The organism is Nocardia arizonensis (genome assembly GCF_001310275.1).
In the GTDB taxonomy this organism is placed as follows: Bacteria; Actinomycetota; Actinomycetes; order Mycobacteriales; family Mycobacteriaceae; genus Nocardia; species Nocardia arizonensis.
Window position 1 is genome coordinate 114581 of record NZ_LGYZ01000087.1, and the last position, 57196, is coordinate 171776.

At 66.8% G+C, this 57196-nt stretch carries 56 protein-coding genes, 1 other RNA gene and 1 pseudogene (2 of these 58 cut by a window edge); 25 read left to right on the top strand and 33 right to left on the bottom strand.

Features of this window, described 5'->3' with window-relative positions:
• The 4 genes from pgm to APZ21_RS20275 form a co-directional block, all read right to left on the bottom strand.
• A protein-coding gene (gene pgm, locus APZ21_RS20260; RefSeq protein WP_054814861.1) for a phosphoglucomutase (alpha-D-glucose-1,6-bisphosphate-dependent) crosses the window boundary here: on the bottom strand, nt 1-179 show its beginning. Its footprint begins 1462 nt before the window's first position; only the first 179 of its 1641 coding nucleotides appear in the window; it begins with the start codon at nt 177-179; its stop codon lies beyond the left edge, outside the window.
• Nucleotides 180-226: 47 nt separating this feature from the next.
• On the bottom strand, nt 227-589 hold the full coding sequence (gene crcB, locus APZ21_RS20265) for a fluoride efflux transporter CrcB (RefSeq protein WP_082393307.1): 363 nt from the start codon (nt 587-589) through the stop codon (nt 227-229).
• Nucleotides 590-691: 102 nt separating this feature from the next.
• Complete coding sequence (gene crcB, locus APZ21_RS20270) at nt 692-1120, bottom strand: fluoride efflux transporter CrcB (RefSeq protein WP_054814862.1); 429 nt, start codon at nt 1118-1120, stop codon at nt 692-694.
• 216 nt (nt 1121-1336) lie between these two features.
• Nucleotides 1337-2836 (bottom strand): MFS transporter, encoded by a 1500-nt coding sequence (locus APZ21_RS20275; protein WP_054814863.1) that lies wholly within the window; start codon nt 2834-2836, stop codon nt 1337-1339.
• A 117-nt stretch (nt 2837-2953) separates the two neighbouring features.
• Here APZ21_RS20275 and APZ21_RS20280 point away from each other — a divergent pair, with 117 nt between their 5' ends.
• The 5 genes from APZ21_RS20280 to APZ21_RS20300 all read left to right on the top strand — a co-directional run bounded on the left by APZ21_RS20280 (nt 2954) and on the right by APZ21_RS20300 (nt 7211).
• A complete protein-coding gene (locus tag APZ21_RS20280; protein ID WP_054814864.1) occupies nt 2954-3628 on the top strand; it encodes a TetR/AcrR family transcriptional regulator in 675 nt (224 codons plus the stop codon).
• 70 nt (nt 3629-3698) lie between these two features.
• Nucleotides 3699-4997, top strand: a complete 1299-nt coding sequence (locus APZ21_RS20285; RefSeq protein WP_054814865.1) for a D-arabinono-1,4-lactone oxidase — start codon at nt 3699-3701, stop codon at nt 4995-4997.
• 156 nt (nt 4998-5153) lie between these two features.
• A complete protein-coding gene (locus tag APZ21_RS20290; RefSeq protein WP_054814866.1) occupies nt 5154-6065 on the top strand; it encodes an oxygenase MpaB family protein in 912 nt (303 codons plus the stop codon).
• 276 nt (nt 6066-6341) lie between these two features.
• A complete protein-coding gene (locus tag APZ21_RS20295; protein ID WP_054814867.1) occupies nt 6342-6755 on the top strand; it encodes an arsenate reductase ArsC in 414 nt (137 codons plus the stop codon).
• 63 nt (nt 6756-6818) lie between these two features.
• Entirely contained in the window at nt 6819-7211 is a 393-nt protein-coding gene (locus APZ21_RS20300) for a VOC family protein (RefSeq protein ID WP_054814868.1), read from the top strand.
• Here APZ21_RS20300 and APZ21_RS20305 read toward each other — a convergent pair.
• Both APZ21_RS20305 and APZ21_RS20310 read right to left on the bottom strand, forming a co-directional pair.
• Nucleotides 7208-7933 carry a helix-turn-helix domain-containing protein gene (locus APZ21_RS20305; RefSeq protein WP_054814869.1) on the bottom strand — a complete coding sequence of 242 codons (726 nt, stop codon included), beginning with the start codon at nt 7931-7933 and terminating at the stop codon, nt 7208-7210. The two genes, APZ21_RS20300 and APZ21_RS20305, sit on opposite strands and share 4 nt — an antisense overlap.
• A 37-nt stretch (nt 7934-7970) precedes the next feature.
• Nucleotides 7971-8447 (bottom strand): hypothetical protein, encoded by a 477-nt coding sequence (locus APZ21_RS20310; protein ID WP_156371221.1) that lies wholly within the window; start codon nt 8445-8447, stop codon nt 7971-7973.
• A gap of 264 nt (nt 8448-8711) precedes the next feature.
• On the opposite strand from APZ21_RS20310, the gene APZ21_RS20315 reads away from it, so the two are divergent.
• Together APZ21_RS20315 and APZ21_RS20320 are read left to right on the top strand one after the other, a co-directional pair.
• Nucleotides 8712-9485, top strand: a complete 774-nt coding sequence (locus APZ21_RS20315) for a dienelactone hydrolase family protein (protein ID WP_054814871.1) — start codon at nt 8712-8714, stop codon at nt 9483-9485.
• A 32-nt stretch (nt 9486-9517) separates the two neighbouring features.
• Nucleotides 9518-10483 (top strand): serine/threonine dehydratase, encoded by a 966-nt coding sequence (locus APZ21_RS20320; protein WP_174553602.1) that lies wholly within the window; start codon nt 9518-9520, stop codon nt 10481-10483.
• On the opposite strand, the gene APZ21_RS20325 is transcribed toward APZ21_RS20320, so the two are convergent.
• The gene (locus APZ21_RS20325; protein ID WP_174553603.1) at nt 10480-10770 is read right to left on the bottom strand and encodes a hypothetical protein; all 291 of its coding nucleotides are present in this window, start codon (nt 10768-10770) and stop codon (nt 10480-10482) included. The genes APZ21_RS20320 and APZ21_RS20325 overlap by 4 nt on opposite strands.
• Nucleotides 10771-10979: 209 nt before the next feature.
• Nucleotides 10980-12149, bottom strand: a complete 1170-nt coding sequence (locus APZ21_RS20330; RefSeq protein ID WP_063125139.1) for a hypothetical protein — start codon at nt 12147-12149, stop codon at nt 10980-10982.
• Between the two features lie 144 nt (nt 12150-12293).
• On the opposite strand from APZ21_RS20330, the gene APZ21_RS20335 reads away from it, so the two are divergent.
• A complete protein-coding gene (locus APZ21_RS20335) occupies nt 12294-13721 on the top strand; it encodes a pyridoxal phosphate-dependent decarboxylase family protein (RefSeq protein ID WP_054814875.1) in 1428 nt (475 codons plus the stop codon).
• A gap of 178 nt (nt 13722-13899) precedes the next feature.
• On the opposite strand, the gene APZ21_RS20340 is transcribed toward APZ21_RS20335, so the two are convergent.
• Nucleotides 13900-15204, bottom strand: coding sequence for a glycosyltransferase 87 family protein (locus APZ21_RS20340; protein WP_082393309.1), 1305 nt, complete (start codon nt 15202-15204; stop codon nt 13900-13902).
• A gap of 164 nt (nt 15205-15368) precedes the next feature.
• Between APZ21_RS20340 and APZ21_RS20345 the strand changes: the two genes are divergently transcribed.
• The gene (locus APZ21_RS20345) at nt 15369-16190 is read left to right on the top strand and encodes a cyclase family protein (RefSeq protein WP_054814877.1); all 822 of its coding nucleotides are present in this window, start codon (nt 15369-15371) and stop codon (nt 16188-16190) included.
• 25 nt (nt 16191-16215) lie between these two features.
• Here APZ21_RS20345 and APZ21_RS20350 read toward each other — a convergent pair whose 3' ends face one another.
• Nucleotides 16216-17775, bottom strand: a complete 1560-nt coding sequence (locus tag APZ21_RS20350) for an FAD-binding oxidoreductase (protein ID WP_054814878.1) — start codon at nt 17773-17775, stop codon at nt 16216-16218.
• Between the two features lie 191 nt (nt 17776-17966).
• Here APZ21_RS20350 and APZ21_RS20355 point away from each other — a divergent pair, with 191 nt between their 5' ends.
• Nucleotides 17967-19526, top strand: coding sequence for an ammonium transporter (locus APZ21_RS20355; RefSeq protein ID WP_275426217.1), 1560 nt, complete (start codon nt 17967-17969; stop codon nt 19524-19526).
• A gap of 50 nt (nt 19527-19576) precedes the next feature.
• Here the strand turns inward: APZ21_RS20355 and APZ21_RS20360 are convergent, their stop codons facing one another.
• On the bottom strand, nt 19577-20503 hold the full coding sequence (locus APZ21_RS20360) for a DMT family transporter (protein ID WP_054814879.1): 927 nt from the start codon (nt 20501-20503) through the stop codon (nt 19577-19579).
• 182 nt (nt 20504-20685) lie between these two features.
• Here APZ21_RS20360 and APZ21_RS20365 point away from each other — a divergent pair, with 182 nt between their 5' ends.
• Both APZ21_RS20365 and APZ21_RS20370 read left to right on the top strand, forming a co-directional pair.
• Entirely contained in the window at nt 20686-21819 is a 1134-nt protein-coding gene (locus APZ21_RS20365) for a metallophosphoesterase (RefSeq protein WP_239476730.1), read from the top strand.
• A 243-nt stretch (nt 21820-22062) separates the two neighbouring features.
• Nucleotides 22063-22752: a DUF899 domain-containing protein gene (locus tag APZ21_RS20370; protein ID WP_054814958.1), complete on the top strand. Its 690-nt coding sequence runs from the start codon at nt 22063-22065 to the stop codon at nt 22750-22752.
• A gap of 586 nt (nt 22753-23338) precedes the next feature.
• Here APZ21_RS20370 and APZ21_RS20375 read toward each other — a convergent pair.
• The 3 genes from APZ21_RS20375 to APZ21_RS35745 are packed head-to-tail and all read right to left on the bottom strand — an operon-like array spanning nt 23339 to nt 24033.
• The gene (locus APZ21_RS20375; RefSeq protein WP_054814880.1) at nt 23339-23668 is read right to left on the bottom strand and encodes a helix-turn-helix domain-containing protein; all 330 of its coding nucleotides are present in this window, start codon (nt 23666-23668) and stop codon (nt 23339-23341) included.
• Entirely contained in the window at nt 23665-23883 is a 219-nt protein-coding gene (locus APZ21_RS35740) for a type II toxin-antitoxin system RelE/ParE family toxin (protein WP_338048722.1), read from the bottom strand. Before APZ21_RS35740 ends, APZ21_RS20375 begins: the two co-directional genes overlap by 4 nt.
• Nucleotides 23884-24033 carry a hypothetical protein gene (locus APZ21_RS35745; protein ID WP_239476732.1) on the bottom strand — a complete coding sequence of 50 codons (150 nt, stop codon included), beginning with the start codon at nt 24031-24033 and terminating at the stop codon, nt 23884-23886.
• A gap of 38 nt (nt 24034-24071) precedes the next feature.
• On the opposite strand from APZ21_RS35745, the gene APZ21_RS36445 reads away from it, so the two are divergent.
• The 3 genes from APZ21_RS36445 to APZ21_RS20395 all read left to right on the top strand — a co-directional run bounded on the left by APZ21_RS36445 (nt 24072) and on the right by APZ21_RS20395 (nt 25338).
• Complete coding sequence (locus APZ21_RS36445) at nt 24072-24509, top strand: helix-turn-helix domain-containing protein (protein WP_371852325.1); 438 nt, start codon at nt 24072-24074, stop codon at nt 24507-24509.
• 107 nt (nt 24510-24616) lie between these two features.
• Nucleotides 24617-25000 (top strand): type II toxin-antitoxin system RelE/ParE family toxin, encoded by a 384-nt coding sequence (locus tag APZ21_RS20390; RefSeq protein ID WP_054814882.1) that lies wholly within the window; start codon nt 24617-24619, stop codon nt 24998-25000.
• Nucleotides 24997-25338, top strand: a complete 342-nt coding sequence (locus APZ21_RS20395; RefSeq protein WP_054814883.1) for a helix-turn-helix domain-containing protein — start codon at nt 24997-24999, stop codon at nt 25336-25338. Before APZ21_RS20390 ends, APZ21_RS20395 begins: the two co-directional genes overlap by 4 nt.
• 189 nt (nt 25339-25527) lie before the next feature.
• Here the strand turns inward: APZ21_RS20395 and APZ21_RS34250 are convergent, their stop codons facing one another.
• Together APZ21_RS34250 and APZ21_RS20405 are read right to left on the bottom strand one after the other, a co-directional pair.
• Nucleotides 25528-26220: a hypothetical protein gene (locus tag APZ21_RS34250; protein WP_156371223.1), complete on the bottom strand. Its 693-nt coding sequence runs from the start codon at nt 26218-26220 to the stop codon at nt 25528-25530.
• Nucleotides 26221-26793: 573 nt separating this feature from the next.
• Complete coding sequence (locus APZ21_RS20405) at nt 26794-27132, bottom strand: hypothetical protein (protein WP_054814885.1); 339 nt, start codon at nt 27130-27132, stop codon at nt 26794-26796.
• Between the two features lie 301 nt (nt 27133-27433).
• Between APZ21_RS20405 and APZ21_RS20410 the strand changes: the two genes are divergently transcribed.
• Nucleotides 27434-28102, top strand: a complete 669-nt coding sequence (locus tag APZ21_RS20410) for an XRE family transcriptional regulator (protein WP_239476733.1) — start codon at nt 27434-27436, stop codon at nt 28100-28102.
• A 61-nt stretch (nt 28103-28163) separates the two neighbouring features.
• On the opposite strand, the gene APZ21_RS20415 is transcribed toward APZ21_RS20410, so the two are convergent.
• From APZ21_RS20415 to APZ21_RS20460, 10 genes are all read right to left on the bottom strand, one after another.
• Nucleotides 28164-32975: an aggregation-promoting factor C-terminal-like domain-containing protein gene (locus APZ21_RS20415; protein ID WP_054814887.1), complete on the bottom strand. Its 4812-nt coding sequence runs from the start codon at nt 32973-32975 to the stop codon at nt 28164-28166.
• Entirely contained in the window at nt 32975-33277 is a 303-nt protein-coding gene (locus APZ21_RS20420; protein ID WP_054814888.1) for a hypothetical protein, read from the bottom strand. The genes APZ21_RS20415 and APZ21_RS20420 overlap by 1 nt, the downstream gene beginning before the upstream one ends.
• The gene (locus APZ21_RS20425; protein WP_156371224.1) at nt 33270-33467 is read right to left on the bottom strand and encodes a hypothetical protein; all 198 of its coding nucleotides are present in this window, start codon (nt 33465-33467) and stop codon (nt 33270-33272) included. Before APZ21_RS20425 ends, APZ21_RS20420 begins: the two co-directional genes overlap by 8 nt.
• A gap of 334 nt (nt 33468-33801) precedes the next feature.
• Nucleotides 33802-34761 carry a hypothetical protein gene (locus tag APZ21_RS20430; protein WP_156371225.1) on the bottom strand — a complete coding sequence of 320 codons (960 nt, stop codon included), beginning with the start codon at nt 34759-34761 and terminating at the stop codon, nt 33802-33804.
• Nucleotides 34762-34809: 48 nt separating this feature from the next.
• A complete protein-coding gene (locus APZ21_RS20435; RefSeq protein ID WP_054814891.1) occupies nt 34810-35142 on the bottom strand; it encodes a MerR family transcriptional regulator in 333 nt (110 codons plus the stop codon).
• Nucleotides 35143-35651: 509 nt separating this feature from the next.
• Nucleotides 35652-36605 (bottom strand): AAA family ATPase, encoded by a 954-nt coding sequence (locus tag APZ21_RS20440; protein ID WP_054814892.1) that lies wholly within the window; start codon nt 36603-36605, stop codon nt 35652-35654.
• A gap of 557 nt (nt 36606-37162) precedes the next feature.
• Nucleotides 37163-37489 carry a hypothetical protein gene (locus APZ21_RS20445; protein ID WP_156371226.1) on the bottom strand — a complete coding sequence of 109 codons (327 nt, stop codon included), beginning with the start codon at nt 37487-37489 and terminating at the stop codon, nt 37163-37165.
• 20 nt (nt 37490-37509) lie between these two features.
• A complete protein-coding gene (locus APZ21_RS20450) occupies nt 37510-37809 on the bottom strand; it encodes a hypothetical protein (protein ID WP_054814894.1) in 300 nt (99 codons plus the stop codon).
• On the bottom strand, nt 37809-38366 hold the full coding sequence (locus APZ21_RS20455) for a hypothetical protein (RefSeq protein WP_054814895.1): 558 nt from the start codon (nt 38364-38366) through the stop codon (nt 37809-37811). Before APZ21_RS20455 ends, APZ21_RS20450 begins: the two co-directional genes overlap by 1 nt.
• A gap of 91 nt (nt 38367-38457) precedes the next feature.
• On the bottom strand, nt 38458-38646 hold the full coding sequence (locus tag APZ21_RS20460; RefSeq protein WP_054814896.1) for a helix-turn-helix domain-containing protein: 189 nt from the start codon (nt 38644-38646) through the stop codon (nt 38458-38460).
• Between the two features lie 150 nt (nt 38647-38796).
• On the opposite strand from APZ21_RS20460, the gene APZ21_RS20465 reads away from it, so the two are divergent.
• Together APZ21_RS20465 and APZ21_RS20470 are read left to right on the top strand one after the other, a co-directional pair.
• Nucleotides 38797-39351 carry a helix-turn-helix domain-containing protein gene (locus APZ21_RS20465; RefSeq protein ID WP_054814897.1) on the top strand — a complete coding sequence of 185 codons (555 nt, stop codon included), beginning with the start codon at nt 38797-38799 and terminating at the stop codon, nt 39349-39351.
• A gap of 160 nt (nt 39352-39511) precedes the next feature.
• Nucleotides 39512-40507, top strand: a complete 996-nt coding sequence (locus tag APZ21_RS20470) for a tyrosine-type recombinase/integrase (protein WP_239476734.1) — start codon at nt 39512-39514, stop codon at nt 40505-40507.
• 36 nt (nt 40508-40543) lie between these two features.
• Here the strand turns inward: APZ21_RS20470 and ssrA are convergent.
• Nucleotides 40544-40914, bottom strand: a transfer-messenger RNA (tmRNA) gene (ssrA, locus tag APZ21_RS33200).
• 334 nt (nt 40915-41248) lie between these two features.
• On the opposite strand from ssrA, the gene APZ21_RS20475 reads away from it, so the two are divergent.
• The gene (locus tag APZ21_RS20475) at nt 41249-42550 is read left to right on the top strand and encodes an ABC transporter substrate-binding protein (RefSeq protein WP_054814959.1); all 1302 of its coding nucleotides are present in this window, start codon (nt 41249-41251) and stop codon (nt 42548-42550) included.
• A gap of 71 nt (nt 42551-42621) precedes the next feature.
• On the opposite strand, the gene smpB is transcribed toward APZ21_RS20475, so the two are convergent.
• The gene (gene smpB / locus APZ21_RS20480; RefSeq protein ID WP_054814899.1) at nt 42622-43095 is read right to left on the bottom strand and encodes an SsrA-binding protein SmpB; all 474 of its coding nucleotides are present in this window, start codon (nt 43093-43095) and stop codon (nt 42622-42624) included.
• A gap of 337 nt (nt 43096-43432) precedes the next feature.
• Complete coding sequence (locus APZ21_RS20485; RefSeq protein WP_156371227.1) at nt 43433-43750, bottom strand: hypothetical protein; 318 nt, start codon at nt 43748-43750, stop codon at nt 43433-43435.
• Nucleotides 43751-44073: 323 nt separating this feature from the next.
• On the opposite strand from APZ21_RS20485, the pseudogene APZ21_RS34255 reads away from it, so the two are divergent.
• Nucleotides 44074-44236 (top strand): annotated as a pseudogene (locus tag APZ21_RS34255) (transposase); the annotation flags it as partial.
• A gap of 125 nt (nt 44237-44361) precedes the next feature.
• Here APZ21_RS34255 and APZ21_RS34815 read toward each other — a convergent pair.
• The 4 genes from APZ21_RS34815 to APZ21_RS20505 form a co-directional block, all read right to left on the bottom strand.
• Nucleotides 44362-44589 carry a hypothetical protein gene (locus tag APZ21_RS34815; RefSeq protein WP_054814901.1) on the bottom strand — a complete coding sequence of 76 codons (228 nt, stop codon included), beginning with the start codon at nt 44587-44589 and terminating at the stop codon, nt 44362-44364.
• A gap of 68 nt (nt 44590-44657) precedes the next feature.
• Nucleotides 44658-45848 (bottom strand): thiolase domain-containing protein, encoded by a 1191-nt coding sequence (locus APZ21_RS20495; RefSeq protein ID WP_054814902.1) that lies wholly within the window; start codon nt 45846-45848, stop codon nt 44658-44660.
• Complete coding sequence (locus APZ21_RS20500) at nt 45845-47419, bottom strand: class I adenylate-forming enzyme family protein (protein WP_054814903.1); 1575 nt, start codon at nt 47417-47419, stop codon at nt 45845-45847. Before APZ21_RS20500 ends, APZ21_RS20495 begins: the two co-directional genes overlap by 4 nt.
• Nucleotides 47420-47538: 119 nt before the next feature.
• On the bottom strand, nt 47539-49365 hold the full coding sequence (locus APZ21_RS20505; protein WP_239476742.1) for a sigma-54-dependent Fis family transcriptional regulator: 1827 nt from the start codon (nt 49363-49365) through the stop codon (nt 47539-47541).
• Between the two features lie 268 nt (nt 49366-49633).
• Between APZ21_RS20505 and APZ21_RS20510 the strand changes: the two genes are divergently transcribed.
• From APZ21_RS20510 to APZ21_RS20530, 5 genes are all read left to right on the top strand, one after another.
• Nucleotides 49634-51547: a hydantoinase/oxoprolinase family protein gene (locus tag APZ21_RS20510; protein WP_054814905.1), complete on the top strand. Its 1914-nt coding sequence runs from the start codon at nt 49634-49636 to the stop codon at nt 51545-51547.
• Nucleotides 51548-51574: 27 nt separating this feature from the next.
• Nucleotides 51575-52003 (top strand): acetone carboxylase subunit gamma, encoded by a 429-nt coding sequence (locus APZ21_RS20515; RefSeq protein WP_054814906.1) that lies wholly within the window; start codon nt 51575-51577, stop codon nt 52001-52003.
• 34 nt (nt 52004-52037) lie between these two features.
• Nucleotides 52038-54167: a hydantoinase/oxoprolinase family protein gene (locus tag APZ21_RS20520; RefSeq protein ID WP_054814907.1), complete on the top strand. Its 2130-nt coding sequence runs from the start codon at nt 52038-52040 to the stop codon at nt 54165-54167.
• 32 nt (nt 54168-54199) lie between these two features.
• Nucleotides 54200-56503: a hydantoinase B/oxoprolinase family protein gene (locus tag APZ21_RS20525; protein WP_054814908.1), complete on the top strand. Its 2304-nt coding sequence runs from the start codon at nt 54200-54202 to the stop codon at nt 56501-56503.
• A gap of 85 nt (nt 56504-56588) precedes the next feature.
• Nucleotides 56589-57196 carry the 5' portion of a hypothetical protein gene (locus APZ21_RS20530; RefSeq protein WP_054814909.1) on the top strand. It continues 199 nt past the right edge of the window, so only the first 608 of its 807 coding nucleotides appear in the window; its start codon is at nt 56589-56591; the stop codon falls past the right edge of the window.

Here is a 57196-nt window from a genome sequence, read left to right on the forward strand (position 1 = left end):
ATGTGCGCCTCGTTGAAGGCGGTGTCGAGGCTGGACCCGCGATGCCCCGATGTTCCGAAAGACACCAGCTGCGCCGGATTCGCGGGATCGGGGATGCGGCTGTAATAGGCCGTCACCAGATGCGCGATGTCTTCCAGGTCGGTGGGCCGTGCGGGACGCCCGGCTCGATCGTGGGCCATGCTCGGGTTTCCCTTCCGTGTCGGCTGCGCCCGGCTCGTCATCAGGATCATGTCCACAACCACTCGGTCACGGACGCGGCGGCGTAGACCGCGGCCAGGCCGGCCGCCACGCTGATCACGATATTGCCCGCCGCGGCACGGTAGGCGCCTTCATCGATCAGCCGGATCGTCTCGTAACCGAATGTGCTGAACGTCGTCAGCGCACCGCAGAAACCGGTTTCGGCGACGGCGGGCACGGGACCCGCTGCCCCGGCGCCGATGAGCGCGCCGAGCATCGCCGAACCGACAATGTTAACGGTCAAAGTCCCCAACGGCAGCCGGGATCGGAAGTGGGCGGTGACCGCCTGGTCGACGAGATAGCGCGTCGGCGCCCCGAGCATCCCGCCGACCAGCACGAGTACGGCGGTCACCGGTCGCGCCCGTCCGGATGCGCGGATCGCGGGTCAACGCACCCGGCGACATCGTCGGTGCTCGCGACCCGCATGCCAGATCCCTTCCGTAGACGTTCCAGGTTATCCACCGCGCCGTCCCCGCCGTGACGCCGATCGCGCCATACCCATGCCGATCGCCACCGCGGCCAGCGCCGCGATAACCGATCCCCCGAGATAACCGAACGCCTCGGCAGTGGCACCGGATTCGAGCAGTCTACGAATCTCGAGGCAATAGGTCGAAAAAGTGGTGTATCCGCCGAGCACTCCGACGCCGAGAAACGGACGTAGCAGTCTGTGGGCTACCCATACTTCGGTGATGAGAACCATCAGGATTCCGATGGCGAGACATCCACTCACATTGATCGCGAAGGTCGACCAGGGCACCTGCCCCGGCCGCACCGGCCACCGCTGCCCGATCGCGTAGCGCGCCGACGCGCCGATCCCGCCGCCGAGGGCGATCACCAGCAGTACCGTCGGCTCGGCGACCGTGGCGGAAGTGCGTCTGCCCACCGTACGACCTCCTCGCCACCCCGACTGCCACCGCTGCGACTCTATCGGTTGGCCTCGGCGCCGCCCCGGCCCGGGACTCGACGCTCCGGCGTGCCGCGGAGGCCGGTCGACCAGTGGCACCGCGCGGCCGATCGGGTGCGCCCGCGTTCGGTGCGGCATCGACAGCGAACGGCACAGCGCCCGCGAGCGCTGTGCCGTTCTCCAGCCCGAAGGCTCTCAGTGGGCGAGTACCGGCTCCCCCTCGGCCGGGGCGGGCGCCTGGTTCGGCATGAGCACCGCCGTGAGCGCGGCTCCCGCCACGAAAATGGCGGTGGCCCACCAGAAGCTGGTGGTGTAGCTCTCGATCTGGGCCTGCGCCACGGCCAGCGGATTCGGCTGCCGGGTGGACAGGTAGTCCGAGGCGGCCGCTGCCGCGATGGTGCTGAGCAGCGCGGTGCCGATGGAACCGCCGACCTGCTGACTGGTGTTGATCATGGCCGAGGCCACACCCGCGTCCTCGTGCCGGACACCCGATGTCGCGCCCTGGAAAGCGGTGGACATCGCGCCGCCGAGACCGAGTCCCATGAGGATGAGCGCGGGCAGCACGTGCGAGGCGTAGCCGGTGTCCAGGCCGATTCGGGTCAGCCAGGCCATACCCGCCGCGGCGACGAGGAACCCGGCGGTCACGACGACCTTCGGGCCCACCTTCGGCAGCAGCACCGACGGCACGGTGGTGGAGGAGACGATCATCGCCGCGACCATCGGCAGGAAGGCCAGGCCGGTGGTGATCGGCGTGTAGCCCATGCTCAGCTGCATGTAGTAGGTGAGGAACAGGAAGATCGCGAACATTCCGACGCCCATCACGAAGACGGTCAGGTAGGAACCGCCGCGGGTGCGGTCGAGCACGATGCGCAGTGGCAGCAGCGGATGCGCGACACGCATCTCGATCGCTACGAACACGCCGATCAGCGCCGCGCCGCCGAGCAGGAACGCCAGGGTGAGCGGATCGGTCCAGCTGGTGGATTCGGCGTGCGAGAAGCCGTAGACGATGCCGAACAGCGCGGCGGTCACCACGACGGTGCCGGGGATGTCGAGCTTGGGCCGTTCGGTGACGGTGTGGCGGGCCAGCAGCAGCACCGCGCCGACCAGTGCGATGGCGGCGAAGATCAGGTTGACGAACATCACCCAGCGCCACGACGCCCATTCGGTGAGCATGCCGCCGAGCAGCAGTCCCAGCGCGCCGCCGGTACCCGCGACCGCGCCGAAGATGCCGAAGGCGCGGGCGCGTTCGGCGGGTTGGGTGAAGGTGACGGTGAGCAGCGACAGCGCGGCGGGCGCGAGCAGCGCCCCGAAGACCCCCTGGCCGACGCGGGCCGCGACCAGCATTTCGAAGCTGGTGGCCGCGCCGCCGATCGCGGAGGCGACCGCGAAGCCCACGAGGCCGACGACGAAGGTGTTGCGCCTGCCGAACAGGTCGCTGAGGCGACCGCCGAGCAGCAGTAGACTGCCGAAGGCCAGCGCGTAGCCGGTCACCACCCACTGCCGGTCGCCGTCGCCGAAGCCGAGATCCAGCTGCGCGGCGGGCAGTGCGATATTCACGACGGTCGCGTCGAGCACGACCATCAGCTGTGCGACGCCGAGTACGGCGAGCACCCACCAGCGCAGCGCGGGTGAGCCCCGTCTGCCGGTGGACGGATTCGCGGGGGCCGACGCCCCATGGTCGATGGCGGTAGTCATGTGTCCCCTCATGGCATTGGATTTATTCGGAGGTACAACCTCCGCTTAAAGTCAGAAGCTACCACAAGAACGGAGAACTCACCTCCGCTTAATCCCGGCGGTTGGTAACATGTTGGTGTGAATCACGCCACGGCCACCGCTCCACCTCGCCGCCTGCGTGCCGACGCCGCACGCAACCAGCAGCGCATCGTCGCCGCCGCGCGCGAATTGTTCGCCGACCACGGGCTCGAGATCACCCTCGACGACGTCGCCGAACGGGCGGGCGTCGGCGTTGGCACGGTCTACCGCCGCTTCGCGAACAAGAAGGAATTGATCGCGGAAGTCTTCGAACAGAACGTCGCGGAATTCGCGACGGCCGCCGAGGAGGCGGCCGCGCATCCCGACGCCTGGCTCGGCCTGGTCCAGTTCTTCGAATACGCCTGCACCCACCTGGCCACCAACCGCGGGTTCAGCGAGGTCATGCTCGAACTCGAGGACGACATGGACCGCTTCGCCTCGGTCCGCGACCGGATGAAGCCGACCATCGCCGCCGTCATCGACCGCGCCGCCGCCGAGGGCGCGCTCGCGCCGGGTATCGAGGCCAGTGATTTCTTCGCGCTCATCCACATGGTCGACGCGGTCGCCGAATTCTCCAAGCCGGTGAATCCGGCGACGTGGCAACGGTATATGGCGATCGCCCTCAACGGGGTCCGCTCCGACGCGGTGCCACGCCGCGAACTGCACGTGCCGCCGCTCACCGACGACGAGGTCGAGCAGGCGAAGTCGCACGTGTGCGCGGGCCGTCGCCGCTGACGCCGGATCGCCGCCTTCGAATCTCGCTACCGCTGGCGCGGGTCACAGCCGATACCCTACAGTTGGACGAATGACCAACTCGTGGGTGAACTGGGCGGGCGATCAGCGGTGCGCGCCCGCGACCATCGCCGCGCCGCGCAACCTCGACGAGGTCGCCGAAATCCTCACCACCGCCGCGGCACTCGGCCGCACGGTCCGCGTGGCGGGCGCCGGACACTCCTTCACCGACACCGTGCTCACCGACGGCGTACTGATGAACCTGTCGCACATGAACCGGATCCTCGACATAGACGGCGCGAAGGGACTGGTACGGGTGCAGGGCGGCATCACGCTCAACGCCGCGAGCACCGCGCTGCACGCCGCCGGTCTCGCCTTCCCCAATCTCGGTGACATCGACGTGCAGACCATCGCGGGCGCGACCGCGACCGGCACCCACGGCACGGGCGGACGCCTGCCGAATCTGTCGGCCGCCGTCGAATCGGTGCAACTGGCACTCGCCGACGGCACCCACGTGGAACTGAACGCCGAGAGCGACGCGGACGGCTGGCGCGCGGCTCGGGTCAGCGTGGGCGCGCTGGGTGTGGTCACGGCCATGACGTTGCGTATGAGGCCCTCCTTCGTCCTCGAGGGCGTCGAACGGCCGATTCCGGTCGAGGAGGTGCTCGGCGACCTCGACTCCTATATCGACGGCAACGACCACTTCGAGTTCTACATGTTCGCCCACAGCCATCTGGCGATGACCAAGCGCAACAACGTGGTCGAGTCGCCCGAACGGCCGCGCGGCAAGGCCGCGGACTGGTTCGCCGATATCCTCATGTCCAACTACACCTTCGACGCGCTGTGCAAGCTGGGCCGGTGGCAACCGGGTCTGATCCCGTGGATCCACCGCGGCGCGGCCCACGCGGGCAGCTACCGCCGTCAGGTGGACCGTTCCTACCGGGTGTTCGCCTCTCCCAGACTCATCCGCTTCACCGAGATGGAATACGCCCTCCCGCGCGCGCATTCGGTGGCCGCCATTCGCGAGATCAAGGAACTGGCCACGAGATTCGACACGGCCATGCCGATCGAGGTGCGCTGGGTCGCCCCCGACGACGCCTACCTCTCTCCCGCGGGCGGCCGCGAGACCTGTTACATCGCGGTGCACCAGTACCGTGGCGCGGACTGGGAGCCGTACTTCCGCGCCTGCGAGAAGGTGTTCGACACCTACGGGGGCAGACCGCACTGGGGCAAACGGCATTTCCAGACCGCGGCCACACTGCGCGACCGCTATCCGTACTGGGATCGCTTCGCCGCGGTGCGCCGCCGCCTCGACCCGAACGGCCTGTTCGCCAACGCCTATATCGACCGCGTACTGGGAACTCTCGGCTAGCCCTTGGCATCCTCGGTGGCCAGCCGGTCGTAGGGCGTCGGCTCGGCATTGACGATCGGTCGCCCGCGACACTCGCCAGAGAAGATGAGACGTTGCTATGCTAAATCTCTCATCCTCCAATTCGGGTTGAGCCGTGTTTGATCGAAGGAGATCGTCATGACCGCGTCCACCGCAGTCGAACCCACCGACTCGCGTGAACTGCCGCCGCGCCGCCCTTTCGCCCCCGGAAGCCGGATGTGGGACGAGACCGGGCTCGTCACCTTCTCCCTTACCGCCGGTTCGGCCTTCCTGCTCCAGACCATGGAACCGACCATCTCCGCCGTGGTCGACGCGCACTCCACCTTCCGCACCGACCCGACCGGGCGCGCGCTGCGCAGCCTCGCCTCGGTGATGATGTGGGTGTACGGCGGCGAGGAGGGCATCGCCGAGGCCGACCGCCTACGCACGATGCACGCCACCCTCAACACCACCACCCCCGACGGCGTGCGCCACACGGCGCTGTCCAGCGGCCCCTGGGCCTGGGTACTGCATACCGGCACCTTCGCCTTCACCGAGAACGGCAAATACTTCGCGCGCCGTCCACTCAGCTACGAGGAGAAGCAGACCTACTACCGCGAGGCCGTCCAACTGCTCCGTAATTTCTCCGTGCCTCCCAAGGAGATTCCGGAAGACTTCGCCGCCTTCGAAGAGTATTTCGCGGATATGGTGGACAACCACCTGGTCGCCACCGACACCGCCCGCGATTACCTGCGGGTCATCCGCGCGGTGGGCGCGCCGAAACAGCTTCCGCGCGCGCTGGTTCCGGCCTGGAAGGCCGCGGTCTCGCCGATCGGCAGGTTGCAGTACTTCGTCACCGTCGGCACCACGCCCGAAAACGCCCGCCGCAAACTGGGACTGGAGTGGAGCGAGGCCGACGAGCGGAAACTGCGCCTGATCGGCCGCGTCATCGCCTACGGACTGCCGCTGCTGCCGGAACGGCTGCGCTACTTCCCCATCGCCTACGAGGCGCGGCGACTGGAACGCGACCGCGCCCGGCTGCGCAAGGTCATCTCCCAGCGCCCCCTCTGAGCGCGAATCCGCTGCGCCGCCGCGCCCGTCGATCTCGCGGGCGCGGCGTTCGGTGTGCGCGCACCGCCTCTCACCAGCATCGCAATTCTCAGGCAACCACGCACCGGCGCGGGAAGGTAACGTCATGGGTGCCCGAGGTGATCGACCGTATGGCCGTATCCCTTACGCTACGACAGCGTTTCGGCCGAATGGTCGACCGGACGATTCGCTCCGTGCGGCCGACCGGGCCGTCATGGCACAGCAGGTTCGTTCGATCTTCACACCGAAAGGCGCTCGATGGCCCACACACCAAGTGTGCTGTTCGTCTGCGTACGCAATGCCGGATCCTCACCCATGGCCGCCGGCTTCCTGTCCGCACTCGCGGGTGACCGCATCGAGGTGCGTTCGGCGGGCAGCGAGCCCGCGGCGAACCTCGATCCGGTCGCCGTCGCCGCCATGGCCGAGGTCGGCATCGATATCGCGGGCGCTACGCCGAAGGCGTTGACCGACGAGGCCGTCGGCCTCTCCGATGTCGTGGTCACGATGGGCTGCGGCGAAGCGTGCCCGTACTTCCCCGGTATCAGCTACCGCGACTGGGTCGTGCCCGATCCGTCGGGGCAGGGCATCGAGGTGGTACGCACCGTGCGCGACCGCATTCGCATTCTCGTGGAGAATCTCATCGCCGAACTGGTCCCCGCGCCGACACACTGACCACGTCGGCGCCTGTCCGATTCGTTCAAGACCGCACCGCCGCGGCCGACCTACGCTGCCCCCATGACTCCACAACTGGATTTCATCGGCATCGTGGTCTCGGATATGACCGCCGCACTGGCCTTCTACCGTCGTCTCGGCCTGGAGTTCCCGCCCGGGTCCGAACAGGCGCCGCACACCGAGGCGACACTCGCGAACGGCATGCGGGTGGCGCTGGACACCGAGGCCACCGTGCGCTCCTTCCACCCGGGTTGGACCGCGCCGAACGGCGGCGGTCGCGTCGGCCTCGCGTTCCGCTGCGCCGATCCGGCCGAGGTCGACTCGGTCTACAAGGAGATGGTCGAGGCCGGGTACCACGGCGAACTGCCCCCGTTCGACGCGCCGTGGGGCCAGCGCTACGCGGTGGTCAACGATACGGACGGCAACGGCGCCGACCTCTACGCTCCGCTGGACTAGCCGGACCGCGAGTCCAGCGGATCACCGGCGAGCAACCGGCGCAACGGCATTCCCGACAGTTCGCGCACCTCCCTGGACAGATGTGCCTGATCTGCGAAGCCGGTGACCGCCGCCGCCTCGGCGGGCGCGGCGCCGGCGCGGGTCAGCGCGAGCGCCCGCTGGAAGCGCAGGACGCGCGTGAGCGTCTTTGGTCCGTATCCGAAGGCCGCCGTGGCGCGCCGGTGCAGCATTCGGGGGTGCATCCCGGTCCACTCGGCGATGTCGGCCACCGACCGACCCCGCGCGGCGGCCCGGACGATGCCGCGCAGCACCGGGTCGGGCGGGTCCGCGCGCGCGGCACGGTCGATCGCGATCTGCTCCAACGCCGCCTGCCGGTCCGCGGCGTCGTCGACCCGCGCGGTGAGCCCTCGCACGATGGCCGCGGGCCACAGGTCGGCCAGGTCGACGCGCCGGTCGCGCAGCGCGTCGGCCGCGACGCCGAGCAGCGCGGGCGCCGAGCCGGGATAGAACCGGATACCGGCGAAGGCGGCGCCGACCGGCGCGGCCGGGCGGAAGGCCGCGGTGTCGGGTCCGGCGACCACGAGACGGCCCTCGCTCCAGAGCAGGTCGATACAACCGTCGGGCAGTACGGGCCGGCCGGTGTCGGCCTCGGCGACCGTGCGCGACCACAGCACCGCGCCCGGAAGCCGGGACGGACGTTCGCGATAGGCCGATGTCACCATGCCGAGGCTACCCAACTGCCGCGTCCGGCCGGCGGACTCAGTTCGGGACCGGCGGGACGCCGCGCGGCGCGACGAGGATGGAGCGCTGGCCTTCGACACGAATACGGTCGCCCGGATCCTTGCAGCCGACGGTCACCTCGGAGCCGGGCTGCGACGAAAACGTCCACAGCGTCACCCATTCCGCGCCCGCGATATCCTCATGCTTCTTCACATCCGAGGATCGCAGATCTTCATTGCGGCCGGTACCGTCGGTTACCGCACAGCGCAAACCGGACAAAGCATCGCCCCACGCGACGGGGGCCTTGATATCCATAACGGCGTCGGCGGGGATCACCACCGGTTTGGTCTCTCCCACCGCGATGCGCACGCCGGTTCCGTACTCCTCGACCGGCTGCGCGACCGTGGTATCGGCCGGGGTGGGCGGCGGCGGAACTGATGAGGTCACGGACGATTCGGTCGTCTCATCGCCGGAACATCCGGCCACCGTGGCGGCCAGCATCACCGGCACCGCCATCCAGATCAGTCTCACAGGTCAACCTCTCGTCGCGCCCGCACGGTATGCGCGCGGCAGGATCAGCGATCGAACACAGCGAAAAACTTCTTGCGCGTAGAACAATACAGGGTCCGAATTTCGCAATTTTTCGGCAAATAAGGTTCTCGGCGGCGCGCCAATTCCCGACCGATGCGTGGACACACTCGAGGACTAGGATCGCTGCGGTGATGCGACAGCGCCGTCGCTGCCCGCATTCCGGTCGCCATTCGTCTTGGAGCAGCCTCGATGACGTATTCCGTCGCATTCCACACACTCGACGTGTCCACACCGGATGGCGCCGCCGACGCCTACCTGGCCCATCCCGACGACGGGCGGGCCCACCCCGGCGTCCTGTTCCTCATGGACGCCTTCGGTCTGCGGCCGTGGCTGCGCGAGATGATGGAAGTCGTCGCCGCGCACGGCTGCACGGTGCTCGCGCCGAACGTCTTCTTCCGCAGTGGTCGGGCCCCGGTGGTGCCGATGCCCGACTTCACCGAGCCCGGGGCGCGTGAGCGGTTCTTCGCCGATATCGATCCGGTCCGCAAGACGCTCACCCCCGACCTGGCCCTGCGCGACTCGGGCGTCTATCTCAACTGGCTGCTCGACTCCGAACTCGTCACCCCCGGCGGACTCGGTGTCGTGGGCTACTGCATGGGCGCCAGGCTGGCCCTGCGCATCGCGGGCGAGTTCGGGCCCGCCATCGCGGCGGCGGCCTGCTTCCACGGCGGCGGTCTCGCCGACGACGCACCCGACAGCCCGCACCACGCCGCCGACCGGATGAGCGCGGAACTGTATATCGCCCACGCCGACAACGATCGCTCGATGCCGCGGGCGCAGATCGCGACGCTGGACAAGACATTGGACGAGGCCGGTGCGCGCTACACCTCGGTCGTCTACGCCGGCGCCGCGCACGGCTTCACCATGCGCGATATTCCGGTCTTCGACGCCGAAGCCTACGAGCGGCATCTGCGCGAACTGTTCGCCCTGTTCGACCGCAACCTGCCCTTCGACCCCGCCTGAACGCGTATTCCCCACGGCCAGTCAGGAGTTCGATGAACACGAGCGTGCGCCACGATCTGACCTACGCGGACATCGAGGCCGCGGCCCGGCGGGTGGGTGACCGGATCAGGCCGGTCGTCCTGGCCCCGGCCGACGGCGGCGAGCGAGATCCGTCGTGGTTCGCGCTGGAATTCCTCCAGCACACCGGGTCGTTCAAGGCGCGTGGCGCGCTGAATTTCCTGCGGTGGCACCGTGATCGCGCGCTGCTGCCCGAAGCGGGGGTCACCATCGCCTCGGGCGGCAACGCCGGACTGGCCTGCGCGTGGGCCGCGCGTGACCAGAATGTGCACGCCACGGTCTTCCTTCCCGCCACCGCGCCCGCGGTGAAGGTGGCCCGGCTGCGCGAATACGGCGCGCGGGTCCGGCTGGTAGGCGATCAGTACGCCGACGCGCTTGCCGCCTGCCGCGAATACGCGGCCGCGAGTGGTGCGCTCATGTCACACGCCTATGACCATCCGCTCATCGCGGCGGGAGCGGGCACGCTCATGTCCGAGATCCACCGCGGCCGACCCGATCTCGACACCGTGCTGGTGGCGGCGGGCGGGGGCGGACTGTTCGCCGGCATCGCGACCGCCGCACGGCATTACGGGGTACGCGCGGTCGCGGTGGAGCCGCGGCGGTGTCGTGCGCTGAATGCCGCACTGGCCGCGGGACATCCGGTGGATGTCGAGGTGGATTCGATCGCCGCGGACTCCCTCGGCGCGCGCCGGGCCACCGCGCTGGCGGTGGCCGCGGCCGAGTCGACCCGTTCGGTACTCGTCGAGGACGCCGATATCGTCGCGGCCAGGCGCACACTGTGGGCACGGCACCGCATCGCCGTCGAATACGGCGCCGCCACCGCCTTCGCCGCGCTCACCGCGGGCGCCTACCGGCCGGAGTCCGGCGAGCGGGTCTGCGTCGTACTGTGCGGCGCCAATACCGATCCCGCCGATCTGGCGGACGCGGACGAGAGCGGCTAGGTGCCGATGACCGCGTTCATGATGGTGCCCGCGCTGGTCGCCACGACACCGCCGATCATGGCTCCCGCCACCATCTTCGGCGATTGCAGCCCCCCGCCGGACCACTTCTCCCAGGCGAATCGGCCGCCCGCGTAGATGATGGCGCCGATGCCGGACAGCAGCACGAACCAGGTCAGATAGCGGACCATCTGGAGGATCTTGTCGGCCAACGGCGGGGCTTCCGGACTCGGATTGCCGATCTGCGCCACAACCGCGCCGTACGTGTCGTGTGCCGCAGCGAGAACCATGCTCACAGTCCAACCCCTCTTCCGATGCCGACGAACGATTCGAGAACCGCCGTAGGCGATCGTACTAGCGTCCTCGGTAACCATTGTGGGGCAGTGATATTCGCGACTACAAATGCCGACCGGTCTCGTTTCGGATGCCAGTCGCGCGGAGACGGGCGATCGCCGCCCGGATCACGAGATCCGGGGCGACGTTCACTCGACATTGCGACTCAGGCCGGCCCCGCGCACCCCGCCGCCGCGAACTCCGCCGACGGGACGAGCGTGGTCCGCGGATAGTAGGCGCCCATCGTCGCGGCCGGATCGTCCTGCGGCGCATATTGAATCGCCGCGGAGAAGTCGGGCTCGGGCAGCATATTGCGCATGAGCAGCGTGGTCGCGCCCCGGGTGGTCGGCAACCAGGCGACACCGCATTCGATACGCGCGTCGGCGGGCCGGTCGGCGGGATCGGAGACCACCACGGTGAATTCACCGTCGGCGTTCACCGGCATCTGATCGTCGACCACACAGGCCGAGACCCGCGTGCTCACGAATTCGTTGCTGCACAGCGACCAATACCGCAATGGCGCGCCGGTCATCACCTGCTGCCCGTCGAAAGTCCGTGGGGTTCGCGGCAATCGGGCCACGACCACCGCGATCTGCCCACTCGGTGGCGCGACCCGCGAGGCCAGATAGGTATTGTCGGGGTTGGCGATAAAGCCGTTGCCGCTGGTCTTTGTCCAGTCGCGGTAGTTCGCGCCGAGAGCGGGCAGCGCCGGACCATCCGAGGGTTGGATCCGATTCGGATCGATCACCTGCGACGACGAGGCGCATTCGGGGAGCACGCGCGGGCCGCCCGCGGCGTGCACGGTGATTTCCGGCAGACCGACACCCCCGAGCGGATCGAATCCGGTGTCGGGGCGGTAGACCCGGTACACGACGATCGCGAGTCCCGGATCGGCGTAGAGGGTGTTGGGCTCCGGCTGATCCGGGCGCGGACCGGGTTTGACGCGCACCGTGTACGACCGTTGGGTCGCGGTGCGGTCGGCGCCCGCCAGGAACGGATTGACGCTGCCCGCATCGGGTTCGATGCGCACGTCGCCGAGTCCGTCGAGGGTTTGCGAACCCCGGTAGCTGGTGAAGGAGATGTAGCGCCCGTGCGGGAAGGCGCCGCGCAAGGTGAGCCCCTCGGCGGGCAGATCGCGCACGGCGGTCATCCAGTAGTTGGCGAAGGTGTCGGGCAGGGCGACGTTCACCGTATCCGCGCCGATGCGTCTGCTCCAGCCGCAGTCGGAGAACGGCTCGGCTCGGGCGACACCGCCGTCGGCGATCGGCACGGCGACCGCGCCCGCCGTCGCGATGAGAACGATCAAACCCCGCAGGAGCACCTTGATCATGGTCACGCGGACAAGTATGGCGGGTCCTCGCCCCGACGCCCGCGAACGGTCCACTACCGTCCCACTGGTCGCCGACAACCCGTTGCCGCAGCTCTAGGCTGAATCCAGCCGTACCCGTCAACCGTCGTCACCCGATCCGAGGAATGCGCCGTGGACCCGACACTCGAGAGCGATCTGCTCGACCTACCCGAACTGCTGGAGGCCGTGCGGCGCTCGGCGGTCCGCGTCCTCGCCGGACTCGACGAGCGTCCGGTGCGCGCAGACCCGCACGCTCCCGTCGAACCGCCGCGTCCCGGGCGGGGATCGCGCCACGCGCTCGCGGAATTCGAACGCCGTTGGGCGCCGGGATTCTCCGCGGGCGCGGGACCGCGCTACCTCGGTTTCGTGACCGGCGGCGCGACTCCCGCGGCGATCGCGGGCGATTGGCTCACCACGGCCTTCGACCAGAATGTCGTCAATGCCGCCGACTCCCGGGCGAGTGCCCTCGAGGCGGAGACCGTTGGGATGCTCGGCGCGCTGTTCGGACTCGACGGGCACCACGGCGCGTTCGTCACCGGCGCGACCGCGTCGAATCTCGTCGGTCTGGCCATCGCCCGGGAATGGGTGGGCGAACAGCGCGGCGTCGACGTGGCCGAACAGGGAGTCGCCGCACTCGGTTCGGTGCCGGTGCTGTCGGGCGCGCCGCATTCCAGTATCGGCAAGGCGCTGTCGATCCTCGGACTCGGCCGCGACGCGATCCGCCGCGTCCCCACCCTGCCCGCCCGCGAGGCCGTCGACGTCGCCGCGCTCGCCGACGCGCTCGATGACCTCGACGGTCGCCCGGCGGTCGTGGTCGCGAACGCCGGTACCGTGAACACCGTCGATTTCGACGATCTGCGCGCCATCGCCGCACTGCGCGAACGGTATCCGTTCTGGTTGCACGTCGACGGCGCCTTCGGCGCGTTCGCCGCGCTCTCCCCCGAACACGCCCACCTGGTCGACGGAGTGGGCGAAGCGGATTCGTTCTGCGTGGACCTGCACAAATGGCTCAATGTGCCCTACGACTCCGCGGTGCAGTTCACCCGGCGGCGCGACTTGCAGGTCCGAGTCTTCCGCAACGACGCCGCCTACCTCACCGCCGCGGACGCCGACACCTCCGACTACGGCCACCTGGTGCCCGAGAGCTCGCGCCGACTGCGCGCGCTGGCCGCCTGGTTCACCCTCACCGCCTACGGCGACACCGGCCACGGCGAGATCGTGCGGCGCTGCGTCGCCTGCGCGCGGGATCTCGGCGACCGTGTGGCGGCGACGGAGGGTCTGCGGCTGCTCGCCCCGGTCCGGCTCAATGTCGTCTGTTTCACCCTCGACGGACTGCCCACCCTCGAACGCGTCCGCGCCTTCGCCGACGCCATCGCCGCCACGGGCGAGACCTTCCTGACCCCCACCGTTTACGACGGAATCCCGGCGCTGCGGGCCGCCTTCAGCAATTGGCGGACGACCGGAGCCGATGTGGCCCGCGTCCACGCGGCGATCGTCAGCGCATACCGTGGGCTCGACCGGTCGCCGTCCGCCGACACCGGCCAAGATCATCCACTCTGAGCTGCGGTGATACCGGAGACCGGCGCGGCGGCACGTTCATCCACGCGCCCACCGGGTCTTCTCAGCGAACTCTCATGGAACACCCGGGCATCGTCTCAGCATCCGCCCGTCTAATGGTCACAGCTGCCCCGCCCCGGATCACCTCTCCGGGGCGGAGGCAGCGCCAAAACGGGGCATCTCACTGAGCGACGGGCCGCGCCTCCGGCAGCGGTCGCGCATCGTCCACGAGCACCGGAGCCCGCATCGCGCCCGCGTCGGCCCGGCGCCGGGTGGCCGCGATCGACAGCACCACGAGCGCCACGCTCAACCAGACGTAGGTATTGCCGATGACGTGCTGCCACGGCGTCCACTGGGTTTCGCGCTGTTCGCCATTCGGTAGCCAGTTCTGCGGTCCGTAGATGAACATCGCCGCGGTCGCCGCGCTGACGGCATACCAGAACAGCCCGCGGCGCCAAGGCAGCCGCGTGGCGTACCCGACCATCGCGAACAGCGCCGCAGCGATCCAGATCCAGTGATGCGACCACGAGATCGGCGAGACCAAGAGCGTGAACACCGCATTGATGGACAGCGCCAGCGCGGGCATATCCGCCGCGCGGCGCATCGCCACCACCACGAGCAGCAACAGCGCCGCGCCGAGCAGCAGCCACAGAATCGTGAACGTCGGCTCGGGGACGCGCAATCGAGCCAGTACGCCTTGAATGCTCTGATTGGTATGGAAGGCCGAACCGCTCAATCCGTCCACATTGCCGAGTCCGCCGAACCAGTAACGGACCGAAGCGCCGGGCAGGATGGCGAAACTCAGCGCGGTCGCGGCGGCGCCGGTGACGGCGGCGGTCACCGCGGCCTTGTAGTCCTTGCGCACCAGGAAGTACAGGACGAAGGCGGCCGGGGTCAATTTGATCGCCGCCGCGATGCCCACCAGCATGCCGCGCCGCCAGCGCGGCTTCTCGGTCAGGCAGTCCGCGGCGACCAGGACCATCAGCAGCAGGTTGACCTGCCCGAAGTCCAGTGTCGATCGGGTGGGTTCGAGCAGCATGGCCAGCGGTGCGGCGCAGGCAGTGGCGAACAGCGCCAGGCCGCGGGCGTCCTGCCCCGGCCACACCTTGCGTGCCACCAGGTACAGCGTCAACGCGAGCGCGGCGGTCGAGGTCACGAAGAAGGTGAAAGCGGCCGCGTCCCACGGCAACAGCGCGAAGGGCCCGAGCACCAATGCGGCGAAGGGCGGATAGATGAACGGCAGACCGATGCCGAGGGTGGTCTGCGGCAGCTGGCCGTACATGTCGCCGCCGTGGCGCAGCGTTTCCACCCCGAGACGGTAGACCTGGAGATCGATGAATCCTCTGCTGATCTCCTCGCACGGCCAGATCGGCGTCGTCAGACACCACACCGCGAAGATTACGAGTAGCACCGGGAGAAGCCACATCACGCGCCCCGGACGGCGGTTGAATGACTTCGAGATTTCGGCGGCGGAGGAACTACTCATCCGCGGCGACTATACCGGGGCGCTCGCGCGCATCCGAAGCCTGTCGACCGCCGTCCGTTTCCGCAAGATAGCCGACGATTCGCCCCTGCCCGTGGGAGTTCGTCGCACGGCGCGAAACCCCCGGTCGTGCCGCCGATGCGGGGCCGGCGGGTATCTTTCCTCCGGTGTGCGCACCCGCGATCGTGCAGTCGGCCCATGACAATGCCATGCGGCCGAGCCGGCGCGGCCTGCTCGGCGTCCTCGGCGCCGCGGCCGTGACGGCCGCCGCGATCCCTACCGCGCCACCCGCACGCGCCGCACTGCCCGTGCGGGTCGTCGACCTCACCCACACGCTGAGTCCGGCCATGCCGGTCTGGCCGGGCAGTCCCGCACCCGCGGCGGTGCCGGTCGCCTTCCACGCGTCGGGCGGCTTCGCCCAGTACGCGCTGGCGATGTGGGAGCACACCGGAACACATCTCGACGCACCGCTGCACAGGGTGCCCGGCGGTGCGAGCACCGAGGCGCTCGAGGTCACCGATCTCGTCGCACCGCTGGTCGTCATCGATATCAGCGCCAAGGCCGTCGACCCCGACGCCCGGCTGACCCGAGCGGACATCGATGAGTGGCAGAACCGGTACGGCGCCCTGCCGCCACGGGCGTTCATCGCCATGTACTCCGGGTGGGAGCGCCGCATCGGCGATCCCGCGGCATTCCTGAACCTCGATGACGACGGGACACCGCACGCCCCCGGATTCGACGCGGACGCGGCAGGCCATCTGGTCACCGACTGCGATGCCGTCGGCGTCGGCGTCGACACCCTCAGCCTGGACACCGCCGACAATATCGACTACGGCTCGCACACCGCGGTCCTCGGCGCGGGCTGCTACGGCGTGGAGATGCTGGCCAATCTCGCGTCCGCGCCGCCCGTCGGCGCGACCGTCGTGGTCGGGGCGCCCAAGCACGCGGGCGGGAGCGGCGGGCCCTGCCGGGTCATCGCGCTCACGTGAGCGGTCGGGTGCCCGCCCCACGTGCTCACGCGCGGATCGAGAGCCGGTGGCGGAAGCGGTCGCCGGGGTCCCAGGTGGCCTTGACCTGCCGCAAGCGCGCGTAATTCGCGCCGTAGTAGAGCTCGTGCCATGGCACACCGGAGGTATTCCAGCGCGGGTCGGCCAGATCGGGGTCCGGGTAGTTGATGTAGCACCCGGCATTGGCCTCGTTCGGCACCGGAACACCGCCGGTCGCCGCGTACACCTCGCGATACAGGTCGCGGGTCCACGCGATGTGACGGTCGTCGTCACCGGAGGACCGCCAGGCGCAGTGGATGAGCATCTTCATGAACGCGGTGCGCGCGGGCATGGCGGTGGCATCGGGCGCGGTCGCGTTGACGGCGCCGCCGAAGGGCAGGAATTCCAGTTCCGTCTCGCCGAATACGCTCGGATCGATCAGATGGCGGTAGAAGACGCGCAATTGGTCGGTCGAATAAGCGCGGCGTAGATACGCCGATTTCACCTTCACCCTCGGGTAGGAGCCGCCCTTCGGGTAGTACACCCGCGCGACCGTGTCCGCGTAGGAGGCGCGGGTCGGCCGCAGTGCCATCGGCCCCGGCGTGACTCCCGCCGAGACCGCGGCGACGAATTCGTCGAACAGGGCCTCCGCGCCCGGACCGCTCGCGTCGAGCAGGATCACCATCTGCGCGAAACCCTCGCCGACCGTGCGGAACGACATCGGCGCGTACAGTCCGGCGAACCGGTTGCCGGGCCTCGAATGCTCTTCGTAGAAGGCCAGATAATTGCCGAGGAACCGGACGAACATGTCCTCGGAAAGGAACGGGACCACGAGTCGGGACTGCAACATCGCGCTCGGGACCGCGGGCAGCGCGCGCCGCGGATCGTTCTCGTCGCCGCCGGGCGAGCGGAACAGGAAGCGGGTCACCACGCCGAAATTGCCACCGCCGCCGCCGGTGTGCGCCCACCACAGGTCCGCGTTCGGACCGTCCTTGGTGGCCACCACCGTCTCGGCCGCACCGTTCGCGTCGACCGTCACCACCTCGACGCCGTACAGGTGGTCCACGACGAGTCCGAGCCCGCGCGACAGCGGTCCGTAGCCGCCGCCGGGCACGTGTCCGCCCATCCCGACCCCCAGGCAGATGCCCGCCGGAATCGTGACGCCCCACCCCTGCGTCAGTGCCGTGTAGACATCGTTCAGTTCGGCGCCCGCCTCGATCGAGAAGGCCCGGTGCTGCTCGTCCCAGCGCACCGCGCGCATCCGCCCGAGATCGATGATCGAACCGGTTCGGTCGTTGTCGACGAAATCCTCGAAGCAGTGTCCGCCCGAACGCACTGCCGATCCGAGGTTCTCGGCGACGGAATCCGCCACCGCGTCGCACACCTCGTCGGCGGTGCTCGGCACGAAGATCTTCTTCGGGTTCGCGGCGAATCTGCTGTTGTATCCGCGCGCCCGCAATGCCGCGAACTCGGGATTCCCCGGCTCCAGCACCGGCGACCGCGCGGCGCTCGCCCGCGGCGCACCGAGCGCAACCGTCGCTCCACCGGCCGCGACCGCGGCGACGAACCGTCGACGTGACAGACCCACCCATCCCCCTCACCTCGAATTTCCCGAATGCCGATCAGCGCACACACCGTAGCGATTCCATTGCCGCCACGACAATCCGGCACGCGCGGCGGCGCTCGGGCAAACTTCACGGAGCCGAAACACGCCGGGCGTGTCGCAGAAACAGGACCTTCCGATGCTTCAGGCGAACCCGTTGGACAAGGGGTACGGAAGTGAATTCGGGAGATACCGCGTGGGTCCTGGCCGCCACCGCACTGGTCATGGTGATGACACCCGGCCTTGCGTTCTTCTACGGCGGCATGGTCGGCGCCAAGAGCGTGCTCAACATGCTGATGATGAATTTCTGCATGCTGGGTGTGGTGAGCACCCTCTGGTTGCTCTACGGCTACAGCGAGGCATTCGGCGACGACGCCTACGGCGGTCTGGTCGGCGACATGTCCCACGCCCTGCTGCGTGCGACCCAGGGCACGCTGTCGGGACCGGCGGGCCATCAGATCCCGACCCTGTCGTTCGTCATGTTCCAGCTCATGTTCGCGGTCGTCACCACCGCGCTCGTCTCCGGGTCGCTCGCCGAACGCGCCCGATTCTGGTCGTGGATGGTGTTCGCCGTCGGATGGTGTTCGGTGGTCTATTTCCCGGTCGCCCATTGGGTTTTCAGCTTCGACGGATTCACCGACACCGATGCGGCGGGCACGTCCGACGATCGCGGCGGCTGGATAGCCAACGATCTGGGCGCACTCGATTTCGCGGGCGGCACCGCGGTGCACATCAACGCGGGCGCCGCGGGTCTGGCGGTAGCCCTGGTGGTCGGCCGCAGGCGCGGCTGGCCGCAGAGCACGCCGCGTCCGCACAATGTGCCGTTCACACTGCTCGGCGCGGCACTGCTGTGGTTCGGCTGGTACGGATTCAACGCGGGCTCGGCCCTGGGCGCCAACGATCTCGCCGCGCTGGCCTTCACCAACACCACCATCGCCACCGGGGCCGCCTCGCTGGCGTGGATCATCGTGGAACAGATCCGCGACGGCAGACCCACCACGCTCGGCGCGGCGTCGGGGGCCGTCGCCGGGCTGGTGGCCGTCACCCCCGCCTGCGGATTCGTCGATCCCGCAGGGGCTTTGGCGATCGGTGGGGTCGCGGGGGTGGTGTGCGCGCTCGCGGTGGCGCTGAAATTCACCTTCCGCTACGACGATTCGCTCGACGTGGTCGGCGTGCACCTGTTCGGGGGCCTGGTCGGCACCCTGCTGGTTGGTGTGTTCGCCGACGAGTCGGTGAATCCGGCGGGCAACGACGGCCTGCTGCACGGCGGCGGCTGGACGCAGTTGTCCCGTCAGGCCATCGCGGCGGGCGCGGTATTCGCCTACTCCTTCGTCTGCGCCGCCGTGCTCGCGTGGCTGGTGCACAAGACGATCGGATTCCGCATCGACAAGCACGCCGAGTTCGACGGTATAGACGAGGCCGAACATGCCGAGACCGCTTACGATTTCGGTCCACGCGCCGCGGCGGCCACGGCCCGCCCGACCCCGGCGCGACCACCGCGGACCCGCCACGACGACAGCGGACCGGCGCCGCGGACACCGCGCCCGCCGGGCGGATATCCGCCGCCGCCCCGAGGTTCCGAACGCGTCCGACCACCGTACGAGAACCGGCCCGCCACCGCCCCGCCACCGATGCCCTCCACATCGATGCCCTCCGCACCGATGGTCCGCCGCCCGCCCGACCCGCGCTACGCGGGCGAACCGATGCCACCGCACCGACCGGGCCCGCAGGCGTAGCGGTCGCGCCGACACGAGTGCGCGACCCGATCGGCCGACGCCGGGCACGGTCAGCGCGGCGGCGACTCCGGAACCGGACTCTCCGAACCGATAGCGGCGCCGATCTTCTCGCGGCGACCGGAGCGCGAGATCGCCACTCCCGACAGACACAGCAGACCGCCGAGTACCGCGGCGGGCGCGGGCACCTCACCCAGCGCGAGCCACGCCATGGCGACGACCAGCGCGGGCACCGCGTACGTGGTGACGCCCATCTGCCCCGCGGTCGTGCGCGCGAGGGCGTATGCCCAGGTGGTGAACGCCACCGCGGTCGGGAAGACGCCCAGGTACACCACGCTCAGCGTCGAGGTAAGCCGCGCGGCGGCGACCTCGCCCACCAGCACGCCCGCGAACGGCAGACACGCCACGGTGCCGACGAGACAGCCGCCGGTCGTCACCTGGAGCGCGGAGGCGTGTGTGAGCGCGGGCTTCTGCGCGACGACCGACACCGCCCACGTCGCGGCGGCGAGCACACACAGCGCCACCCCGAACGCCGCACTCCCACCGTCACCCGAATTCGACATCCCGACCACGATCGCCCCGGTCAACGAGACCGCGATGCCCGCGGCGAGCCTGCGAGGAAAACCTTCGCCGAGCACGAGACCGCCCAATACAGCGATCAGCACCGGACCGACATTGATCACCATCGCCGCCGTTCCCGCGTCGACGTGCCGCTCGCCCCAGTTCAGCGCCACCATGTAGACCCCGAACCAGAGCACCCCCGAGAGCAGGATCCCCCGCCACGCCCCGCGCGCGGGCAGACCCTCCCCGGTGACGAGCAGGATGACCACGAGGGTGACCGATGCCGTTAGCAGGCGACCGAGGGCGAGCGCACCCGGCGAGAAGTCCGCGCCCGCGGACCGGATGAAGACGAACGCCGAGGCCCACAGCACGACCGTCACCGCCGCGGCGAGGAAGGCCGGACGGACAGCGTGCTTCATGTGCGGCACGGTAGAGGACGCATCGCACGGGCGCATCCCGTTTTCTTCGCGACGGCGACCGTGCGAAGCCGTCAGCCGCGACCGCGCCGAACACGACCACCCACCGAGTGCCGGTATCGTCGGTGGTCACGGCGCGCCGGGCCGACATGCCGCGCGCAACCCCCGCGTTTCCGAGGACCCTGTTGAAATACGTGCCCCGCGTCGTCTTGTTCCTTGCCATCCCCGCACTACTGTTCGCCCTGCCGTGGTGGACGCTCGTCGCCGCGCCCGCCGACCACGCGGACACGCTGTTCTGGTTCGGCACCGCCGTCTTCGCGGTCGGCTTCCTCACCCTGCCCGCGACCATGCTGCTCGGACACGGCCCCCGCCAGTCGGACGCGGCGAGCGTCGTCGGCGACACCTTGCTCGGCGCCAGCTGGATCTATTTCAGCTGGTCATTGATCGGACTGGTCGCGGGTTTCGTACTCGGGCGGATCGGTGTGGACGATCCCGCACCGATCGTGGCGGCGGGTGTCTTCGTGGTCGCGAGCGCGCTGGTCGGGTGGGGCGTAGTCGAGGCGAGGCGAGTGCCGCGGGTGCGCACCCTCGAAGTGCCCGTTCCCGGACTCGGCCCCGGACTCGACGGACTGCGCGTGGTCGTGGTCACCGACACCCACTACGCGGCGCTGAACCGCGTGCGCTGGTCGGAGCGAGTCGTGGAAACGGTGAACGCGCAGCATCCCGATATCGCCTGTCACGCGGGCGACCTCGCCGACGGCTCCGTGGCGAAACGGCATCCGCAGGTCGACCCGCTCGGCAAGGTCGTCGCCCCGCACGGCCGCTACTACATCACCGGCAACCACGAATACTTCGGCGACGCCCAGGGCTGGATCGACCATATGACCGGCATCGGCTGGCAACCACTGCACAACCAGCACGAGATCGTCACCCGCGGCGGCGACAGTCTGGTCGTGGCGGGCATCGACGACCCCACCGGCGTCGGCTTGCCCGATCACGGCCCCGACCTCACCGCCGCCCTCGCGGGCGCCGACCCCGGCCTCCCGATCATGCTGCTCGCCCACCAGCCCCGGCAGGTCCGCGAAGCCGCCGCGGCCGGGGTCGCCCTCCAGATCTCCGGCCACACCCACGGCGGCCAGATCTGGCCGTTCCACTATCTCGTGCGCCTCGAACAGCCGGTCGTCGCCGGCCTGAGCCGCCACGGCGACCGCACCCGCCTCTACACCAGCCGCGGCACCGGTTTCTGGGGCCCCCAACTGCGCGTCTTCGCCCCGAGCGAGATCACCCTGCTCATCCTGCGCCCCGAACCCGCCGCCTGATCCCACCCGTCCACCCGTCGTCCCGAACCCCTCGAGGCGACCAGACCCCGGTTGTATCGGACACCCACCCGTGACCCGATTCATCGTGCCGTCCGCCGAACCATTTCCTCGAAACCCGAAGCGGACTTCGTAGGTGCCCCCGCGGACGCGGGCGAAATATGGACAGCTCCGCCCGGACCGATGAGTTCGTCGACCGAGCGGCGTCGACATCTACAGACCTACAACCGCGGACGTGAGGAATCCATGACCACAAACGCACTGCCGCCCATCGTCGACGCCGCGACCTGGCAGACCGAACTCGACGCGCTGCGGGCCCGCGAAAAGGCCGCGACCCGGGAACTCGACGCCATCGCCGCCCAGCGCCGCCGACTCCCGATGGTAGAAATGCCCGACTACCTCTTGGAAGGCGCGGACGGCCCGATCCACCTCGCCGACATCTTCGACGGACAGTCCCAGCTGATCGTCTACAACCACATGTGGTTCCCGGACCAGCAGTGGCAGTGCCCCGGCTGCACCGGTTTCACGTCCCAGTTCACCCGCCTGGAATTCCTCGACAACTACGACGCCCGTTTCGTCATCGTCACCCAGGGCCCGATCGATGCGGCCCTCGCCTACAAACGCCGCGTCGGCAACGCCATGACCTGGTACTCCACCGCCAACAGCCCCTTCGGCACCGATGTCGGCGCCCCACCGAACGGCGGTTTCGCCGTCAATGTCTTCCTCCGCGACGGCGACAAGGTCTACCGCACCTGGCACACCAACGGCCGGGGCACCGAACAACTGACCCACACCTTCCCCCTCATAGACCTCCTCCCCTACGGCCGCCAGGAAGAATGGCAGGACTCCCCCCAAGGCTGGCCCCAATCCCCCACCTACACCCGCTGGGGCACCTCCAAGGAGATAGCGGCCCTCTACGGCACCCCCGAATCCTGACGGAGCGCGGCAGCGGATGGCCGTGCCGACCGTGTGAATCAATCGCTGTACGAGTCAATCGGGACAGATTCGCGAATCGCTGTCGGTGGAATACCGAGCGATTCGGCATCCACAACGCGAACTGGGCGGATGCACAGTCCGCCCCTGTAAGGGATGGCGGCATATCCGGTACCTGACACCCCGCACCCACTACACACGCGAATACCGGCACGACCAGTCGTCCGCGCGCAACTGGGCGCTACGAAATACGAAATAGACTCGAGGTGAATCCGCGAAAGACTCGCCGAGCCGGAAACAACACAGAGTGCACCCACGCCAGAACGCCGGGGGGAACTCGCCATTTCAATGAATTTCCGGGTTACCGAAACAAATCCCACCGCGTAAAATTGACTACCAGAAAACGACGACCCCCCGGAATCGATAATGACAGACCTCACCGTCGTGAGCACGGAGCGGGGCTCTCATCGCCGCAGCAGCCCCGATCACAGCAGCGGTGATACCACCGGACATCGTGAGTCAGGCAGGATCTATGCTGCGACTTGACCGGATCCGCAAGGGCACGAGACCGATTCATGCTCCGAAAAGGCTAGGCGACCTTGACGCTCCAATCACCAACGTGAGCAACAACATCCAGGGTTCCTCCGAGCGCGACGATGTATTCGCGAACCAAGTCCATGGACGTGATCTTGCCGTGCTCGATCTGCGACACCCTTGCCTGCGAAACCCCCATCAGCTCAGCGACCTCGGCCTGCGTCACTCCGCACTGCTTGCGGAGTTCGGCAAGCTGGTGTCCGCGCTGCTCCGCGCGCATCTGCTCGCGGCTCTCGTCTCGCGCCGCGATGCGCTCAGGGGAATCCCATGTCGGGTCGATTTCGCGAGCTCGGCGCTTGGCCTCTTCCCAAGACACACCTTTCATGACTCCTCCTTCGTTGCTCGGTAGTCGCTATAGCGCTGTTCGGCGAGGGGGATCGCATCTCGGTACCAACGATTCCACTGGCCGGACTTGTCCCCAGCAACCAACACGATCGCCTCCCGCGTTGGGTCGAAGACGAACAGCATCCTGATCTCGGAACCCGCCGGGGTTCGAGGACGAAGCTCTTTGAGGTTGTGCAGCGCCTTGCTGAAGTGGATTCAATCGACCAACGGCCTTCCCAGCTCCGGTCCACGCTCAGCCAGTTCGTCCAATGCTTCCTCGATCTTGTCGGCGATCATCGGCTCGTTCTTCACCAGGTCGAGGAACCAGTCATTGACCGGCTCGAGCAGCACAATGCTCCATCGCACCGGACAATTATAACTAATCCTTATGCCTGTCGGGTTCGATGCGACCTCAGAGACATACTGGGAATCGAACCGCGGCCGGTGCAAATCCGCAGGTACAGATACCGCCCACCACCTGCCCCGATCCAGTCATCGAAAAACGGAAACCCGCAGGTCGTCGACCTGCGGGTTTCCGTCTCGTGGACCTCGCGGGAACTTACTCGAAACAATGCGGCCTCCTCGATAGGTTCGCCGACCTATGGAAGCAGGTGGAGGCCGACAGTCCACGCCAAGCGAAGCAGTCGCCCGCGCCCAGGTCATCCGGTGGCCCGAAGAAACATCTCGCCGCTGATGAGGCCGCGACGATCGTTGCCGAGTACGAGGCCGGGGCGTCGATGGCGCAACTGAAACGGGAGCACCACATGGCCAAGCGGACGGTCGCGAAGGTGCTACGGGAGGCCGGAGTGACGATTCGGCCGAGGGGTGGACAGTACCGTTGAGGGTGTGGATTTCTGCAATCACGATCCGGCAAGTGGATAACTGGCAGCGAACGCCACCCTAGCCAGCACCTTGCCGTATGTCGTCAACAACATATACCGTTGGCACCGTGAGCGAACTGTTCGCCATCGAGATCGAGCCCGAGGTTCGAGACTGGCTGGAAGCGCTGCCGGCCAGACACTTCCTCAAGATCGATGAATACGTCGGCCTGCTGGCCGAACGAGCAGAATCGCTGGGCGAACCCTACGCCCGATATCTCGGCGACGGCATCCGCGAGTTGCGCCCGACACTGGATGGCGCCGCCATCCGCATCACCTACTGGCTCACACCCGGACGACGAGTCATCCTGCTGACAGTGTTCCGCAAGACACGGATGCGAGAAGACGCCGAGATCAAACGAGCGAAACTCGCACAACAGACCTGCCAAGCCGAACACGGACCCGCACACGAGGAATTCCTCCGCATCATCGAGAGAGGAGAGCTGGACCGATGAGCCACGCACGCTGGAAGACCCTCCGAGAACGCAAGCTCGCCGAGAGTTACACGGAGCCAGACGAAGTCACCGATGCCCGCCGAGAGATCCGGCTCTCGATGGCACTGGCCAAAGCCGTCTACGACCGCCGCACCGAACTCGGACTCACCCAAGCCGACCTCGCCGAACGCGCCGGCCTGACCCAAGCCAAAATATCGCGCATCGAAGGCTCCGATACAGTGCCGACTCTCCCCCTACTCGCCAAACTCGCCGACGCCCTCGACGCCACCCTCAACATCGCACTCGACGCCGAAGACACCCGAGTGAACTTCACCAGCCACCATACAGACGCAGCCTGAACCCGGCTGCGTCCGAACTTCAACGGTGGTGGCGCTTGATTGCTCCGGTCGTAAACATCTGAACGAGAGCGACAGCGAGTGTCGACGCCATCTGGGCAGCTTCCGGCGTGATCGGAGGCGGAGGTGTCATGCCTTCGTGCCGATCTGTGTGACCTTCCCATAGCAGCCCGATCATCAACGCCACTGCCGTCAGGGGATCGAGACACCAGATTTGTCACAGATTGCAAGTCCGTATAGATGTCCCTGGTTTCTGAGTTGCCCCAGCACATGCCCCAAGGCGGCGCCAGCTTGGGTAGGCACAACGACAGGGATCGCCGCCGCCTCGACAGCAAGAATCGCTTCCCGGTATGCCGTGGATGGATCAGGCCGGAACCGGTGCGCAGCATCCCACGCAACCTGTAGGTGAGCGCCGGCCGCATTTCGATCAGCTGCAACAGCACTTTCACCCGCTTGCCGCACAGCGGCCGTGACCGTCGGATCTTGCCTCCGTTCCAACGAGTCGCGCTTTTCGCTGACCATCCACACCGAGCGCCCATCACGCAGGACATCGTCAACCAGTTTCACCTGCTTTCGGATCTCACTTCTGGTGTGAGAGTCCTCGGCATCAGTCCAGACGTGCAGAGTGGCATCAACCCAATCCAACAGGGCCTCGGTCGGCACCCCACACATTTCGTGATACCAGTAGTGATCACTCGGCACGTACCGAAGGCGTGCGGCAACCCGCTGACGAACTCCGCGATCGAGCACGAACTGATGGTAGAGCCACTCCCGAAGCGAGTGCTCCAACGACTGTGGGACATCTTCATGCCAACCCAGGTCGATAGGCCGACCCGCATTGCGGCTGCTGAATGGCTGCCAATCCCGAGAATCGCTGTCCGTCACGAACTGCAGAATAACGACCGAGGCTCCACTGCGCCAAAAGGTTTCGCACTACACACAGCGGACACATGACGCGAACCGAACCTACGCCGCACGAGAAGAGCCGCCCCGGTGAGGCTGCGGGCAAGCCACGATGACGCTCGAGAACGCCATCTGTTCGAGGACGATCTCAACGACGTGGTCGAACGTATGGGCGAGGGCTGCGCGGTACCGACGCGAGATGTGCCCACGACGCCGAATCTCCGCGTAGTCGGAGCATGAAAAGACCCCCGAACTGGGTCTAACAGATCGGGGGCCTTGTGGAGCTGCCGGGAATCGAACCCCTTTTGCCATGCAGTTCAGAGGACGATACCTAGCTCTACCTGCGGAAATGTCTAACTAGAAGCTGTCAGAAATCACCTGGTTTTGTCACATTCCGTGCCCATTTTGTGCCCACGAGAGGGCGCCGCAGCGGCCGGGTCGGTTCCGGGTCTTCGCCGGTCGGCGGTGCGCTGTAGTCGGACGGCCAGAAGATCATCGCGACGGCGACCGCGGCCGGTATCGCAATGACCGCGGCGAGGCCCAGCTGTACCCAGGTCATCGGCCACCCGCCAGATGCGCCCGCGACGGTCGCGTGTGGCCGCGCCCGTACCCGACGTACCGGTAGATCAGGCCATCACCGGCGTGCAGGTCCGCAACACCGGTCACGGCCTTCTCGAGACCGTGCAAGTGACGAATATCGCCGATGACTACCGCGTGCGCGCTGAGGCGGTGTACGGCCTCGAGCATGTGGAACACCCAGCCCTGTTGAGCCTGTCGGAAGGTCAGCACATCGGCCAGAGTCAAACCGGCCCGGGTGGCGATCCGTCGTAGCTTGCGTCGTCCCTCGTCGAGGTCTTCGGTTTCGTCCAGGTCGATCACACCGAGCGCATTCACTCGCCAACCCTTTCCCCTGCAATGTGTTTGGAAGGCACCCACCGCCGAGGACATCCGTCCGGCCGGGCGGCTCAGTGCTGGGCCGGACGGTTCGGGGTGTCAACCCGGCGGCGGGGCCACCTCCAGCGTCGTTCTTAGGGCCGTGACCGAGCGACGACGCAACCGGCGTCGATCGGTACCTATTCCAGGCGACATTCCGACGTCATTGCTCTAGCGTGGCAGCATGGGCGGCACACCTAACACAGCACTGCGAGCAGCGCGGAACGCGCGCCGGATGAGCCAGGACGACTTGGCCCGAGCATTGCGCGACGTCGGTTGTACGAGCGCGACGAAGCGGCTGGTGCAACGCTGGGAAGCGGGAACAACCCTCAATCCGCGGGCGTCGCATGTGCGCGCCCTCGAAAAGGTGATGAGAATGCCAATCGAATCCCTTGGGTTCGGTGCGGTCATGGCCGGCCGGTCCCTATCCAGCGACGACGAGAACGGGCATGTGGTTGATTCGGCCATCGGCCGAGTGCCGCTCGAATCAGCGACCGCCGCACCGAGGCCGAACCCTGGCAACTATTCCGGTATCTGGCTGTCGCGTTACGAGTACTACTCGAGCGGCAGGGACGCCACGTTCACCGCGGTTCACCATGTCGTGGTGCTGCAACACGACGACGTGCTGACTGTGCGGAGCCTGCCGGGGTCGGCGGCCTCGAGCATGGAAATGGACCTGACCATCGATGGCAACGTGGCGACGGGGACATGGACCGAGCGCACCGCACCGCAGGGCTACTACCGTGGCGCCCGGTACCACGGCGCTATACAGCTGCTGATCGAGCTGACCGGCACTCGCATGGCTGGAAAGTGGATCGGGTTCGGCAAGAGCTTCGACATCAATACCGGTCCGTGGGAGCTGGTGCTACAGGATCCGTCGACGAGTAAAGCGACGATCGAGGCATTCGACCGGCCGCCCGAACCGGCCTAGACCCACTCGGGGGGTACTCGCATGTGAGTACCCCCGGGGTCAATTGACCCCGCGACGGCGGTCACGGCAATGCGGCCATGAGTCCGATTGCCCGTTTGTGCGCTTGGCGTTCTACCAGCTCGGCAAGATCGCTGACGTCGGCAACCCGAGCGTTGATGGTCGGGGAGAATCCGCCAGCGGATACCTGCGCGGTCGCGGGGGCGGCCTGGAAACCGCTGGGGTCGATGCGGCGCGGTCCCCATGCCGAGGCATTGATCGATTCGAGCAGGGGCAGGGCCGAGTGGAACGTCTCGGTCTCGCGGGGGGAGAGCACCCGTTCGGGCTTGAGCGTCTGCTTGGCCAAGAACCCGCGCCCGGAGGCGACACCGCCCTGGTCGTACCAATGCGGGTTCTGCGCCTGCCAGAAGCTCCACGCCTTCGACGGGTCGCCGTAGCGTTGAGATATGTAGCGCTGCCCGTACACGGCTTGCAGGTACGGGTCCGAGGTCTTCGACCCGCCCACCGTTCCCCAGGTTTGATCCAGGAACTGAAACAGGCCGTATGCGGTGCTGGACGGGTTCTGCGCGGTCGGGTTCCAGCTCGACTCGTGGCTGACCAATTCGTCCAGGGCAGACCACTGTGGCCCGGTGTTCCACCCCACCGGCGACATAGCGTTCTTCACCGCGTCGACCACCGAATTGCCGGTACTCGCCGAGGTTTCCGCCGCGGGCGCGGGCGCCGCGTTGGCCAAGGCCGGATCGTTGACCGGCGCCGAGGATTGCGGGGTGACGGTGGTGACCATGGAGGGCAGGTTCTTCGGGGTGTAGGCGTAGCCCTGCTGATCGAGTTGGCCGTTCTGCTGCTGGTAGAAGTTCAACGCGGTCGTGGCGGCCCTGTTGTAGGTGTTGGTCTCGGACAGAACCGAGTTCTCCAGTCCGAACATCGACAGCAAGCCGGTAGCCAGGATGCTTCCGGCCTTGGAGAAGATTCCTTGGAGATTCGGCGGGGTCGACTCGTCCTTCTTCTTCTGCGAAGATTCCAAGCTGTTCTGCGCCTGCTGGTATTTCAGGTCCGCCGCGATCCGGTCCTGCTCGGTGGAATTCGGGTCGGCGTAGACCCGGTTGCGTTCGCTGTTGGCGGCATCGACCGCAGCCTCACCCTGCAACCGCTGGAGCTCGGTGTCACTACGGCGGCCGGGCAGCGCGGCCTGCGGACTCAGCACCGACTGGGTCGTGACGCCCGAGGTGTCTGCTGTGCCCGTGCCGCCGACGCCGGGAACCGTCGGAGAGGTGGATGCGACCTGCATTTGCAGGAAGGACCACTGGTTGAACATCGGGTGGAACGCGCCCGCCGCCGACCCGCCGTACAACACACCCTGCGATCCGTTGGACTCGACGTTCACGCCGTTGGGCAGCGTGCCCGCGGTATGACCACCAGCTGGCATGGAGGGGTCGTTGATCCAGCCGACCCGGAACGCGCCCGCCCCACCCTTCCCGCTGGACCAACCCAACGCGCCCAGCCATTCGCCCTCGTTGGCGGTTGACATGCGCCCGTTGAGAGCGGGCAATCCGGCCGCGACGTTGGCGAGCTGGGAGATCAGGCCCGAGCAGTCATTGATACCGCCGTACGGGGTGCCGTTGCGTTTCTGCGCGTACTCGTCGAGCGCCTTGATACGGCCGATGATGCCGCCTTCTTCGTGGCGCGGGAAGGTGCCCGCGTTGATAGCGGCCAGTTCCTTGTGATAGCGGGCCGAGCTGTCGCGGTTGATGATCCACTCCCCGCCGTCGAGCCACGCCAGAGGTGCACCCGATGCGGCGGCGACGCCGAGGAACCCGTCACGCCTGTCGGTGCCGGGCCCGGTCGTCGGGAGTCGACCACCGATCGCGTTCGCCGGTATCGCCGCGGTGACGGTGCCGCTGGCCTGCGCACCGCTGAACTTGCCGATCTCGAAGTTCACCTTCACGTTCAGCGGTGTGTCGGCCATCTCCTTGATATCGGCCTTGGCCTTGGCGTTGTCGAGGGTGACCACAACGGTCTTGTTGCCGGGCAGCCGTTCGGCCTGGTAGCCCATCTCCTTCAACTTCGCGATCTGCTCATCGGTGGCGGAGTTCAATACCACCGTGGACGCTGAGACCTTGTCGACCGAGACGCCGACCCCGTCGAAGACCTTCTTGCCCTGCTCGGTGAGTTCGTGCATGCCGTTGCTGGCCTGGTCGATCGCGACGGTCTGTTTGCCGAGTTCGGCGATCTTGGAGCCTGTGTTGTTCATCTCTCCGCCGAGTGTGGCGGCGGACTCGCCGATGTCGTTGAGAGCCGCTTTCAGCTCGGCCAGGTCCTTGATACTGCCGTTGCCCTTCTTCGCCCACGCCTGATCGAATCTGGCAACGGCCTCGGGGATGCCTTGCAATGCTTGCGCGACATCCTCTTTCGACAGGCCCAGGGTCTGGCGAGTCTGCTCGAACTGCATCGCGCCGCTCGCGTCCTTCGGCACCTGCTCGAGGATGATCCGCGTCAACCGCTCGTTGATCTGAGACTTGGCGTCTGGCGCGAGTCCCAGGGCAGCCAAGGTGAGCTGGCGGCCATCGACACCGAGAGTGCGGGCACGCTCGAGGAATCCGCCCTTGCCTAGGTCCTCGGCCGCCTTAGTGATCGTGGCCTGGGTGGTGAGACCGGAGGTCTTGTCGAGAGTGTCGCCCAGCGCCTCGAGCCTCGATTGCTGTTTGCGGGCAGCCTCTTCCGCCTCGGCATGCTGTTTTGCCAGGTACGACAGGCCCAGCCCGGCACCGACCGACAGAGCGGCGACACCGAGCACACCGGCCGGACCGAGCGCGGCACCCAGCGCGCCGACCGCACCGGTCGCGCCGGTCGACCCCGACAGTCCCTGCCGGAAATTCCCGACAGCGGTGTTCGCGTTGCCGATCGCCAACCGCACACCATCGAATATCGGGCCGATCGTCTTCACCGCCAGATAGGCGATGACCACATCTCGCACGAGCTGCGGATGCGCCGCCATGAGATCCGCGGCCACCCGCAGGAACGGCAACGTGATGTTCGCCCATGCCTGGAACCCGTTGTAGACCCCGCCGAGGATTTCCGGCAGCTGCGACAGGATCGGTTTCAGGGCGTCCATCTTCTCGCGGGCCTCATTGAAGAACGCCTTCAACTCCGCTTGTCCCTCAGTGGATTTGAGGAACCGCGCCATACGTTCTGTCATTTCGTCGAGCGACCGCAATGTCTGCCCGTTGTCACCAGCCGCGCGCAGCAACGACAGAAACGAGGAACCGGTGTTGTGGGCGATCGAACCCAGCGTCTTCGTCGAGGTGATGCCGTCTTCGAGCCACTTCTTCAGCGACCCATCGGCGGCCGTGCGCTGGATCAGGTTGTCGAATCGATTCGCGGCGTTGTCGATCGCCGTACCGAACTGCGGCAGGAATTCCGACCCGACCGTCACGAGCTTTGTGAGCGCATCGGTCAACGGACCAGCGCCCTTTGCCGCGTTGGCGAACCCCAGAGCGGTGTTGTCCAACGACTTCTTGAAATCGGCCTTGTTGGCGTCACTGGCCAGCGACGCGATCGATGCCCGTAGACCGCTGTTGATGGCGGTGTTGACACCGACCAGACCCTCACGCAGATTCGGCAACTGCGCCTCGGCGAGATCCTTGATAGCCGGGCCCATGCCGTTGGTCAGCGCGTCTTGGCTGGCCTTCCGCGCCTCGGTCCACGCACCACCGAGCGACCGGATATCGGTCACCAGCTCACGAGCGTTCGGCGACAAATCCGCCATCGCCTCGGCGAACTTGTCGGCGCCGCCGCCTCCGCCGGGTGTCTGCGCCAGGTTCTCCTGCGCGGTGAGCAAGGCGTCGGCGGCGCGGGCCTGTGCACGTTGGGCCGCGGCGACCTGATCGGAGCCGGACACCCCCGCGGCGTTGGCCTCGGCGGTGTCCTGCTGGAGATCCTGCATGGCGATCTGCTGTCGGCGCAGCCGTGCCAGTGCCTCGTCGTAGGTGTTCTGGGCGCGGCGGCGAGCGGTGGAATCCGAGGTTGGATCGAATTGCACCTCGGCCAGGCGTTTGCCGGCCTCGTCCACCGAGATCGAGGCGTCCTCTACCGAGAGTTTCTGCTCGTCGAGGTCGAGATTCATGTCCCGGATCGACCGTGACGCATCCCTGTAGGCAGTGTTCAACGCCCGGGTGGTGGAGGCAGCGTCCTCTTCGGCGTGACGGACCGCGACCAGCTTCTGACGCTGATCGGCCAGCGACGACGCCGATCCCGCGGCCTCGGACTTCAACGCCTTGAACGCCGCCGGGATACCGGACAGACCGGTCGCGATGCCCGCGACACCGACACCGGCGCCGAATCCCACTGCGGGGATCAGCCCGACGAGATTGGCGACGTTCTTGGCTGCGTCGGCGATGGCCAGCAGTTGAGCCAGGACACCTGGTGCGCCGACGACACCGGCGACGGTGATGTTCAGCGTGCCCATCCGCCGCAGATCCGAGGTGAGGCTGGACATGCCGCCGCGAGCCCGCGCGCCGTTGACGGACGGGGTGACCGTCCACCCATCGCGCATGGCTCGCTTCAGCGCCTCGATCTCCGCTGCCGCGGTCGCGGTGTTGGCGTCCATGCGGAAGGTCTGGTTCTCCCGCGCGATACGCTGAAGGTTCTCGACTTCGGCGGCGGCGACGCGGGTGTCCGCGCTCATCCGGAAGGTCTGGTTTTCGCGGGCGATGCGCTGGAGTTGTTCTATCTCCGCGCGGGCGGTCGCGGTATCGGCGCCGACGCGGACGTCCATGCTGAAGTCGTAACGCTTCAGCTCGGTCTCGGTCTCACGCACGAAGTCCCGGAAGGACGGCTTGATCTTGATACCAGCCGTACCAGCGTCGTACTGGGGCATTACGCACCATCCTCCATCACCGTGTCATCCGGGCCGACCACATACGCCGATGCTCGGAAATGTCGATCGTCGGGAACCACGCCGAAGAACCCCGCCGAGCGCGCACTGTGCCCGTCCAGTAGCCACGCTGGCACCGTCACCGGGAGCCTTTCCCGGAATCGGGCCAATTGGCGCGGAATCGCAGGCTCGACGGTCCCCTGTGCTGCCCGCGGATCAGGGCGAGCGTGCAACCGCTCCAACTGCTCGCCCACCCACCGGTACAGCCCGGCGGTAGCAACGGCATCGGAGACGAAATTAGGCACGGCGCCGCTCCCATCGGGACCGGGCCGCCTGCGACGCCTGCACCGACCGACGCGCGGGTGTCATCACCGGTTCCGGGTCGATCTGCTTCAACAACCGCGCCAATGCCGCCTCGAGCAACCGCAGCTCCGCGGACAACTTCACGCGCGTCTTGGTGTCCTCCGCCTCGCAATACCGCTCGGAAAGGTCCACTTTTCGGTCGATATTCGACGCGATCAGCTCCAAAACAGCCCGGTCCCGCTCGGACCATTCCACCGCGCGACCCATCCGACGAGACACACTCTCGAGCTCAGCGTCCAACGCGCGCAGCATCTTTCGGGCCTCACTGCTACGCCGCACAGGAACCACCCCCCGCCCGGCTCACCGGTCCACCCCCGGAATCAGAGAAATGCATGCGGGGATCAGATTCAGCAGTGCGTCCCGATGCCTTGAGGTGACCGGGGGACCCCGTCCCACCCCCTGGGGTCACCGGTCAGCCGACCAGTGCGAGCTGGTGCTGTCGAATGTGTCGGTCATGTTGGTGTCCTCACGCCGGGATCGTCATGAACGGCCGGTTCTTCCAAGCGGCGCGCCGAAGTTCCTCCGGGCCGAGGTGTTTGTTCTTGCCGCGGCGCGTCCACTCCGGGCCCCGCGTCAGCTCGATCTCGCGTTGCAGGTTGATCCGCCAACGCCTGAGCCCTTCGATCTGGCGCTCTGTCGGTACCCAGAACTCGGCGCCGTTGTTGATGAACCAGACGAAGCGCAGCGGACCGCGTTCGGGCCACGGCTGGACCATGCGGTTGTGCTGCTCTGACTCGTTCCCGACCAGGGTGTAGTTGTCAGGTACGCCACCCTTGCGCCAGTTCGGCCAGAGCTGATCCATGTTGGAGAAGTGGCAGTCGTCGGCGTCGGGGTCATCGCATCTGCGTGAGCGGCAGTCGACGCGCACGGTGCCATCGAAGCACTCGAGCATGACTTTGTTCTGCGCCTTGCGGATCTCGAGGTAGTTCGACCACTGCACGTCCACCGCACCGAATGCCGCGACGGCGTCGCCCCCCGAGCGCAACGCGGCCTCGGCGTTCGGCAGCGTGGCGAGGACTTCGGCGGCCGGTCGGGCCTGCTCGACACACTCGATGAGCTGCCGATGCAAGTGACCCAGGATCTCGGGAGCGTTGACGGTGAAGGTGTTCCAGCACAGGGCGGCGGCCTGATCACGCAGCGCGGTGAGCGCCCGGCGCTCGGTCTCGTGCACGGCCTCGGCGCCGGTCTGGATGCGCGCCCACTCGGTGAAGTCGGCGGGGAGTTCGCCGGCGTCGAGGATGCGCGCGATCTCGACGCTGTACGGGGGCGGCGGGGTGAGTCCGCGCAGGCGCTCGTCAGCCTGCTCGGCCACGCTCAGCGCGGACGAATACTTCCCCGCATCGCCCATCGCCGATAGCGCGACGTCGAGCGCCTGATGGTCGCGCATCGTCTTGATGTGGTGGACGCTGGGGATCATGTCTCGCATACCCCCAGCGTGAGCGCGCGCCGGTCGCCCACCTTCCCATAAGAGAAGTCAGGCGATCCGGCGCGCTTCGGCGTACGCCTGCACGGTCGCGCGGGAGAACACCCACAGGCGGCGCCCGACGCGGCGCCCGTCGAGGTCAGCGGCGATCATGCAGACGTACCGCTTGCTGTAGCCCAGGATCTCGGCGGCCTCCGCGGAGCTGATCTCCGCGGTATCGGTGACGGGCTCCTCGTCGGGTTCGCCGTATTGGGCGGCGAACTGCATTCGGGCGTAGAGGTGGCGCACCGCCTCGGGGATTCCCGCACCGCGCAGGGTTCGGGCACGCACCAACTCGTCGAGCGCGTAGAGCGTGGCGCGGACCTCGAGGTCACTGAGTTTCACCGCAGAGCCTCCGGGCGTGAGCGAGCGCGTGGGCGCTGATGCGCAGCGCCCCACCGGTGACCGGTCATGACCGCCCGCCTCGAGTGCGTTTCCGGACACGTGGCCGGTGTTGGTGAGCGGTCCGCTGCGCGACCATGAGAGGGGTTACCGTCGCGAATAGCCCAGTGGGCTCGGACACTGAGCCGTGAGCCGACTGGCAATCGCCCCCAGTCGGCTCATCGTCTTTTCCCAGGTCACGCCCAGTGGGCTCAGTGGGCTCAGTCGGATCATGTACGGGGACTGGCTGAGCCGATTGAGCCGACTGGGGATGCTCCCACCGAGAGGTTCGGGGGAATCCTCCGATGGCGTACACCACACCGAGCTCCTTGGCGGCCCGCTTGATGGTGGCCTCCGAGAAGCCAGCGCGCCGAGCGGCGTCCTTGACTCGCTTCGCCGGGGTGCTGCCCTGCTCCTCGAGGTCACTGAGTTTCACGACGCGTCCCTTCGTGCGCCCACCGCTGTCGCAACCATCACGGTCCCTCCTGATCCTTCGGCGCGAGCCTCCATGCCTTGAAAGCGGCCCGTGCGCGGTCAGCGCGCCATTTCAGCCGCTTCTGGGCGTCGTTTGCCGAGGTCGGCGGCGGGGTGAGTTCCGCGACCGCGGCGATATCTTCGGCGGGTGCCGCTTCGGCCGGATTGCGTTCGTCCTTCATCGGCGCCTTGACCGATGCCGAGATGGTGCCCGTGACATCGGGGTCGACGTTCGGCCAGAGCATGAACTTTCCCGCTGAGGGCTCCTTGTCGCCAACAGGCGAGTGAGCGCGCAAGCCGCCGTGGCGGTCCTTGTTGATCGCCAGGTACGCCGAGCCGCCCTTACCTGGCGTGAATGGAACGTCGACGGTCACGCGAATCGAGGTACCGCCGATCGCCCGCTTTTTCGCCATCGTTCCGCCAGCGCCATACGCCCGGGAGTCGCTGCCCTTTGACAGGTGGTCGATACCGACCACGCACGCCCCGGTCCGCACCAACGGCTTGATCACTGCCGAATGGCACACGGTGAAGTCGTCGGCGCTGTTGGAGCTGTGGCCAAACATCGGCAGCAGCTCGCCGATGCTGTCGATTATGACGAGCGTCGGTTTCCATGCCTTCATGTGCTCGACGACCGCGTACAGGTCGCTCCTGTCCTCGGGTTCGATGTAGGCGAACCGGTCCTTGTCGCCGAGCACGGCCGGATCGGCGCCCATGTCGGACAGGCGATACCCGGTCGATTGCGGGCCGTTGTGATCCAAATCGAGGCGCAGGACTCGGCCACCCGCCTTGAGTTCGGCGACAGTGGCGTGGTCGGTGAGCAGCGTCTTACCGCACTCCGGATCGCCGATCACGGTGTTGTACTGCCCGCGATAGAACAGGCCGATCTTGTCGTCGCGGAGACATGCGGTCGGCGTCGGCGGTTCCGGGAGGGTGCCCGCGAACATGGCTGCCATGTCGAAATATCGGGGCAGTGCCGGTGTCGATATGTCGTCTCCAGGTGCGTCCCGGGGTGCGTCCCGAGTGCGTCCCGGATTTTCTCCGTGAGAGTCGGGACGCACTTTTCTCTCACCGCTACTCGCGTCATCGTCTGACCTGGGGTTTTCGAAATCGGGACGCGTCCCGGGACTAGGGGCGGGACGCGTCCCGATTTCCGTCCGAACCGCGTCCGACTGCGTCCCGGGGGTGCGTCCCAAGTGCGTCCCGGCATCGTCACCACGAACCACCTTGAGGGGTTGCCCGCGTCGAGTACGTTGACGCTCGCGCCGATGCGATGGCATGTCCTTCGGGCTGGGGTGCTCGCCGTCGATCTCGACTCCAGACGTCCACTGTGGAGGCGTGCCGTCGAGCGGTTCGCCCCTCTGCTGCGCGACCTGGATGCGGTAGAACCTCTGGCACAGATTGCAGTCCGGCACGTATACGGCATGACTCGGGCAGTGCGCGGTCGGGGCTGGCATCACGCCCGAAGGCGCGACCGCAGCGGCCGCGCCTCGGGTGTCGTGCACGTTGTCGGTCAACGGCCACCGCCTAGCGTGGCCTGCGCGTAGTCGCGGGACTCGACCAGCTTGGCGCGAAGGGATGCCTCGAGTTCGGGCGCCATCGTCCCGAGGACTTCGAGCATCGGCGCGATGACGTTGCGGGCCAGCATCGGCAGCGTCATGGCCGCGATATAGCCTGCCGCGTCCATGTCGACGCTTTCGAGCCATTCCACCGATACGCGGTCGATCGCGTCGTCATCTCCGGCCGCAGCAGCGAACTGGTACATCAAAACCGTTGCTGCGGACTGCAACTCGGCCATGTCCGCAACACCGCGCGGGATACCGTCGTCACCGACGATCATGAACCTTCCTTCGGGTGCGCTCACGCGGCCTGTCCTTTCGTTGTCGGTCGGTCGCTGGCGCGCCCGGTGTCGACGTGGCGGTCACCCGCCAAGTCGGACCGGAGCCGTTCGTCCAGGCGCGCGACGTACACGGCGAAGGACTGCACAGACGGCAGCACCGCGAGTTCGTCACCTTCGCCGTCGACCAGCAGAATCAGCCGTGCCAGCGCGGCTTGCAGTTCCATGCGGTAGTTCGACCGGAAGTGACGCTGTGCCCATTCGGTCGGGGTGTAGCCGCGGGCCCATTCCTCGATCGCGGACTGAATCTCGGGGGATGCCATCACCGCACCCCCTCCCCCGGCAGCGACTTCACGTACGCCTCGACTGCCGCGTGCTCGATGACGTGGTTCTCCACTGCGGTGGACAGGTGCACCACGCCGTTCGCCTCGTCGACCAGATCGGCGACAGTCAACAGGTGATGCGCGATGCGCCGGGCCTCGGCGGTGGTCAACTCGAGCGAGGTACCGCGGTAGTGGCCCGTCGACCGCGCCGTGAACTCGATCTTCGAATTGCCGTCCTTCGCGCGGTGCGCGCCGACGTCCACGATGATCGGGAAGCACATCACCCACGGCATCGAGTTCAGCGCGGTCGAGTAGTCCACCGACAGGCACCCGTAGTCATCGGCGTCGGGGTCGACCGCGTGCAGTTCCTTGTTGTCGCAGAACGGCGCGCACCGGTCGCTCTCGGTGGCGGGCGGCAACGAGGCGCAGCCGTGACCGGGAGCGCACACGAACACCTGTCCGCCGCGCTCGTCGCGGAACCCTTCGGCCGGGCGCCACGGGCCGCGCTCGTCGCCGCAGTCGCGGCAGATGGGACGGGTGGACCGGGGTATCATCATGACGAAATCTCCTTGTCAGAGGGTTTGGTTTCGTTGGCCCGGGGCTGTGTCACCAGCTCCGGGCCGCTCTGGTTTTCAGGTGGGGGATTCATCACGCGGCGCCCGGCCGCTCCGTGTTGCGCTCGATCCAGTCGCGGACGTCGTCCCAGCGATAGAGGACCGAGGCACCGTTCTTGACGTACGGAATCCCCCGTCCGCGGTGCCGGTCATTCGCCAGCCGAGCGGGTGTGGTGCGCAGCACCTGCGCGACCTCTGCCGGGGTTGCCAGCTGTACATCCATTTCCATCTTCCCTATCGAAATGATGTTTTTCTCCGACGAAACCGATCATTTTGTTCGGTCCCTTCGCCAGGATGCATGGTGATTGCCAGCAAGTCAAGATGATGTTCAGCAACGCTTGACGACATCATTTCGATAGGCAATCCTCAGTGGATGGCCGACAAGAAGAACCCCCTAGGTCCGACCGGGGAGACCGTGCGCCAGAACCTCAAGCGGTTACGCCAGCTTCGTAACCTGACCTACGCCGAACTGTCACGGCGACTCGAAGACATTCGCCCCATCCCGGTACTCGGCCTCTCTCGGATCGAGAAGGGTGATCGGCGAGTGGATGCCGACGACCTCATGGCGCTGTCTATCGCGCTCGAGGCGCCGCCCGCCGCACTACTGATGCCGAGGGCCGAGGATGAAACCACACTTGTCGATGTCTCAGGATCGCTCGAACCCATTACAGCGGAAGCACTTTGGCGCTGGCTGACCGTCCACAATCTCCCCGACGACCGCTTGACGTATGACTTGCTGCACACGCTTCCCGATTGGGTCGCAATGGATATCGAACTCGGCCGCGGCACGTGGGCGCGCGGCGTGCCGAGCGAGCAGGTCGCGGAGATGGTGAGCCGCGCCCGTGTTGAGGAGTTGAAACGCCTGATGATCGAAGGATGGCGCCCACCCAGAAAGGCCGAGAGGGAGTCTGACAATGGCGACGATTGAGGCATACGAGACGAAGGCGGGAAAGCGGTATCAGGTCCGATACCGCAAGCCCGACGGGAAGCAGACCAAGAAGCGCGGATTCCGGCGCAAGGTCGACGCCGAGCAGTTCTCGCACACGGTCGAGGTCAAGAAGCTCACCGGCGAGTACATCGCGCCGTCGATGGGGCGGCTCACCCTCGGGGAGCTCGGCCCGAAGTGGATCGCGCGACAGGTCCACATCAAGCCGTCATGGGCCGAGCGCATCGACTCGATTTGGCGCACACACATCGAGCCGCATTGGGGTGCAAGGCAACTCGCGTCGATAGAACGGTCAGAGATCAAGGATTGGATCGCGGGTATCAAGCGCGCGCCGTCGACGGTCGCCGACATCCACACCGTGTTGTCACAGATGCTGGACGAGGCGGTCGAGGAGAAGCGGATACCGGCGAATCCGGCCGCCAAGCTCGATCTCCCCCGACGTCAGCCCGTTGAGCACAACTACCTCACGCACGACCAGGTGGCCGCGCTCACCGCTGAAGCGAAGTGGCCCGAAATCGTGATGCTGCTCGCGTACTCCGGAATGCGCTGGGGAGAGATGGCCGCGCTACGGCCGCGTGATGTCGACCTCGAGCGCAAACGCATCCGAATCGGCCGCTCCGCCTCCAAGGTCAACTCGCGCAGCGTGATCGGCACACCGAAGACATGGGAAATCCGGACCGTAGCCGTACCGGCCGAAGTGGCCCTGTTGCTGCGGCCCGTGGTCGTCGCGCAGAAGAATCCGAACGGCCTGCTATGGGCGCGTCCAGACGGCGAGCCGATCCGTCCGCCGACCACAACGCATTGGTTCGGCGCCGCGGTGCGTCGCTGCATCGAGGCATCCACGCCGCTCGACGACGACGGGAATCCGACTGGCCCGGCGAGCTTCCCGCGTGTCACCGCGCACCAGCTGCGGCACACCGCGGCGTCGCTGATGATCGCGAGCGGTGCCCATGTGAAGACCGTTCAGCGTCAGCTCGGGCACAAGACAGCCACGATGACGCTCGACAACTACGGACACCTGTTCGAGGACGATCTCGACGACGTGGCCGAACGCATGGGCGAAGGGCTGCGCGGAGCTGCCGCGAGATGTGCCCAAAATGTGCCCACGACGCCGAACCTCCGCGTGGTCGGAGCATGAAAAGGCCCCTCACCTGGGCTTCAGGTGAGGGGCCTCGAATGGAGCTGCCGGGAATCGAACCCGGGTCCTCCGCCGCGTCTTCAGGGCTTCTCCGTGTGCAGTTCGCTGTGTCTCTGCTCGGATCTCCGGGTCTCACGAACAAGCTCGGATGACGATCCCAGTCGCTGTTGGATGTCCCGTCCGGCTCCGCGACCGAGTCGGACGGTAATTCCCTCTAGCTGATGCCAGTACCCGGGCCGAGGGACGAGCCCGGACTGACAGAGACGCCTGCTACTTAGGCAGCGAGGGCGTACTCGCGCTGATGAGAATCGGCGCTTAATTGGTTGCAGCGACGCTTACGGTGGTCTCTTGCCTGCACCGACACGCTTCCCCTGAATCAACGTACGCAGTCGAAACCGTTCAGCCCCGCACGTGCCCGCACCTTGCGGGCTAGTCATGGTAACACTCGCGCCCACCCGGATCATTCCCGTATCCACCCCCGCACCACAGTGGTGTGAAACACGCATCACCCACAATTGGGTGAGGGGCGTATGCCGCCGGGACCGACGGTGGAGGCGGTCGCCGGCGATCTTGCTCACGACGGACGCGACGCCCCGAAATCGCGGATAGGGGCGGGGAACGGGGGATATCGAGTCGTGTCCTTAACCGCCTCGGCGGCACAGGGCGTCCGGGTACTGTTGCCGATCGTCCGTCACCGAAATGAAATGGGCTTCGGACGGGCTGGTTCTGAGGGAGCAATACATGGCATTCACACGTGGCAGGCGCCGATCGTTACGCGGCGCCGCCGTGCCGCTGATCATCGGTCTCATCCTGGCCGGATGCTCGAAGGAAGTGGACCCTGATTCTGGGCCGGGCGTCACGCACTCGCCGTGCCCTCATGCGGTCCACCAGGACACCGGGTGCATCTACCTAGGGGTTCTCAGCGATCTCGGGGGTGGTCCATACGCGGTGCTGGGCAAGTCTCTCCAGGATGGTCAGTTGGCGTTCTGGAACGAGGTGAACAGGGCGGGCGGTATCGGCGGATACGAGATCGATATCTCGAAATACGCGCGGGACACCGCGTACGATTCGCGCAAACATGCGGAGCAATATTCGCAGATCGAACCGAATATCCTCGCACTGGCGATGAGCCTCGGTACCGCGCAGACTCTGGCGGTGCTGCCGAAGATGGATGCCGCGAATATGATCACCGCCGCAGGCACCCTGTGGTCGGGCTGGCAGTATCGCGATACGGACCTGAATCTCGTATTCGACTCCATCTATTCCTATTGCACGGAAGCGATGCTCGGACTCGATTGGTTCGCGCATACGCACTATCAGCCGCAGAACATCGCGATCGTCGCCTTCCGCGGCAATTACGGCGGCGACTACGCCAACGGCGTCCTGAAGTGGGCCGGTGTGAACGGCGTGCGGGTCGGCGCCCGCATCGACACCGGGCCGAATACCGAGGTCGGCAATCAAGCCCGTACCGTCGCCGAAATTCTCTCCACACCGGCCGATCTCGTCATGCTGGCGACCGGACCGGCCGAAACGGCGGAGATCGTGGGCTCACTGGCCGCGGCGGGCTATACCGGGCGGTTCCTCGGCTCGGCCCCGACCTGGAACGGCGCGCTGTTGCAGACTCCGGCGGCACGCCCGCTGACCGCGCTCTACAACTACACCTCCCCGGTCGACGGGTGGGATGGCAATAGTCCGGGTGCCCAGCACGCACGGGCCGCCGCGGCGCACGAACCGACCAACTGGGGTTACAACCTCGGCTGGGCGGTCTCCTACCCGATGAAGGCGGCGCTCACCGCCGCCGCCGCGAAAGGCGGGTTCAACCGGGTGGCCATGCGCCGGGCCGTCGACAATCTGAGGGTGGAATCCGAAGGTATGGCGGGCGCCACCACCTACGGCGGACCCGGCCCAAATTTGGCCGATCAGCAGGCGATGATCAACGCCCCCGATATGGACGCGCCGCTCGGCTCACGAACCCTGGTCACGGCCTACCACGGCTCCACGCTGGAACGGGCCACCCTGACCGGGCCCTGCGCCGCGTTCTGACCGTCGGCCCGACCAGCCCGCGAACCGACCGCGCAACGGACACTACTGTCGCGGGTATCCGGGCCGACGCTCTAACGCATTCCCTTGATGCGACGGCCGAGTTCGCGAGTGACCTCGCGCTCGGCCGTCCGCCTGGCCATATCCTGGCGCTTGTCGTAATCCTGCTTACCTCTGGCCAGTGCCAATTCGACCTTCACCTTGCCGTCGGAGAAATACATCGACAGCGGCACCAACGTCTGGTTGCCCTCGCGGGACTTGCCGACCAGCCGTTCGATCTCCCGCTTGTGCAGTAGGAGCTTGCGCACCCGACGCGGCGAGTGATTGGTCCACGTACCGTGGCTGAACTCGGGAATATGCAGCCCGCGCAGCCACACCTCACCGTTGTCCACGGTCGCGAACGCGTCAACCAGGGATGCCTTGCCCTCGCGCAGGCTCTTCACCTCGGTACCCACCAGCGCGATCCCGGCCTCGTAGACGTCCAGGATCGTGTAGTTGTGCCGCGCCCTGCGGTTGGTCGCGATGACCTTGCGCCCCTTCTCCTTCATGCTTCACCGCCTACACGAAATACCTGTTCAGCGCCACTATTGGCCACCAGTTGATCGGCGTGGTCCCGTAGTGGTCCCGTCCCTGGAACATAGTCCAGCCCGGTCCCGCCGCCCGGTCCCGTCACGCGACCGCGCGGTCCCATCACCTTCATATCCATCTACATCCTTGTAGCACGTCTGCCCGGGCAGGCAGCAAGTCGATTAGGATCGCCGGGCCAGATCCGATCCAGCTTACGGGCACCCTCTTCGGCAGCACCGACGTGGCGCCGACCACACAGTTCCCTCAGCCATCGGCCCGCCGCGTCGCGTCGCGTCCAGTTCCTCCTCGAGCGCTCCGCTATGCGCGCTTCGAGCTGCGTACGGTCTGGCGCTTGGGCGGCGCCGATACGACCGCACCGGTATCGTCCGGACGCTGCGGGTCAGGATCAACCGGTTCATACGCTACGAGAAGCGCAGGGTCCATTCCGCAGGTCGGACACCGCATCGACGACGCCCCCACAGTTGGATCTTCGGCCGTACAGTGGCGGCTCGTCATAACGGTGTGGCCGCAGTACAACCGAACTCGCCACTGTACGAGCTCGTCGTCATAGGTCTTGTGCTGGGCCATGATGATTGAAATCTCGAACGACTTGCCTGACGATTTCAGCTCGCCCACCAGACTCCTCCCGAACCTTTCGGCCCGGTTGATCGAACGAACAAAGCCACGGACGACCTGACCCCTTCGCTCCACCCCCACCGCGTCAAGCAGGAGCTTCACCGCCACTACGAGTCAGTCCGCCGGCACGTCTGGCATCGGTACTCCGGCACTCGTGAGGCGGGCCACAGGCCCGCCCTCACAACCTAGAACCACGACGGAATTGAACTCCTACATGGGGACCAGGCCCGGTGCTCAGGAATGGGCACGCCGGGTTCGGCGGGCGGGCGCGGGAACGAACCGGCACACGTCCCGGCATCGCGCCCGTGGTTGAGCCCTACCAGGAACGGCTGAACAAGGAGGCCCGCCCCCCGCACCGACGTCGTCGGCATCTTCCCCGACCGCAGCTCGATCATCCGCCTCGGCGGCGCGGGCCTGGCCGAACAACACAACAAATGGATCGAAGGCCGCCGCTACCTTGGTCTCGACGTCCTGACCCGCTCCCGCTGGTCACACCCACCGACGAACAAGAGGAAAGCACCTCAGCAGCACCGCCTGACCGATACCTCGGGTAATGCGGTGACCACCCACTTACACCAAGCCCCGGGACTTGACCCGGCGACCACAGCTGCTTATGGGCCAAGGAACAGTTGTTCGCACGGTAGCCGCGGCAGCAGTCGGCGCTCGGCGGCGGTATCGCTGATCAATTCGAACGCGCACCAGCGTCGTGCCCGCAAATCCTTGATCAGAGCGCGGACCGCGGCCGCGGCGGCCGCGTAGTCGAAGACCACACCGGCCAGCCAGATCCGAATGTGTACATCATCTTCCGGCGGGAACGGGGCTTCGGCGGTAGTGAACATTCTTTCCTCCTCGGGCAACTGCAGGTCGGTGTTCCTTCAGTTGTCGGCCCTGCATCGAAATTACTTACTCAGCACAAGGAATCCCGCAATACCGTCGCGTAGTTGGCGACAGCCAGACCGCCCATGTTGTGCACGAGGCCGAGTCGGGGCCCGTCGAGTTGCATGTCGCGGGCTTGGCCGGCGAGCTGGAGCGCCGCAACGACGTGTTGCGAAACCCCGGTGGCTCCGACCGGGTGCCCCTTGGCCTTGAGCCCGCCGGACACGTTGATCGGGAGCCTGCCGTCGCGGTGAACCCAGCCTTCCTCGATGGCGCGCCGACCCTCACCACGCGCAGTGAGTCCGAGCATCTCGTAGACGAGAAGTTCTGCGATGGTGAAGCAGTCGTGCACTTCTGCGAAGTCGAGGTCATCGAGGGATGCTCCGGCCATCCCGAGTGCCTGCTCGACGGCGAACCGGCCCGCAGCGAACTCCAGAATGTCGCGCCGAGCGGCATCGAGATGATCATTGGCATGTCCGATTCCGGCGACGACGGCGAGTGGGTCGAAAGGGTCCCGGCGCAGGACCAGGGCCGCCGCGCCATCGCTGACCGGCGAACAGTCGGTGCGCCGAAGTGGCGGGGCAACAATCGGATTGGCGTCGGACACGGTTGCGCAGAACTCGATACCGAAGTCCTTGCGCAGCTGTGCCCACGGATTCGAGCACCCGTTGCGATGGTTCTTCGCGGCGATTGCCGCGAGCACATCACCAAGCCAGTCGGCAGCGCCGCACCGCTCGATGTACGCCAGCGCGACCTGTCCGAAGAGCCCGGCGAAGCCGGCCGGGAAATCGGTCCCCGCGTGCTGCTGGTCGGCCCCGAGCAGGGCTCTCCCCACCTCGGCGCCGCTCGCGTGGGTCATCTTCTCCACGCCCACGACGAGCACAGTGTCGGCCAGTCCGGACAGGATGGCCCGAATACCCTGGTGTACGGCAGCCGAGCCGGAGGCGCAAGCGTTCTCGACCCGGGTCATCGGCCGTCCCCACAGCCCTTCGGCCCCGCCGATCGGAAGGGACGACGGGAAGGCGAACGGGGTCAGCCCACTGTTGAATTGCGCGACGAAGACCTCGTCGACCTCACGCGGCTCGACCCCGGCGTCGGTCAGTGCCTCGACCGTGACCCGCTCGACGAGACTAGCCACCGTCTCAGTGGGCAGCTTGCCGAACGAGGTATGCGCCACACCGACGATGCCGACGCGGTGGGCGAGGGGTGAAAATGTGGTCACGGTGTCTCCTGAGGTTCGGGCGTGAGTCGGAAGCGGCGGATCTTTCCGACCGAGGTCCGCGGCAGCGCGTCAACGACGGTCCACGTCCTGGGACGAGCAGACGGGGTGAGATGCGTGGCCGCCCAGGCGTCGAGCAGGTCCGCGGTCGGTGGCTGCTGCGGGTCGCTGGGGACGACGTAGGCAGCGGGCACATAGTCACGCATCGCATCGCGCACGGCGACCACCGCGGCCTCGAGCACGCTGGGGGCCTCGGCGAGCGCCGCCTCGACCTCGGTGAGCGACACATTCTCCCCGGCGACTTTGATGACGTCATCGATGCGGCCCACGAATGCGAGCTGTCCGTCGGCGCAGCGGCGAGCGAGATCTCCGGTGCTGAACCACACCTGCCCAGCCTCAGGCACGGTGAGGTCCAGATCCGGAAAGGCGCGGGCGTTCGCGAAGGGGTTGTCGAGGTAGCCCAGGAACAAGTCGACGCCATAGCGCCCGGCCAGCGTCAGTACTCCCGGTTCGCCGTCCTGGACGGGCTGGGCGGTAACCGGGTCGAGCAGTACGACGTGCCGTCCGGGAATGGCGCTGCCGATCCGGCTCGGGTCGGGTTTGTCGGGCGGGTTGGCGGTGACAACGGAGAGCGTCTCGGTCATCCCGTAGATCTGCCTGGGCGCGATACCGCACAGGTCCGTCATCGCCGCCCACTGTCCGGGGGCGAGGTTCTGTGCGAACCACACGTGCTTCATCGCGAGCGTGGGCGCGTCGTCGCGGCGGCGAGCCAGGATCATCCGGATCGGTGCCGCGAACAGGCTCGCGTGCGTGGCACCGCACTCGGCGACTTCGTGCGGCCATCGGCTCGCGGTGAACCGGGCGGTCAGGGCCACCGACGCGCCGACGGCGACGGCGGATGCGAAACAGTAATACTGTGCGTTCGCATGGAACAGGGGCAGGCAGACGTACCAGCGGTCCTCCCTGGTCAGGCCCGCGAGGTCCGCCATGACGGTGGCGACGTGCCGATAGTTGTGCTGGGTGAGCTCCACACCCTTCGGCTCCGATGTCGTCCCGGAGGTGAACATGACCGCGATGCGGTCCTGCGGTCGCGGCGAGGCCGACTCAAGACCGGTGCGCGAGGTGGCCAGCAAAGGAGATCCGGATTCGAGATCGGCGGATGTTTCCGCGAGCCCGATGATGTGTATTGTGTGGCCGTCGGCACCCTGGCACACTACGTCCTGCCGCTCGGCCGCACATACCGCCACCACAGGGCGGGTGGCCGCCAGTTGCCGAGACACGTCCCGGGCCGATGACGCCGGATCCACCGGAACCATCCAGGCCCCCAGCCGGCTCACGGCCAACCAGACAGCGACGAACGCCGGGCAATTGCGCAGCGTCACGTGGACCGAATCACCGGCACCCACGCCGTATTCGGACAACCGCGCCGCCACCTCGTTGACCACGGCGTCGAAGCCGCCGTACGTCCAAGTCGAAACCTCGCCGTCAGTGGATCGGAACAGCAGGAACATACGATCCGGGTGGTCGTGGACGCTTCGGTCCCACAACTCGGCGAAAGTCTGCGGATCTGACATGCATCGACGATAGGCAAGCGACACCGGGGATCGCCCGTCCCAATGTGGGACATTCCTGCCGCCCGGGCGGGTCGCGATGGGGTGGCGGCGGGCTGCCACCGGTATCCCCAGGCGGGCTCTCAGGCCATGATGCCGTACGACCGTAGCTTGCGGTACAGGCTGCTGCGCGACATACCCAGCCGCGTTGCCGCCGCGACCCGGTTCCCGTCGGTTTCCCGCAGTGCGGCGATGATCTCGTCGCGTTCGGCGGTCTCAATCCGAGTGAGGTTCTTGTGTGGGCGGGTATGGCAGTAGGCCGGTAGATCCTCGGCCTGGATCTCTCCCACCGGGCGGGCCCGTAATGCGTGGGTCAGGGCCTCGCGCAGCTGCGAGACATTGCGAGGCCAGGTATAGCGGGTGATCGTTCGCATCGCGTTAGGGGACAGCCGGACCCGCTGGCCCGGAGCGATCTCCGCCAGCATCTTGCCGATGACGAGCTTGAGATCCTCGGTGCGGCACCGCAGCGGCGGGATCGTGACGGCGACCTCGAAGTGCCCGAGCAGGGCGCGAAACGGCAGGTCGGAATCGAGACTGGAGTCTGATACGGTGGCGGCGAGGGCGATCGGGGCCGTCGTTCGGGCAAGCGCGGTGAACAGCTGATTGATGCTTTCGGTCCCTTCCGTGCTCGCCTGATCCAGATTCCGGACGATGCACAGCGTCTGTTCCCGGGTACTGCCGACCAAGACGTCGAGATCGGTGTCCGCGTCGGCCTGCAATTGGGACGCATCGATGGAGATGCTGTGCCCGCCCGGGTACTCAGCGTGGAAAATCTCGGCAACCAGCGTGAACTTCCCGGCCCCGGTCTCGCCGAGCACGATCGTCGGTGCCTTGGCCGCGAGCGCGCGGTGCAACTCCGAGCATGCTCGCAGCCATGCCGGTGATGAGCCGGACGCGATCGGCACGTGCGGCCGGCGCAGGTCGCCGACCAGACCTCGGGTCTCCTCACCCGCCGTCGCCACTGGGGGGAGCACATGATCGGCGAATCCGATGCCCATGCCCAGAACTGTCGGAGGGCTGGGCCGCATGGTGATGTCCTCGGCGATGACGACGATGCCAGCTGTATCGCCACCTGAGACGATGCGGGTCCCACGGAATTGGATGGCCCGGCCGGATTGCATGGTCATCGTTTCGCTTACGCGGTCGCGCCGGGCCATCACGAAGGTCGCGTGCTCTCGCACGGCCAGCTGTTCGGTCGGATCGAACAGGGCCTGCGCCGCGGCGTTGGCCATATACACCGAATCGGTGAAGGCGAAGACCGCATGGCGGGTCGAGCGGGCATCGGCGCGCAGATAGGTATCGAACAGGGCCTGCTGGGCCTGATTCCGGTCGAGCAGCAGGTTGCGCCCGATGTCCTTGGCCGCCGATTTGACCAGCGTGTGCATCAGCGGGCTCCATGCGTCAGCCAGCGTGGAGATGTCCAGGATGCCCTCGAGGCGCCCGCTCACCGGGTCGATGATCGGAGCTCCAGTGCAGGCGAAGGGCTGCAGGTGCTCCGCGAAATGCTCCGGTCCGACGACCGACACCGCCTGGCCGGCCTCGAGCACGGTGCCGACCCCGTTCGTGCCGACCAATCCCTCTGCGTAGTTGAAACCCGGCGCGAATTCGACTCGGTCGAGCAGCTTGCCTACGGCCGTGGAGGCATCCAGGCGCTGAATAAGGCGGGCGTGATTGTCGGTCAGCGCGATGACCAGCGGGAGGCCCGTGGTGTCGGTGCCGAGCTGGTCGAGCACCGGGCGGGCGCAACGGACCAGACGGGAACACGTGTCGATGTCGGCGAAGTCCGTGACCGGACGGGTGATGTCGACCCCGGCCTGTTGGCTGCGTTCCCACGACGCGGCCACCACGCCCGGCACGTCAGCGGCACCTGGACTGCCGTATTCCAGGAAGTCGGCCCGGGCAGCGGCCACGCGCAGCAATCGGCTCTGTGTCTCCGGCATTCGGCCTCCTCGATGCGGCCGGCGATTCTCGATAACTCCCCTCCATATTGCCCCGAGTTTCGACATAAGTGGGCAGATTCACCCCCCGGCCGTTGTCCCAACTTGGGACGCCGCCAGTGTGTGGGACGCCACAAGAATAGATCACACCGTCGAGGGCGGCGCCGAGGTACCGCACCAGCGCCGGAACCCGGGCTTCCGCCGAGTCGCTCCGACGGATCCGCTGCGATCAAGGAATGGCATGGACACCCTCATCAATATCGACAACGGTGGCACCCTCACCGACATTTGTGTCTGGAATGGGACGGGATTCACTTTCGTCAAAACGCTGACGACACCTCACGACCTGTCTGAGTGCCTGTTCACAGGGATCGAGAAGGCGTCGGAAGCGCTGTACGGCACGGCTGACACCGAACGGCTGCTGCACGCGACCCAGCACATCCGGTACTCGACCACCCAAGGCACCAACGCGCTGGTCGAGCGGCGCGGCCCGATGATCGGCATCCTCACCACGTTGCCCGGCCTGGCGCAGCAGATGCAGGTGACCGATGCGGAACGCGAACTGTTCGAGGGGCTCGTGGCCGACCGGGTTCTCACGATCGACATGACCGCCGACGACGAGGCGATCGACTTCGAGGTGGTCCAGCAGGTCAACCGGCTGACCACGCTCGGCGCTGCCCGGGTCGTCGTGGCCGGGTGCGACCCCGAGCAGGAGCGCCGCCTGCGGGCGGTGCTGCTCCGCAAGTTCCCCCGGCACCTGCTGGGCTCGATCCCACTCATCTACACCTGGGACCTGGCCGGCGACCGCAACGATGCCCGCCGCGCGTGGTCGTGTGTGATCAACTCATTCCTGCACCCGACGATGGAACGGTTCCTGTATGGCGCGGAGCGTCGTCTGAAGTCCTACCGGGTGGTGAACCCGTTGCTGGTGTACCGGAACGACGGCGGCTCCTCGCGCGTCGCGAAGTCGGTGGCGCTGAAGACCTACTCCTCCGGTCCACGTGGCGGGCTGGAAGGCACCGCTGCCCTGGCCCGCCAGTACGAGCTCGAACACACGCTGATGGTCGACATCGGCGGCACGACCACCGACGTCGGCGTCGTTGTCGGCGCCGCGGTGGCGGCCAACGAGCGCGGCACGATCCGCGGCGTCCCCATCTCCTATCCGATGAGCGACGTCCACTCCAAGGGCGTCGGCGGATCGTCGGTGATCGCGGTGACCGACGGCCGGATCACGGTCGGGCCGCAGTCTGTCGGAGCAGCGCCCGGGCCGGCCTGTTTCGGTTTCGGCGGCAAGCAGGCGACGATTACCGACGTCAACCTGCTGCTCGGCGTGCTCGACCCGGACACCTACCTCAACGGCACCTTCCGGCTCGATCCTGAGCGCTCCCGGGCCGTCATCGCGGAGACTATTGCCAACCCCCTCGGGATCGGCCTCGAGGAGGCTCTGATCCGGATGGAGCAGGCCTATTTCGAGGCGGTCTCCTCGGCGTTCGAACACCTGGCGACCGAGAACACCACTCTGGCCGGGTTCGGTGGCGCCGGCCCGATGAGCGCGACTGGCGCGGCCCGGCCCGCCGGCATCAAGCACGTGCTCATCCCGCGCACGGCCGCGGTCTTCTCCGCCATGGGTATCTCGTTCTCCGACGTAAGCAAGACCTACGAGGTCGGTGCGCCGGAGCCGACCACCGAATCGGTCGCCGCCACCTATGACCAGTTGCTGGTCCGAGCCGAGCGCGACATGTTCCAGGAAGGTTATGCGCTCGCCGAATGCGAGACCACCTGGCAGGTGCGCGTCGAAACGCCTGACGGGGCGGCGGTATCGCATACCGCCTACCACCGCGGAGACCAGGTCGACCACCCGGGCACCAACGTCACCCTCCAGCTCACTGTCACCGCTCCGCTGCCTCATCCGGAATTGACCCCGGACAGGGCGGTGGCCACCCGTCCAGCCACTGCCATCGGCACCCGTGTGGTCCAGTCGACCGCGGACCGAGTCGACGAAGTCCCGGTCTACGACCTGGCCGATCTCGCCCCCGGTGACACCGGCGCCGGCCCGGCGATCATCGAGGGCCCCTTTTTCACCGCCCGGGTCCTGTCCGGCTGGCACTTCCGTGTCACCGCCGCGGGCGACCTCCTCCTCGACGACACCCTCTGACCGTTACACCCTGAAAGGAGGACTCCCATGCGAGTCCCCATGACCGAATATCTCGTCATCGATCTCGACACCGAACGCTGGGTCTGCCGGGTGTGTGACCAGGACATGGGCAGCGCCCATGGCAACTACAAGGAGGGCACCCTGGTCTACAACCGGGACCCCCGCGAGATCCACCAGCCGATTATCGACCCTGAGCGGTACCAGTACACCTTCTCCCCGGATCCGACCTACTGCCGAATCCTCGAGTACTACTGCCCCGGCTGCGGGACTCAGATCGAAACCGAGTACACACCGCCCGGTCACCCGCCGACCATTGACATGCTCATCGATGTCGCGGCGCTGCGTGCGCAGTGGCAGGAGCGGGGCGTCGACGCCGAGGAAGCCCACAACTACGGGCCGGGCGAGGACGCCCAGAAGTACACCGCCGCTCTGAAGGCCACCGGCCACATCCGCTGATCCGCGCTTCGCCACATCTTTCAGGAGCAACCCCATGAAACGCATCTCCGTCGACATTGGCGGCACGTTCACCGACTGCTTCTTCGTCTGGAACGACAATTATGTCGAGGCGAAGGCCCTCACCACCCACCACAATCTGGCGCTTGGCTTCAACGAGGCCCTCGATCTGGCCTGTAAGCGCGCCGGGCTGGACCGAGGCCAGGTGTTGTCCGAGGTTGACTCGGTCCGCTACGCCACCACTCTCGGCACCAACGCGCTGATCGAGCGCAAGGGACCGAAAGTCGCCGCGATCGTCACCCACGGCTTCGAGGACACCATTCCGCTGTCCCGCGGCCGCGGCTATGGCGAGGGCCTGGACCACTCGATGCAGCAGAACCTGCCCGCAGCCGAACGTCCCGAGCCAATCGTGCCCCGGCATCTGATCCGTTCGGTCAAGGAACGCATGAACTCGGCTGGCAAGATCGTTGCCGAGCTCGATCCCGAGGACGTGCGCGCGGTAGTGCGTGAGCTGGTCGACGCCGGCGCCGAGGCGATCGTGGTATCTCTGGTCAACGCGACCGAGAATCCCGTTCACGAGCTCGCGATCCAGGAGATCATCCTTGCGGAGTTCCCCGCACACGAGCTCGGCGCCATCCCGGTTCTACTCGGTCACCAGGTCTCCGGCCGCAAGGGCGAGTACGTGCGGGCGACGTCGACCATCGTCGACGGCTTCCTGCACGAGATCATGTTCCATGCGTTGTCGCAGCTGTCGAACAACCTGCGCGATTCCGGCTACGACAAGCCGATGCTGGTCATCCACAACTCCGGCGGCATGGCGCAGATGAACTCCACTGACGCCCTTCAGACCATCCACTCCGGACCGATCGCCGGCGTCGGAGCGGCCGAACACCTGTCCAACGAGACCGGTCTCGGGCACGTCATCTCCACCGACATGGGCGGGACCTCATTCGACATCGGCCTGGTCCCCGAAGGGGGCGTGAAGCACTACGACTTCCTGCCGACGATCGACCGCTGGCTGGTCTCGGTGCCGATGGTTCATCTCGACACCCTCGGCGCCGGTGGTGGCTCGATCGCCACCTACGACCGGATCCACAACTCGATCAAGATCGGCCCGGAGTCAGCGGGATCCAACCCCGGCCCGGCCTGCTATGACCGCGGCGGTCTGCGGCCGACGGTCACCGACGCCGATCTGCTGCTGGGCTACTTGGACCAGGACAACTACGCCAATGGCTACATCCAGCTCAACCCAAAGCGGTCCCGGTTCGCCATCGAGGAAACTCTGTGCGACCCGCTCGATATGGATGTGATCGACATTGCCCGGGCGATCAAGGACGGTGTCGACGAGCAGATGGCGATCGGCATCGGCAAGGAGCTGCGGGTCCGCGGTTACCTGCCGGAGGACTTCACGATGCTCGCCTACGGCGGCAACGGCCCGTTGCACGCTTGTGGCATCGCCCGGCACGCCGGTATCAAGCGGGTGCTGGCCCCGCCGTTCTCGTCGGTATTCTCCGCCTGCGGCGCCGGGAACATGAAGCAGCTGCACTTCCACGAGCGCGGCGTGCACGTCACCATGTACAACGCGACCACCCGGGCGTTGTACGACTCCTACACCGAGTTCAACGCCGTGGTCGAGGAACTGGAGGCGCGCGGGCGGGAGGATCTCGTCCGGCAGGGTTTCGCCGCCGAGGATGTCGAGTTCCGTCTGGAACTGGACATGCGGTACGGCAACCAGCTGCTCACCCAGGCCGTTGCGTTGGAGGATCTCAACCGTCTCAACGGTGTCGGTGACGTTCTGGCCGTGATTAAGACCTTCGGCGACGTCTACAGTCACCGCTTCGGGGCCTCCAGCGCCGCCCCGGAGGCCGGTATCCGGTGTAACACCATCCGGGTTGCCTCCTTCGTCAACGGGGACGTGGTGAGCTTCGACGCCCTCGATGCCGGCGGCGAGCGGACGGTTCCGGCGGAGGTCTCCCACCGCGAGGTCGTCTTCATCGGGCACGACGATCCCATTAGCACGCCGGTCTACGACCAGAGCGCGCTCGTGCACCAGCACATGATTCCCGGTCCGGCGATCGTCTCCACGGAGAACACCACCTACCTCGTCGAACCAGGCTGGCGGTTGGAGCCGACCCGCCAGGGCGCGGTGTGGTTCTTCCAGGACTGACCACTCACACCTCATCACACGGAGCCACTGACATGACCAGCATTGAAGACAAGCCGTCGACCACCCTGACCGAGCAGGAGCAGGAGTGGGTCGACAAGTTCATGGACGAGACGACCCTGTTTCTCGGCCCCGACCCGGCCATCATGCGTGACCACAGCATCTCCGCACGGTCCACGCATGAGGAGCTGGCGATCGCAGCCGGCGTCGACCGCCTGCAGGTCGAGCGAATCCGCAAGCGGATCGCCGGCGCGCTCGACGAGGGCTACGAGATGTGCGAGGCGCAGGGCGCGGCACCGGGCGCGAAATGGGGTGACCTCACCACCGCGATCTACACCGCGAACGGCGACGTCTCCTACCTGTCCTGCCACGGAGTCATCGCCTTCAGCGCGATTCTGCACCACCCGATCCGATACATCATGAAGTACTGGAAGGACGAACCGACCGTCGGTATTCACGAAGGCGATGGGTTCATCCACAACGACGCGCGGTTCGGCAACATCCACAACACCGACCAGTCGATGATCATGCCGATCATGCGCGACGGCCAGGTCATCGCCTGGGTCGCCGCCACGATCCACGAGGGTGAGAACGGCGCCTGCGAGCCGGGTGGTATGCCCTCCGGTTCGGAAACGCCGTTCGACGACGGGCTGCGGATGAGCCCGTTCAAGATCGTCGAACGTGGCCACCTGCGCCGCGACCTGCTGACCTTCCTGCAGCATTCGGTGCGGGACCCGAAACTGCAGCTCGCCGACCTGAAGGTGAAGATCACCGCAGTGCGCAAGATCATGTCGCGGATCGACAAGATCATCGAGGAGGTGGGAGTCGACACCTTCGTCGGGGCCCTGCGCACCACGGTCGAGGACGTCGACACCGAGGTGCGGCGGCGGATCAGCGAACTGCCCGACGGCACCTACCGGTTGGACCAGTTCATGGACTCCACCCTCAAAGAGAACATCCTCATCAAGTTCGCCTGCAAGGTGACCGTCAAGGGCGAACAGATGACCGTCGATCTGCGCGGCACCGGGCCGGAGATCCTCAATCGCGCCATCAACAGCCCACTGTGCTCGGTGAAATCGATGTTCATGCAGGCGATCCTGGCGTTCTGGTGGCCGGACCTGCCGCGCTGTACGTCGGCGATGAGCTGCATCGAGATCATCTCCGACGAGGGCACCTGGGCCGATGCCTCCTACGACGCTCCGATGGGCCAGTCACTGCAGGCATCCTTCCGCGGCTTCTCCGCCCTGCAGGCACTCTACAGCCGGATGTCGTTCTCCACTCCGAAAAAGTACAGCAACGTTGTCGCACCCTGGTTCAACCAGATCAACACCTTTCTGTGGGGTGGGATCACCCAGCACGGCGACATGGTCGGCAACCTCTGCGCGGACCTCAACGGCATGCCCGGTGGCGCCAAGCCGTTCCACGACGGCGAGGACGCGGTTTCACCGCTGTTCTGTGCGATGGCCGACACCGCCGAGCAGGAGGTCATGGAGGAGGAGGTCCCCTTCATGCAGCTGGTATCCAAGCGACTGGTCCGCGACAACATGGGCTTCGGGAAGTTCACCGGCGGCATGGGTTACGAGATGATCGTCGCTGCCGAGGGCACCCCGCAGTGGGGCTTCATGACGGTAACCTCGGGTGCGAAGTTCTCCTCAATCTATGGCATGTACGGAGGCTACGGCTGCGGCACCTACCCGCTGGCCATGGTCAAGGGAACCAACGTCTACGAACACATCCGCCGGGACAACTCCAAGTTCGATCTCTCGATCGAGAAGGTCATGAACGAGCGGCCGTTCGAGGACGGGCGCTACTCGACCTACCACATGGGTCTGCAGTTCGACATCGCCAAGGACGGCGAGCTGTACATGATCAGCCAGGGTGCCGGCGGTGGTTACGGTGACCCGCTGGAACGGCTGCCCGAATCGGTGGTCAAGGACGCCGAACTCGGTCGGATCACCCAGAAGGTCGCCGAGGACATCTTCGGCGTGCGCTACGACCCGCAAACCTTCCGCCTGGACGTCGAGGGCACCCAGGCGGCGCGTGAGGCGGCCCGCAAGGCGCGGCTCCAGCGCGGCAAGCCGTACACCGAGTTCTACCAGGAGTTCGTCAAGCCAAAGCCGACGGAAGACCTCTACTACTACGGTTCATGGGGCTCGGACACCGAGGAGATCACCGCGACCGTCTTCACTATCGACGGGCCGCAACAGGTCACCGCACCACTGAAGGAACTGCCGATCGTCATGATCCCGGACCGCCGGGAAGTCAAGATCGCCCAGCTCGAGGCACGGGTGCGCGATCTGGAGGACAAGCACGGAGAGAACTTCCGGCGTCTCGCCTGACAACCCGTGCCGCCGGGCGGGTGCGGGACCCGGTTCTCGTCCCGGGTGTCGCACCCGTCTCGCCATTCACCAGCCAGGAGAAATCATGTCTTCATCCCTGCAGTCCCTGGTCAGGACGCCGCCCAGCGGTCGCTCACGACCGCTGCTGGTCGACTCCGACGCCTACGCCACGACCGTCATTCGCCAGGGGAACCCGATTCCGTGGACCGACCTCAGCGCGCTGTCCGGCCACGTCGCCCAGGTCCACTCCCTGCTCGACCCCGATGCGCTCTGGGCGGATGTCGAGGCCCTCACCGGTGCGCATCTCGGCGCCGGCCCGAGCCTCGTGACACGGATGGGAGCGCGGTCGCGCACCGGCTACCCATTGCGCACCATGCTCGGAGCCGAGGCATTGGTGGATCGGATCCTCACCACCGTGCGCACCCTGGCCGACGCGACACGACGGCCGGTCGTCCTCGATGTGCCTTCCCCCGCGCGCTGGCTAGGCCGGGTCCACGCGCTGGTCGGGAACCCATTGGCCACTGTCGATTACGACGCCGCCGACAGCGCCTCGATGTACCTCGCCGAATGGCTTGGCAAGCTGGGGCCACTGCCGATCGCACTCGTGCTGCTCGACGCCCGGACATCCGACGGGGACGCCGCGGTCACCACGACGGAGACGACATCGTCCTACTCGTCGATCATCAACGTGGC

Excerpts from the sequence above, each read along its gene's own strand:
- APZ21_RS20430 (WP_156371225.1), bottom strand. The coding sequence starts at position 34,761 with ATGCGAGACATGATCCCCAGCGTCCACCACATCAAGACGATGCGCGAC.
- APZ21_RS20395 (WP_054814883.1), top strand. The coding sequence starts at position 24,997 with ATGAGCCACGCACGCTGGAAGACCCTCCGAGAACGCAAGCTCGCCGAG.
- APZ21_RS20470 (WP_239476734.1), top strand. The coding sequence starts at position 39,512 with ATGGGGCGGCTCACCCTCGGGGAGCTCGGCCCGAAGTGGATCGCGCGA.
- APZ21_RS20295 (WP_054814867.1), top strand. The coding sequence starts at position 6,342 with ATGGCCCACACACCAAGTGTGCTGTTCGTCTGCGTACGCAATGCCGGA.
- APZ21_RS20455 (WP_054814895.1), bottom strand. The coding sequence starts at position 38,366 with ATGATGATACCCCGGTCCACCCGTCCCATCTGCCGCGACTGCGGCGAC.
- APZ21_RS20415 (WP_054814887.1), bottom strand. The coding sequence starts at position 32,975 with ATGCCCCAGTACGACGCTGGTACGGCTGGTATCAAGATCAAGCCGTCC.
- APZ21_RS36445 (WP_371852325.1), top strand. The coding sequence starts at position 24,072 with ATGCGACCTCAGAGACATACTGGGAATCGAACCGCGGCCGGTGCAAAT.
- APZ21_RS20510 (WP_054814905.1), top strand. The coding sequence starts at position 49,634 with ATGGACACCCTCATCAATATCGACAACGGTGGCACCCTCACCGACATT.
- APZ21_RS20305 (WP_054814869.1), bottom strand. The coding sequence starts at position 7,933 with ATGGTGACATCGGCCTATCGCGAACGTCCGTCCCGGCTTCCGGGCGCG.
- APZ21_RS20340 (WP_082393309.1), bottom strand. The coding sequence starts at position 15,204 with ATGAGTAGTTCCTCCGCCGCCGAAATCTCGAAGTCATTCAACCGCCGT.
- APZ21_RS34815 (WP_054814901.1), bottom strand. The coding sequence starts at position 44,589 with ATGTTCACTACCGCCGAAGCCCCGTTCCCGCCGGAAGATGATGTACAC.
- APZ21_RS20370 (WP_054814958.1), top strand. The coding sequence starts at position 22,063 with ATGACCACAAACGCACTGCCGCCCATCGTCGACGCCGCGACCTGGCAG.
- APZ21_RS20475 (WP_054814959.1), top strand. The coding sequence starts at position 41,249 with ATGGCATTCACACGTGGCAGGCGCCGATCGTTACGCGGCGCCGCCGTG.
- APZ21_RS20515 (WP_054814906.1), top strand. The coding sequence starts at position 51,575 with ATGCGAGTCCCCATGACCGAATATCTCGTCATCGATCTCGACACCGAA.
- APZ21_RS20465 (WP_054814897.1), top strand. The coding sequence starts at position 38,797 with ATGGCCGACAAGAAGAACCCCCTAGGTCCGACCGGGGAGACCGTGCGC.
- APZ21_RS20460 (WP_054814896.1), bottom strand. The coding sequence starts at position 38,646 with ATGGATGTACAGCTGGCAACCCCGGCAGAGGTCGCGCAGGTGCTGCGC.
- APZ21_RS20310 (WP_156371221.1), bottom strand. The coding sequence starts at position 8,447 with ATGGCGGTGCCGGTGATGCTGGCCGCCACGGTGGCCGGATGTTCCGGC.
- APZ21_RS20525 (WP_054814908.1), top strand. The coding sequence starts at position 54,200 with ATGACCAGCATTGAAGACAAGCCGTCGACCACCCTGACCGAGCAGGAG.
- APZ21_RS20500 (WP_054814903.1), bottom strand. The coding sequence starts at position 47,419 with ATGTCAGATCCGCAGACTTTCGCCGAGTTGTGGGACCGAAGCGTCCAC.
- APZ21_RS20285 (WP_054814865.1), top strand. The coding sequence starts at position 3,699 with ATGACCAACTCGTGGGTGAACTGGGCGGGCGATCAGCGGTGCGCGCCC.
- APZ21_RS20325 (WP_174553603.1), bottom strand. The coding sequence starts at position 10,770 with ATGGTTCTCGCTGCGGCACACGACACGTACGGCGCGGTTGTGGCGCAG.
- APZ21_RS20520 (WP_054814907.1), top strand. The coding sequence starts at position 52,038 with ATGAAACGCATCTCCGTCGACATTGGCGGCACGTTCACCGACTGCTTC.
- APZ21_RS20315 (WP_054814871.1), top strand. The coding sequence starts at position 8,712 with ATGACGTATTCCGTCGCATTCCACACACTCGACGTGTCCACACCGGAT.
- APZ21_RS20290 (WP_054814866.1), top strand. The coding sequence starts at position 5,154 with ATGACCGCGTCCACCGCAGTCGAACCCACCGACTCGCGTGAACTGCCG.
- APZ21_RS20375 (WP_054814880.1), bottom strand. The coding sequence starts at position 23,668 with ATGAAAGGTGTGTCTTGGGAAGAGGCCAAGCGCCGAGCTCGCGAAATC.
- APZ21_RS20300 (WP_054814868.1), top strand. The coding sequence starts at position 6,819 with ATGACTCCACAACTGGATTTCATCGGCATCGTGGTCTCGGATATGACC.
- APZ21_RS20440 (WP_054814892.1), bottom strand. The coding sequence starts at position 36,605 with ATGGCAGCCATGTTCGCGGGCACCCTCCCGGAACCGCCGACGCCGACC.
- APZ21_RS20360 (WP_054814879.1), bottom strand. The coding sequence starts at position 20,503 with ATGAAGCACGCTGTCCGTCCGGCCTTCCTCGCCGCGGCGGTGACGGTC.
- APZ21_RS20450 (WP_054814894.1), bottom strand. The coding sequence starts at position 37,809 with ATGGCATCCCCCGAGATTCAGTCCGCGATCGAGGAATGGGCCCGCGGC.
- APZ21_RS20445 (WP_156371226.1), bottom strand. The coding sequence starts at position 37,489 with ATGATCGTCGGTGACGACGGTATCCCGCGCGGTGTTGCGGACATGGCC.
- APZ21_RS20275 (WP_054814863.1), bottom strand. The coding sequence starts at position 2,836 with ATGACTACCGCCATCGACCATGGGGCGTCGGCCCCCGCGAATCCGTCC.
- smpB (WP_054814899.1), bottom strand. The coding sequence starts at position 43,095 with ATGAAGGAGAAGGGGCGCAAGGTCATCGCGACCAACCGCAGGGCGCGG.
- APZ21_RS20320 (WP_174553602.1), top strand. The coding sequence starts at position 9,518 with ATGAACACGAGCGTGCGCCACGATCTGACCTACGCGGACATCGAGGCC.